This window comes from Roseomonas haemaphysalidis (assembly GCF_017355405.1).
Classification (GTDB): domain Bacteria; phylum Pseudomonadota; class Alphaproteobacteria; order Acetobacterales; family Acetobacteraceae; genus Pseudoroseomonas; species Pseudoroseomonas haemaphysalidis.
This window is the reverse complement of sequence record NZ_CP061179.1, coordinates 170595-225851: the sequence shown is the minus strand read 5'-3', so window position 1 is coordinate 225851 and position 55257 is coordinate 170595. Positions and strand designations below refer to the sequence as shown.

The window sequence follows — 55257 nt, the reverse complement described above, 5'->3', positions numbered from 1 at the left end:
CCGGCGCGTCGGGGGCGCTGCATGTCGGCGCCGCGTCGAACGACGGGCGCGGCATGGACTGGCTGGATCAGCTTGGCGCCGCGTTGCGCTGCATGGATTCCTACCAAGGGCAGCCGCATGTCTGCCGCGATGGCGACGGCACGCACCGGCTGGGCGCCGCGCTGCCGGCGCTGGGGGCCGTCATGGTCAACCAGCAGGGCCTGCGTTTCGCGGCGGAGGATATGGGGCCGTCGGAGCTGACCGCGCATGTGCTGGCGCAGCCTGGCGGAGCCGTGGAGATCTGGGACGCCGCCGCGCAGGACACCGCGCTGCGCCAGGGCCCGTTCCGCGCGGCGACGGAGGCTGGCCTGGTGTGGGGCGGCGGCGGGCTCGCCACATTGGCCGCGCGCTTCGGCCTGCCACCGGATGCCCTGGCGGACACGCTGCGCGACGCCGCCGCCTGCGCGCGCGGCGAACAGACAGACCAGCACGGCCGCACCCATTGGGGCACGCCGTTGCAGGCGCCGTTCTTCGCGGCGGCCATCACCGGCGGGCTGGCGCATACGCAGGGCGGCGCGGTGGTGGATGCAGGCGCGCGCGTGCTGCGGGCCGATGGCAGCGCCATTCCCGGGCTGCTGGCGGCGGGCGGCGCGGCCTGCGGCGTGTCCGGCACCGGCGCGGCGGGCTATGTGCCGGGCAATGGTCTGGCGCAGGCCTTCGCGCTGGGGCTCGCCGCCGGCGCCACGGCGGCGGGTTGAGCCGCCGGCTGGTCCTGTCACCTCGGGGGTTCGTCCGTGCTGTCGCGGTCTGATTTGCCAGACCGCCCGCGGTATAGGACATGAGACAGCAGCATTGCGTCAACGGGATTTCCCTGCCTATCCTCGGCGCCCGCACCGCCACGACCGAAGGATGCCCGCATGACGCAGCCCTGCTTCGCGATGCCCCGCCGCGCCCTCCTGGCTGCCGGCGCCGGCCTGCTGATGGCGCCGGCCGTGGCGCGCGCCCAGTCGCTGCGGCGCGTGAAGTACCTGACGCCCTTCGGCTTCATCCTCGGTTTCGCGGAGGTGCTGTACGGGCAGACCGGCGGCTTCTTCGCCAAGGAAGGGCTGGACGTGGAGGTCGAGGGCGGGCGCGGCTCCGCCATGTCGGTGCAGCAGGTGACGGCGGGCAACGTGTTGCTGTCGCGCACCGGCGGCACCGACCTGATCAAGGCCTATGCGCGCGAGCCTTCCATCGTCGCGATCGGCGAGATCTATCAGCGCGACGGCTTTTTCGTGATCAGCCACGCCGACAAGCCGATCCGCACGCCGGCTGACATGGCGGGCAAGACCATGGGCATCGTGTCCACCGGCGGCGCCACGGAAAACCTGTTGGACATGATGCTGGCTTCGCGCGATGTGCCCAAGGCCGATGTTAAGCGCGAGGCGGTCGGCAACGCGCCCACCGCCTTTGAATTCATCAAGCGTGGGCGCATCGACGGCTTCATCGCCACCTCGGACACTGTGTTCCAGTTGCAAACCGACAAGCAGCCGGTGCTGGCGTGGTCCACCGACACCGTGGCTCCCGTGCCGGGCCAGGTGTACCTGACCTCCAAGGCGACGCTGGATACGGAAACCGAGGCGCTGGCGAAGTTCCTGCGTGGCGTGCAGGCTTCGCTGGATGCCATGGAGGCGCAGAGGGCGAACCTCGCCCCCGTGCTGGCTTCCATGGCCACGAAATACGAGATTGCCGAGGCACGCAGGCCGGACAAGGGCGCATCGGTGCTGGCCTATGGGCTGGACACCACCTTTGCAGCACCGCGCCGGGACAAGTTGGCCAGTAACCCGCAGAGCTGGGACAGCGCCTGCACGCTGATGGTCAAGGCCGGCATCATCGCCGAGCCGCGCGACCGCGCCTTCTACGACGACAAGGCACGCAAGCTTGCCTTCGGCTGAGGTGCCCGCGCTGCTGCTGCTGATCGACCTGCAGCGCGCCTTCTGCGACGACGACGGTTCCATCGCGCAACAGGGGCGCGACATCGCGCTCCTGAAGGTCGCGGCGGGGAACTGTGCCCGGCTGGCCGCGCGGGCGCGCGCGGCGGGCGTGCCGGTGGTCTGGACCCGGATGATGTTCCGCCCCGACTATGCCGATGGCGGCACCATCCTTGCCATGCGGCCCAACCTGGCACGCATCGGCGCCCTGCGCGCCGGCACGGAGGACGTGGCGCTCTCCGTCTCCGCGAAGGCGGAAGCGGGCGACATCGTGATCGACAAGCCGCGCTATTCGGCGCTCTACGCGACGCCGCTGGAAGCGATGCTGCGCGCCTTCAATACGCGGCGCGTGCTGATAGGCGGCGTCACCACCTCCATGTGCGTGGAAACCACGGCGCGGGACCTGTCGCAACGGGACTACGACATCCGCGTGGTGGCCGAGGCCTGCGGCGACTTCGACCCCGCGCGGCACGCGGCCTCCCTGTCCGCGCTGGCCTTCGGCTTCGCCCCCGTGATCGGGATGGAGGAGGCCGGCGCGGCGCTGTGTCAGACCGCCAAGCCGTAGATGCGCGCCACGTTGTCGCGCAGCAGCTTGCGCAGCGGTCCGGGGCGGAAGTTCATGGCCTCGATCTCCCGCCGCGTGCGGGCGAAGTCGAGCACGGGGAAGTCGGTGCCGAAGATCACCTTGTCCTGCCCGTAGCTGTCGATGTAGCGGCGGAAGCTTTCCGGCCAGTAGGCGGGGCTGTGCGCGTCGCAGCCGATGAATACGTTGGGGTGCTTCCAGGCCATGGCGATCATCTCGTCATGCCAGGGAATACCGACATGAATGCCGATCAGCTTCAGCTCCGGGAAGTCGCAGGCCACGGCATCCAGCGTGATCGGCCGGCCGACGCTTTGCGTGCGGTGCTCGGCCGCGTAGATCATGGATTGCCCGACCTGAAGCTGGTAGGGCACGCCGAGCTCGACGCACTTGGCGTAGAAGGGGTAGTAGCGCGCGTGGTCCGGCGCCATCTCGAACCAATGCGGGTAACAATGCGCGCCGATGAAGCCATCGTCCCGCACCGCCGATTCCAGCGCGCGCACGCCCATCATGCCTTCCGTCGGGTCGATGCCGGCGAGGCCGTAGAAGCGGTCGGGGAACCGCTCCACCGCGCGGGCGACGATGCCGTAGGGCAGGTGGTAGCAGCCGGGCAGGCCGACGCGGCCCGACTTCGGCGCGACCAGGAAGGCGCGCTCGATGCCAGCGGCATCCATCCGCTCGATCATCTGTTCCAGCGACAGGCCTTCCATCAGCGCGGATTGCGCGCGCATCTTGCCGACAAAGAAGTCGCCGCCCCAGCCGGGGCGCGCCGCGAGCGCTTCCGGTGTCCAGATATTGACCACGGCGTCGATCGCCCGGATCGTCTCACTCATCGTCTTGCCTGTTCCCTGCTCGTTGCTTGTCCTTGGCCGCAGTTCGGCCGCCGCGTCAACCGCCGGATCGCCGCATGAACCTTGCTTCCTTGCTCCTGTCCCACGCCGCCGCGCGGCCATCCCACGCCGCGACCATCGAGGGGACGACCGAAACCGATTACGCCACATCGGCGGCGCGGATGCTGGCCTATGCGGGGCGGTTGCGCACGCTCGGCATCGGCGCCGGCGACCGCGTCGGGCTGTGCCTGGCCGATACCGCCGACCATCTGCTGCTGCACTACGCCGTGGCGGCGCTGGGCGCCGTGGTGGTGCCGGTGGACCACCGCTGGACGCCAACGGAAAAGCGCGCCGTGGCGGAGGCCTTCCGCTGCCGCCTGGTGCTGATGGAGCCCGGCGACACCGCCGCCGGCGCGCTGCCTGCCACGATCTTTCAGGCGTCGGACTGGCAACATACCACGCCTATCGCACCGGACCTGCCGGCCGATGAGGATGCGTCGCTGCTGATCTCGTTGTCGTCCGGCACCACGGGGCGGCCCACCGGCGCCGTGGTGTCGCACCGCCAGCTCTACGAGCGCTTTGTTTCCCAATGGGGCGGCATCGGGCTGAGCGGCGCCGACCGGTTCCTGCTCGCGACACCGCTCTATTTCGGTGGGGGGCGCTCCTTCGCCATGAGCACCCTCGCCTGTGGCGGCACGCTGATCTTCTGCCCGCCCCCCGCCCGTGCGCCGGAGGTGATCGAGGTGGCGCAGGCGCGGCGAGCCACCGCCGCCTTCGTGGTGCCCACGCAGGTGACGCGCATGCTGGAATGCTGGACCGGCGAGGGCCCGGCGATGCCGGAGATGCGCCGTCTGATCACCAGCGGTGCCGCCATGCACCCGGCGCAACGGCTGCGGGCGCTGGAGCGCCTGTCGCCCGGGCTGACCGACTACTACGCGACCAGTGAGGGCGGGGGCATCGCCGTGCTGCATGCCATGGAACAACGCGACTTCCCGGAAACCGTGGGACGCCCTGCCTTCCGGGTGGACATCGAGATCGTCGACGACGCCGGTGCGCCGTTGCCCCGTGGCACCGTGGGGCGGCTGCGCTACCGCGGCCCCGGCGTATCCAGCGCACTTGTGGATGAGCATGGCGGCATTGTGCCCGCCGACCCGCAGGGCTGGTTCATGCCGGGCGACCTGGCGAAGCTGCTGCCATCGGGCCACGTGCAACTGGCCGGGCGGGCCAAGGACGTGATCATCCGCGGCGGCGTCAACGTGTATCCGGCGGAGATCGAGGCCGTGCTGCTGGGCTGCTCCGGCGTGGCGGAAGCCGCGGCCTTTCCGCTGCCCGACCCCGTGCTGGGCGAGGTGGTGGTGGCAGCCGTCGTCGCCACCCCTGGCGCGGTGCTGGAGGAAGCCGCACTGCGCGTCGTTCTGCAACAGCGCCTTGCCCCCTACAAGCAGCCGCAGCGGCTGCTGGTTGTGCCGTCGCTGCCGCGCAACACGGGGGGCAAGGTGGTGCGGGCAGCTTTGCCGGCGCTGGCTGGCTGAGGGCCGCCTCAGGCCGCCAGGGCCTGCTGCAGGGCCCGGTAGCGTGGGCCCCAGTGGGCGCCGTCCACCCAACGTAGCAGGTCGGTAGTCTCCGGCGCGCGGCCATCCACCGCCGCGATGCTGCGCCAGGCCAGCGCCAGCATGCAGGACAGGACGGGGGCACCGCCGATGCGGGGACACGCCAGGATGGGCCGCAGCGTCGGCATGCCGGTGCCCAGCATCACCACCGCGTCCAGGCCCTCCGGCAGCCCGGCCAGCGCCTGTTCGGCCGTGTCGGCAGCCATGGCGTAGATTGGGTGGAAGGCGCCTTCCTGCAGCGTGGCGCCCGCCACGGCGGCGACCTCGAAGCCCCGCGCGGTCCAGTAGCCCCGTGCGGCTTCCGTCAGGTCGGCGGGGTAGGGGGAGACGAGGCCGATGCGCCGCGCGCCCAACACGTCCAGCGCGTCCCGCACCGCGCGGGCGGCGGTGACAACGGGGTGGCCCGTCGCGGCTTCCATGCGTGCCACGATCGCATCCTCCTCCGCCGGCCCGGCGAAGTAGGAAGCTCCGGTGCAGGCAAAGGCGATGGCGCCGAGCGGCGCGTTGGCGAATTGCGCGGCGGCGCCGTCCAGCCCCGCCAGGTAATCCAGCAGCCGCGCCACGATGGTAGGCTTGCCGCTGCACATGCGGGCATTGAGCAAGGCGTAGCCGGGCGGGCAGAGCAGGGCGAATTCCGGCTCCACCGTGGTGTTGGCCTGGGGCGTCAGCACGCCGACCAGGCCGCGCGGGGCGTATTCGGTGCTCACTTCGCGCCCGCCACGCTTTCGTGCCACGGGATGATGGCGCGGCGCAGCGCCACGGTGATGATGTAGAAGCCGAAGCCCACCGCCGTCAGCAGCGCGATCACGGCGAAGAGCATGTCCGTCTCGTAGGCATTCATCTTGGCGATCAGCAGGTAGCCAAGGCCCAGGTTGCCACCGAGATACTCGCCGATCACGGCGCCGATGATGGCCAGCACGATGCCGACCTCCGCGCCCACCAGGATGTATGGGAGGGAGGAGGGCAGGTCGAGCGCCAGTGCCCGTTGCAGCGGCGAGGCGTTGAAGGCGGTCATCACGTCCCGGTGCCCCAGGTCCACCGACTTCACGCCCCGCAGCGTGCCGGTGAAGATGGGGAAGAAGGCGATCACGGCGGCGATGATGACCTTGCTGGTCATGCCAAAGCCGAACCACACCACGAACAGCGGCACCAGCGCCACCTTGGGCACCACCTGCGAGGCGACGATGAAGGGATTCAGCGTCTGCTCCAGCCACGGCAGCTTGGCCAGCACCGCACCCATGGCGACGCCCAGCACCAGCGCGATCAGGAAGCCCGCCAGCGTCGCCTGCACAGTGGCCAGCGTGTGCGTCCAGGTGGAGGGCGTGGCCAGCAGCTCCAGCAGTGCGTTCCACACCGCGAGCGGCGAGGGCAGGATAAAGGCGGAGACGCCCGACTGGACCACGTACAGGTGCCAAAGCCCGATCAGCACCACCGCGAGCAGCGGCGAGGTGAGAAGTGCCAGCGGCGGCCGCGAACGGCGCGCGGGCATGGCGGCGGGGGGAACGGTGCTCAAGGTCGCGTCGCTCACGAAACGGCCTCCAGCCGGCGCCGCAGGTCACGCACATGCGCCTGGAAGGCGGGCAGGGTCTGGGTTTCCGGCGTGCGGGGGCGGGGCAGCTCGATCTCGTGGATGCTGTCGATACGCCCGGGGCGCGGCGAAAGCAGCACGACGCGATCCGCCAGGAACACAGCCTCGCTGATCGAATGCGTCACCAGGATCACGGTCTTGCCGGTTTCCATCCAGATGCGCTGGGTCTCGATGTTCATCGCTTCCCGCGTCATGGCGTCCAGCGCGCCGAAGGGCTCGTCCATCAACAGGATCTCCGGGTCCCCGGCCAGCGCGCGGGCGATGGCAGCGCGTTGCCGCATGCCGCCCGACAACTCGCGTGGCCAGCGCTTCTCGAAGCCCGCCAGGCCCACGGTGCGGCACAGCGCGCGGGCGCGGTCCAACCGCGCGGCGCGCGGCACGCGCCGCAGCTCCAGCGGCAACGCCACGTTGCGTTCGATGCTGCGCCAGGGAAACAGGTTGGCGTCCTGGAACACCATGCCCAGCTCGTTCAGCGCCGCCGGGTCACGCGCCGTGCCGCGCCACAGCGAACGGCCACCGATGTTGATCTGGCCGGCGCTGGGGGCCAGCAGACCGCCCACCATACGCAGCAGCGTGGTCTTGCCGCAGCCGGACGGCCCGAGCAGCACCAGGAACTCGCCCTTGCGCACGGAAAGGTCGGTGTGGGACAGCGCGTGCACGGCGCCGCCCCCGGGCACGGAATAGCGCTTCTCGACGCCGGCCAGCTCGATTTCGGTGACGGCGTTCACGCGAAGGCCTCCTCGATGAAGCGGTTGTCGTAGAGCACGGTGGGATCGGGGATCGTGACGATGCCGGCATCCGCCAGCTCCTTGGCGCCATCGGCGAACAGATCCGGCAGGTTGCGCAACAGGTTCTCCCGTCCGCGGCTGAGCCAGGCGCGGCGGGACGCCTCGAAGGTCTTGACCGTCAGAGGCATGTTGCGGATGCCCGCGACCTCGAAGCTGCGGCTGGCACGCTGGATCATGGGCGCCACGTCCGGGGCCATCAGCTCCTCCGCGCTGGCGCGCATGGCGCGCAAGAGGCGCACGAGCTGCGGCCCGTCGCGCTCCGCGCTATCCTTGCTGACGGCGTAGCACTGGCTTGGCATGGGCGCGTAGCGGTCGGTGGACCAGGCTTCGAAGGCGGCTCCCTGCTCCTTCAAATTCTCAACCACGTTGGTGCTGGCGATGAAGCCATCGATCCGTCCCTGCTGCACCAGGCCCAGCGCACCGGGGCTGTTGCCCACCACCTCGCGCCGGGTGCGCTTGGGGTCGAAGCCGCCCTTGCGCAGCATCAGGTCCAGGAAGTTCTCGGTGGAGCCGCCAACGGACACGATTCCGATTCGCTTGCCATCCACCGCCGCGATGTCCGCCAGCGGCTTCTCGCCTGACGAAACCATGTAGAAGGTGCTGCCCTGGTAGATGGTGGCGATGGACACCAGCGGCAGCCCGGCCTGCGCCGTCGCCTTCATCATGTCGATGCCCGCGATGCGCAGCATCTTCACCCGCCCGCTCACCACCTGCTGGATCGCCTGCGCGGAACCCGCGCCGCCCAGCAGCGTCGGCGCGAAGCCCTGCTTCTGCAGGTGCCCGCCCGCCACGGCGTTCATCATCTCCAGAAAGTCGATGATGAATCCAAAAGGCGTGATCATGGTGACCGGCTCGCCCGCCTGCGCGCGCGCCGGTGCACCACGCAGCACCATCGGCAAGGCCAGCAGTGGCGCGCCGCGCAGCAGGACGCGGCGGCCCGGTCCGGAAGGCATGGTGGTTCTCCAGTCAGCCGTCATGCGGTCCGTCCTTTTGCTTGCGGGGCACAGGCCGGATCGGAACGCTGCCGCAGCGCGGCCCACCGGGCAATCCCATTTGCATTTTGTTATAACACTGGGACAAGCTGCTCTTGCCAAGAGGATTCTCCCCTGGCGACGGATAAAGCCGGCCGCGCCGGCCTTCAGCGGGACGACACGGGATGAGCGGTGCGAGGCGGTGGGATGTCGCGGTGGTTGGCGCGGGACCGGTGGGGTTGACGCTGGCACTGCTGCTGGTGCGGGCCGGGCTGCGCGTGCAGGTGCTGGAAGCAGGTCCGGATATCGCGGAGGAGTTGCGCGCTTCCACCTTCCATCCGCCGACGCTGGATTTCCTGGACCGCCTCGGCCTCGCGGCGCCGCTGGTGGCGCAGGGGCTGGTCACGCCCACCTGGCAGATCCGCATGCATGAGACAGGGGAGCGCGCGGAGTTCGACCTGTCCGTCCTGCGAGACGACACTGCCCACCCCTACCGGTTGCAGGCCGAGCAGCACAAGCTGTCTCGCCTGCTGCTGGCGGCGCTGCCGGCCGGCACCGTGCGCTTCGGCACAGCGGTGGAGGAGGTAGTGCAGCAGGAGGATTGCGTCTCACTGCGGCTGGCCGATGGGTCGGCGACCGAAGCCGCCTGGGTGGTGGGCTGCGACGGTGCGCGCAGCGTGGTGCGCCGCGCCATGGGCCTTGGCTTCAGCGGGGAAACCTATCCGGAAACCACCATCCTGGCCACCACGACCTTTCCGTTCGAGGAAGCTCTGCCCGGCCTGAGCAACGTCAACTATATCTGGACCTCGCACCCGGCGTTTTCCGGCACCTTCTCGTTGCTGAAGGTGCCGGGCAAGTGGCGCGCCAGCCTGCACACCGCGCCCGACGAATCCGTTGAGGATGCGCTGCAGCCCGAGGCGATCCGCCGCAAGCTGCGCGCCATCCATGGTCGCGACGAGGACGCCGAGGTGCTGGACCTGCGCCCTTACCGCATCCACCAGCGCATCGTGGACGATTATCGCGCCGGGCGCCTGCTGCTGGCGGGCGATGCCGCGCATCTGAATTCGCCGTCCGGCGGCATGGGCATGAACGGCGGCATCCACGATGCCTTTGAGCTGGCGGACACGCTGGCGCAGGTGCACCGGGGCGCGGCGGAGCCGGCGCTGCTGGACCGCTATACCCGCCGCCGCCGCCCCGTGGCGGAGCGCGAGATTCTGGCACAGGCGGACCGCAACCGCGCCCGCATGCGCGAACGCGACAACGACCGGCGGCGGGAGCTGCTGGATGGCATGCGCCGCACGGCCGGGGACCCCGCGGCGGCGCGCGAGCACCTGTTGCGATCCTCCATGATCTCCGGCCTGCGCGCCGCGGCGCGCGTGGAATGAGCGGACGCCCCGCCGGGCGGCTGCCGGCGGAGGGCGCCGCCAGCTCCCCCGTGCCGCTGTACCACCGCGTCTACGTGGTGCTGCGGCAGCAGATCCGCGAAGGCCAGTGGCCGCCCGAGGTGGCGATGCCGGGCGAGCACGAGCTGGCCGCGGCCTTCGGCGTGTCCCGCATCACCATCCGCCGCGCGCTGGAACAGCTGGAGCGGGAGGGGCTGGTGCGCCGGGCGCGCGGCGCCGGCACCTTCGCGCGCCCCGCCGCCGCGCCGCCCATGCGCTCCAACCTCGGCGGGTTGATGGAAGACCTGTTGGCCATGGGGCTGCGCACCACCGCCCGGGTGCTGGACTTCGGCTACCTGCCCGCGCCGCCGGACGTGGCGGCGGCGCTGGGCGTGGCGCCGGGCGCCGTGGTGCAGAAGTCGGTGCGGGTGCGCAGCCAGGGCGGCGCCGCCTTTTCGCACCTCACCACCTGGGTGCCGGAAGCGGTGGGTCGCTCCTTTCAACGCGCGGACCTGTTGCGCCGGCCGCTGCTGGCGCTGCTGGAAGCCGCCGGTGCCTCGGCCGTTGAAGCCGACCAGTTGATCTCTGCCCGGCTGGCGGAGCCCGCCACGGCGGCGGCGCTGGGGGTGCATGTGGGCGCGGCCCTGCTCAGCGTGCGGCGGGTGGTACGTGGCGGCGACGGGCGCGCGGTGGAATACCTGCAGGCGCTGTACCGGCCGGAGATGTACGAATACGAGATGACCATGCGCCGCTCTTCCCGCAACGGCCATGCGACATGGTCCACGGAGGCGGCGCTGGACTGAGCGTGCCGCTCAGCCCAGCCCGGCCTCCACCTCGGCCACCGTCAGCACGTCGCCGAAATACAGGTAGAAGTTGGACAGGGCGGCCATGTGGGCGGCATCCGTCATGGCGGCATTGGCGTCGGACACCATGACGGTGCGGAAGTTCAGCATCATCGCGTCCCGCGCCGAGGATTCGCAGCACACGTTGGTGGCCGTGCCGGCGATCAGCACGGTGTCGAAGCCACCCGCGCGCAGCCGCTCCGGCAGGTCGGAGCTGCCCTGGATAAACGCGCTGAAGCGGTATTTCGGCACCACCGCGTCCCCGGCGGCGATGTCCAGCTCGGGCCACAAGGCGTGGCCTTCCCGGCCTGGGGACATGGAGCGCGTGCGCGCGGCGGTGCGCTCGGGGCTCGCCATGCCGTCCAGCACCGACCATTCGCGGCGTGACCGTTCGTCAGACGTGTTCTGCACCCAGAAAACGCCGCCCCCCTTCTGGCGCAGGGTCGCGCCCAGGCGGTTGATGGCGGGCACGATGCCGGGGGCGTAGGGCACGGCGGCGTGGCCCACATCCTCCCGCATGAAGCCGTTCTGCATGTCGATCACCACCAGCGCGGTGCGCGCGGCATCCAGCGCCGCGAAGGGATGCGCGGTGCCGGCGCGCGCGATCACGCGCCGCACCGCATCCGGCGGCAGGGTGTTGTCGTGCTGCATGCGGGCGGCTCACTCGGCCTGGATGTTGGCGTCGCGCGCGATCGCCGCCCAGCGCGATACCTCGGAGGCGGTGAGCGCCGCGTAGTCCCGCCGGCTCATGCTGTTGGGACCGGCACCGAAATCCAGCAGCCGCTCGGTCATACCGGGGTCGGCCAGCCCCTTGGCCAGGGCGTCGTGCAGCGTGTCCGCCACTGTGTCCGGCAGCCCGGCGGGGCCGGACAGGCCGAACCAGTTGGTGGCCACCAGCGGCTCCAGCCCGAATTCACGCACGCTGGGCACGTCGGGCCAGCGCAGCGCGCGTTCCGGCGTGGTCACGGCCAGCATGCGCAGCCGGTCGTTGCGCCCCACATCCGGCACGGCGGCGATCAGCCCGTCCACCTGCCCGCCCAGCACGTCCACCACCGCGGGCGCCGAGCCGCGATACGGTACGTGCAGGATCTGCACGCCCGCCGCGCGGTTCAGCAGCTCCAGCTTCACGTGGCTGGAGGTGCCGATGCCGGTGGAGCCAAAGCGCATGGCGCCGCCCTTGGCGCGCGCCAGCAGGTCCGGCAGCGAACGGATGGGGCCATCCGCCGCCACCACGATGGCGCTGGGCACGGCAGCGATCAGCCCGATGGGCGTGAAGTCCCGCACGGGATCGTAGGGCACGTGTTTGGACACCGCCGGGCCGATGGCCTGGGACGCGATGTTGGACAGCACGATCACCGACCCGTCCGGCGCCGACTTGGCCACCGCGTCGCTGCCGATCACGCCGCCGGCGCCGCCGCGGTTCTCCACCACCACGGAAATGCCCATCGCCGTCTCGATGCCGCGTGCCGCCAGGCGGCCCAGCAGGTCCGTGGTGCCCCCCGGGGTGAAGGGCACCACCAGCCGCACCGGCCGGGCCGGGCGCCAGGCGGTCTGCGCCAAGGCGGGGAGGGACAAGCCGGCGAGGCCGGCGGCGGCCAGAACGGCGCGGCGGGACATGGGCATGGTGCGGCTCCTGTTGCGGGGTGTCAGTTCACGGCGATGCCGGCGTCGCGCACCACGCCGCGCCAGCGCGCCAGGTCGCCTGCCACCAGCGTTTCGAGCTCGGCGCGGCTGCCGCCTTCCACCACGAAGCGGATGCGCTCGAACCGCTCCACCACCTCCGGCTGGCGCAGCGTGGTGGCCAGGGCGGCGTGCAGGGCGTCGGCCACCGGGTCGGGCGTCGCGGCCGGCACGAACACGCCGGTCCAGGACAGGGACAGCAGGTCCGGCAGGCCCTGTTCCGCCATGGTCGCCACCTCCGGCGCCCAGCTCAGCCGGCGCGCGCCGGCCACGGCGACCATGCGCAGCTGGCCGGAGGCGATCTGCGGCGCGGCGGTGCCCGAGTTCACCATGGACAGCGGCACGGTGTTCTGCATCACGGCGGTGATGGCGGCCGCGCCGCCGGCATAGGGCACGTGCACCGCCTTCAGCCCTGTGCGCAGCAGGAACAGTTCCATCCCGAGTTGTTCCGAGGAGCCGATGCCGGAGGAGGAAAAGGACAGCCTGTCCCCCTGCGCCGCCATCCAGGCCTTCAGCTCCGCCACATCGCGCGCCGGCACGGAAGGGTGGACCACGATCACGTTGGGGGCGCTCATCGCCAGCACGACGGGCTTGAAGTCCCGCACCGGGTCGAAGCCCGGCTGCTGCATGACCACGGGCTGGATGGTCATGGTGCCGCTGGCGTTGACCAGCATCACATGCCCGTCCCCCGGCATGGCGGCCACGGCGCGGGTGCCCAGCACCCCCGTGGCGCCGGGGCGGTTCTCCACGATCACATTCTGCCCCAGCGCCGCCTGCAGGCCCGGCTGCAGGGCGCGGGCGCAAAGGTCCGTCGCGCCCCCGGGCGGAAAGGGCACCAGCAGCGTCACCGGCTTGCTGGGCCGCCAAGCCCCCTGGGCCCGGGCGCCGGCGGCTGCCGGCAGCAGGGCGGCGGACAGGAGGGCGAGGGCGGTGCGGCGCTGCATGGCGATCCTCCGGGCGGCGGGGCGCCCTGCTGGGGTGAATGGAGCGGGGCGGTTGACCGTCATGGCCGGGCACGACAGCCTTTCGCGCGGCGGCCGGCGTGCCGCGAGGGAGCATGGCGCGGATGAGCGACGACGGAGCGGCGGCTGAGGTCGAACGGGTACAGAACGCGATGCGCGCGCTGCGCGACGCGCGGGGCTTCGTGCTGCCGCATCGCGGCCTGCTGGCGGCGGCACTGCCGGAGCTGCACGCGGCCTATGCCACCATGTACCGCGAGTTGACGCTGGAGCAGGGCCGCATGGACCCGTTGCAGCGCGAATGCGTGTGGCTGGCCATCCTGGCCGCCTGCGACGAACCGGTGGGCACGCACCACGTCGCGCTGTTCCGTGAGCACGGCGGCACCGACGCGCTGGCCGGCGCCGTGTTCCGGCAAACCGGCTGGGCCATGGGGGCCGAGGCGCACGGCTTTCTGCCGCGTGGCTGGGCGCCGTTGTTTCCCGGGCTGGACCCGGTGCGGGCCTATCTGGACGGCGCGGCGGCGCTGAACGACCCGGCGGTGCTGCCGGACAGCACCGCGCGGCTGCTGCGCCTGGCCGTGCAGGCGGCGCGCGACAAGCGCTGGGCACTGCGCGCCGAGTTGCTGGGTGCCTACGAGGGCGGGCTGGACGAGCATCTCATGGCCGAGGCCATCAGCCTGATCATCTGGCCGCGCGGCGTGAACCCCTTTGTGCGCGCTGCCGACACGTGGCTGGAGGTGCTGCGCGGCGGCGGGGTTTCGCCCTCGCCGGTCTTCGCTGCCTGGGCCGAGGCCTCGGGGCAGGGGCCGCTGGAACTGGTCCCAGGCGCTGCGGCCCCGCATCGCGGCTAGCCCCCGGCCCCGCCGCGCGCCAGGGCGCCCTCGAAAAAGCTGAGGCGGTCGCGCGCGCCGCGCATCATCAGCGACAGGTCGTTTTCCGTGAGGATCATGCGCATGCCGGCGCTGAGAAAGCCGCGCCACGGCGCCTCGTCGCGCGGGCCGCCCATGCCGGCGAAGAGACCGTGGCGGCGGGCGGCGGCGCAGGTGCGCTGCACGGCGTCCAGCAGCGCCGGGGCGCCGTATTGCCCGGGCAGGCCGAGGTCCCACAACAGGTCGGACCCGCCGATGAACAGCCCGTCCACCCCCGGCACGGCGGCGATGGCCTCGACGTTCTCCACCGCCGTGCGGCTTTCGATCATCACTGTCACGACAACCTCGTCGTTGAACAGCGCGCAGGCCTCCGCCAGCCCCTTGTCGTAGCCGAAATGCGCCAGGGTGCCGGGCACGGACAGCCCGCCGCGCGGCGCGAAGCGGGCGGCGCGCGCCACGGCGGCGGCCTGTTCCGGCGTATCCACATGCGGCACCACCAACCCCAGCGCACCGTTGGTCAGCAGCCCCGCGATCTCGCGCGGGTCGTGGCTGGAAGGGCGCGCCATCGGCAGCACCCCGGCACGGATGGCGGACAGCGCGATGTCATGTGCCAGATGCGGCGAGGCCGGGCTGTGCTCGAAATCCAGCATCGCCCAGTGAAAGCCGCAGGCCGCCAGGATCGGCCCCGCCTCCGCGCTGCGCGACAGCCGCAGGTTGCTGCCGAGGGCGAGCTGACCCGCCGCCATGCGCGCGCGAAACGCGCTGCCGGGATAAGCGCTCATACCGCCGCCTCCGCCACGGCGAAGGGCAACAGCACCTCGGGGAAGTGCCAGGGCGCGCGGCGACGGGCGGCCAGGATTTGCAACGCGTCCCGCATGCGTGCGAAGGCCTCGCGCACCGCCTCCTCGCCCTCGATGACCAGCCCGAAGCCGGGGCACAGGCGGTCGATCGGCCGCGCGGCCAGGATGGTGTCGAGGTCCCGCAGCACCGGCGCCGGGTCGATGCCGATCAGCCAGTCCATCTTGGCCGACAGATACTGCGCGATGTCCCCGGCACGGATCGGCGCCTCGTTCGCGCCGCGCAGGCGGGACTGGCCGGGCGCCCAGGCAGCGGCCGGGCGCGCCAGGAACGCGAAGGCGTCCGAGGTGAACAGCGTGCGCGTGGCGGATTCGTAGAACCAGTTGGTGGCCAGCAGCCGCAACTCGACCCGCAGCACCTCCAGCCGCAGCCGGCCGATCTCCGTGACCACGCCGGGGGCGATGCGGACGGCGCGCAGGCCGGGCGTCGCCTCGATGCGCGCGGCGGCATCCGTTTCCTCGACGCCCTCGAAAAAGTCCAGCGGGTTCAGCACGCCGGCGTAAAGCACCTCGCTCACGCCGAAGTCGCGCAGGATGGCGGGCAGGTTGATCATGCAGTCCTGCTCGCGCCGCGTGGTGATCAGGCGCCGCCGCGCGGTGCCACCGAGCGTGGCACGGATGCCGCCCGCCACCAGCGGCCAATGCACCGCGAGGCCGGTATCGACCATCAGCCATTCGCCGCCGTCGCGCAGGACATAGCCCTGCACCGGCAGCAGGCCGGACGCCCCCGCGGGCAGCCAGCTGATCGGGCGCGCCGCCACGTCCAGCCAGCCGCCCGTCGCATACAAGGTGCCGGGAATGATCTCGGCCAGGCCTTCCGATTCCGTCATCACCGTCGCGCTCACGCGGCCACGGGCCCCATGGCGATGCCCTGCTTGAACAGCGGCAGGGTCTGCGCCGGCGTGTCCACCACGCAGCCATGCGCGCCGGCCAGCAGGCGCGGGCGCAGGCGGGCAACGAGCTCGTCCATCTCCGGAAAGCTGGGCGTGCTGTCGGTGAACTTCGGCCAGTGCAGCGCCTTGTCGTTGAAGTCCTGCATCATGGCGATGTCGGGCGGCGCGATCTCGCTGCTCAGGTGGTCGCACTGACCGGGCACATGGGCGTGGAAGTAGGCGCAGGCATCCGACAGGAACAGGATGCGGTCCTTGGTGTCGAAGGCCCACAGCGTGTCCGGCAGGTCGCGCCACACGGGCGGCAGGAACAGAAAGTGGCGGTCGCCAAGGTCCAGCGTATCGCCGGGCGAAACTTGGCGAAACCGATGCTCCAGTGTGGGGTGGTAGAGCGCATAGTCGCGCATGTCGCCCACCGCCACGGCCTCCGGGAATTCGCGCATCCAGCGTTCCAGCAGCCCGGAATGCGGCAACTCGCTATGGGTTGGAAAGATGTAGTCCAGTGGCCGCCCGTCGAGAAACGCGTCGACATCGCGCTTCACGGCCTCCCAGTGGATGGGGTGGCCGGTATCGACCAGCACCGTCTTCGCGCTGCCTTTCAGCAGGTACAGCGAATAATGCGCATGCATGTCCGGCACGCTGCTGGCGAGGCACCGCCCGGTCCACAGGCAATCCGGCGTGATGGCGCGGGGCAGCGTGCCGCTGCGGCCGAATGCCTCCGCATCCGCGGGATGTCCGCCGCATTGGGCGTGGTGATTGTTCATGGTGCCGACGCTCCCCTCAAGCAGATGCGGACCGCGCGCGTGTGGTCTGTGGCGCAGCCGTGCCGTTGCCAATATCTGGCACCGCGCCAGCAAGGTTCGCCGAATCAGGTCCCAGGTCCGTGGAACTGTTCATCGAACAAACGCGTGCTCCGCATGACGGTGGTCAGCGTAAGCATCGTCCGCCGCCATGCGCAACGGGTTTGTTCTACAAACAGGACAGATCGCTGTCCGGTATCCCAGACCGCGTGCCGGGCTGGTTAGCCAGACAGCGTTCGCAGCCACCGCGCCTTGCCGGACAGCACATGCGCTTCCCCGGCCCGCCGCGCCGCTTCGGCATCGCCGCTGCGGATCGCTTCCACCATCTGGCGGTGCTCCAGGTGGCTGGCATCGCGGTTTTCCGGCGTTTCCAGCATGGTGCGGCGCAGCGGGTGGCTTTCCTTCAGCAACGCGCGGTACATGGCGGCGCCACGCTGATGCGCCGCGGCCTGCAGCATCGCCTCGTGGAACTCGAGGTTGAGGCGGTAGTAGGCCGCGGTATCCCCGCCGCGTAGCGCATCTTCCAGCGCCGTCAGCCGCGCTTCCAGGTCGCGCTGCTGCGCCGGCGTCGCGCGCCGTGCCGCCAGCGCGCAGGTGAAGCCCTGCAGCAACGCGCGGGCGTCGTAGAGTTCCGCGAGTTCCGTGGCGTCCAGCCGGCGCACGCTCATGCCGCGCTGGCCGGCGTCGCCCGCCACGAGCCCTTCCTGCTGCAGGCCGCGCATCGCCTCCCGCAGCGGGCCGCGCGACACGCCAAGGCGCGCGGCCAGCGCCAGTTCGTTGAGCCTTTCGCCTGGGGCCAATTCGCCGGACATGATCATTCGCTCCAGCGCATCGCGCACGAAGTCGGAACGGGACTCGCTGCGTGGGGCGGCCGCGCGAAGGTCGGGATCGTGGTCGGGCAAGGCGTCAGGCATAGGGCCAGCGGGCCATAGGCACCCCGCCCTGTCAACGGATGACAGATTGTAGACAATCTGTTGACAGAACGACCCGCGCCCTTGAAGCTGCGTGGGGAAACAATGGCGCGGCCGGGCCCCGAGCCCTGGAACCAGCGCCGGGAGGAACTGTCACATGATCCATCGGCGCGCGCTGCTGGGCGGCGGAATGGGCCTCGCCCTCGCCGCCCCGGCCCTGGCGCAGGGCTCCGCGGCCTATCCGGACCGCCCCATCAAGATCACGGTCGGCTTCGCCCCCGGCGGTTCCACCGACACGGTGACGCGCATGATGGCACCGAAGCTCGGCGCCCTGCTGGGCCAGCCGGTGGTGGTGGACAACCGCCCGGGCGGCAGCGGCAACGTGGCCACCAGCACCACGGTGCGGGCGGCGGCCGATGGCTACAACCTCTTGATGGGCACCATCTCGGCGCTGGCCATCAACCCCAGCATGTTCACCGACCTGGGCTTCGACCCCGCCACGGATCTGGCGCCGATCGGCATGGCCGTGGACATCCAGAGCGTGCTGGTGGTGCCGGCGGACCGGCCCTGGCGCAGCGTGGCCGAGCTGGTGGCCGCCGCCAAGGCCAAGCCGGATACGCTGAGCTACAGCTCTTCGGGCATTGGCGGGGCGGGGCACCTGTCCGGCGCGCTGCTGGACCACCTGGCCGGCATCCGCACCGTGCACGTGGCTTACCGCGGCGGCGGGCCGGCGATGACGGACCTGATCAGCGGCAAGATCGACTATTCCTTCGCGACCGCGCCCAATGCCCTGCCGATGATCGAGGCCGGGCGCCTGCGCGCCCTGGCCGTGCCGACGGAGCAGCGCCTGCCGGAGCTGCCGGACGTGCCGACCGTCGCGGAAACGCTGCCGGGCTTCGCCGTCGCCAACTGGTATGCGCTGGTCGGGCCCAAGGGGCTGCCCGCGCCCATCGTTCAGAAGCTGAACGCCGCCCTCCGCGAAACGCTGCGGGACCCGGAGGTCAAGGCCCTGCTGGTGGCGCATGGCGCCACACCCACGCCCTCCACGCCGGAGGAGCTGGGACGCTTCATCCGCAGCGAAACCGCCAAGTGGCGGCCCATCGTGCAGGCCACCGGCGCGAAGCCGGAATAGCCGGAAAGGACGCCCGCATGCCGACGCTCTTCGACAAGATCTGGGACAGCCACGTGGTGGGGGTGCGGGAAGACGGGCGCGTGCTGGTGTATGTGGACCGCAACGTGATCCACGACCTGCACGCCCCGCACGCCTTCGGCAAGCTGCGCGCCGCCGGCCGGGCGGCGCGGCGGCCTGAACTGACCGTGGCGGTCACCGACCACACGGTGGACACGCGGCCGAACCGCACGGCCGCGAGCAACCCCCAGGCCACCGCCTCGCTGGCCGCGACGCGCGCGGGGGCCGAGGATTTCGGCCTGCACCTGATCGGGCTGGACAGCCCGGTGCAGGGCATCGTGCATGTGGTGTCGCCCGAACTCGGCATCGCCTTGCCGGGCAGCACGGTGGCTTGCCCGGACAGCCACGCCTGCACGGTGGGCGGCATCGGCGCGCTGGGGCTGGCCACCGGCACCACGGAGCTGGTGCATGTGCTCGCCACCCAGACCCTGGCACTGCACAAGCCAAAGCAGATGCGCATCACGCTGGAAGGGGCGCTGGCCCCGGGCGTGACGGCCAAGGACCTGATCCTCTTTCTGATCGGTCACTACGGCAGCACGCTGGCGCGCGGCCATGCGGTGGAATTCGCCGGCCCCGTCGCCCGCGCCCTGCCGGTCGAGGCACGGCTGACCCTGTGCAACATGATCACCGAGCTGGGCGGCCGCACCGGCCTGGTGGCACCGGACGAGACGGTCTTCGCCTGGCTGGAAGGCCGGCCCTGCGCGCCCACCGGCCCGGAGCTCGCCGCCGCCCGCACCGCTTGGCGCGACCTGGCGACCGATGCCGAGGCGGTGTTCGACCACGACCTTTCGGTGGATTGCAGCGCGTTGGAGCCACAGATCACCTGGGGCATCGACCCCACCCACGTGATCGGCATCTCCGGCCATGTGCCGGACCCCGCGCTGGCGGCACCGGAAGACCGCGAGGCCCTGGGGCGGGCGCTCGCCTACATGCAGCTGGCGCCGGGACAGCCGATCGCCGGGTTGCCGGTGGACCGGGTCTTCATCGGCTCCTGCACCAATGCCCGGCTGAGCGACCTGCAGGCCGCCGCCGCCCTGCTGGACGGCCGGCGGGTGGCGCCGGGGGTGGAGGCCGCCGTGGTGCCCGGCTCCTCCGCCGTGAAGCAGGAGGCCGAGCGGCTGGGCTTGCATCGCATGTTCCTCGACGCCGGCTTCGAATGGCGCGAGTCCGGCTGCTCCATGTGCGCCGGCGTCAATGGCGACGAGGGGCGCTCGGGGCAACGCATCGTTTCCACCACCAACCGCAACTTCGCGGGGCGCCAGGGGGCGGGCGTGATGACGCACCTGGCCAGCCCGGCCATGGCGGTCGCCGCCGCGCTGTCGGGCCATATCGCCGACCCGCGCGCCCGGGCGCCCCGCTGATGCGCCGCTTCGAGCCGGTCAGCGGCACCGCCGCCCTGCTGCCGCAGGATGACATCGACACGGACCAGATCCTGCCCGCCTCGCACATGCGCGGCAGCAACGTCGATTACGGCGCCGGGCTCTTTGCCAATTGGCGGCGGGACCCGGACTTCGTGCTGAACCAGCCGCGCTTCGCGGCAACGCGCATGCTGGTCGCCGGCCGCAACTTCGGCTGCGGCAGCACGCGCGAGCACGCGGCCTGGGCACTGGATGGCTTTGGCATCCGCGTGCTGTTCGCCCGCAGCTTCGGCGAGGTGTTCCGTGAGAACTGCCTGCGCAATGCCATCCTGCCGGTGACGCTGGCGGAGGCGGCGCATGCCGCGCTGTCCGCCGCAGTCGCCGCCGCCGACGGCGCGCCCGGCTTTCGCGTCGATCTCGCCGCGCAGCGCGCGACGGGACCCGGCGGCTTCGCGCTCGGCTTCGAGGTGGCGCCGGTGGAACGCATCGCGCTGCTGGAAGGGCTGGATGACATTGGCCTGACGCTGCGCTCGGGCGAAGCCATCGCCACTTTCGAGGCGGCGCAGCGCGCCTCGCGTCCCTGGCTGCAACAGATGGCCCGGCCCGGTTGGAACAGCCGCGTCGCCGGCGGGGGAGACGGCGCGTGACACATCCCGGACACCGCCTGCGCGCGCTGCTCGACGCACCCGAGATCCTGGTGCTGCCCGGCGTGCAGGACGCGCTGTCCGCCCGGCTGGCGGCGCAGCACGGCTTCGGCGCCGTGGTGGCCGGCGGCAATGCCGCGACCGGAACGCTGCTGGGCGCCGCCGACCTCGGCCAGCTCGGCCTGCGCGACTTCGCCGACCATTACGGGCGCATCGCGGCGGCGACCGACCTGCCCGTGCTGGTGGATGCCGACACCGGCTTCGGCGGGCCGCACAACGTGGCGCGCATGGTGCGCGCCTTCGAGCAGGCGGGCATCGCCGGCTTCTTCATGGAAGATCAGGTGACACCGAAGCGCTGCGGCTACCTCAGCGGCAAGGCGGTGGTGCCAGTGCGCGAGCAGCTCGGCAAGCTGGCCGCGGCGCTGGACGCGCGGCGCGACCCGGCGCTGGTGATCTGCGCCCGCACCGACGCGCTGGGCGTCGAGGGTCTGGACGCCGCGCTGGAGCGTGCCGCGCTGTTCCGCGAAGCCGGGGCCGACATGGTGTTCGTGCAGGGCGCGGACGACTCCGCGACATTGCGCGCCGCCTGCGCGGCGGTGCCCGGCCCACATCTGGCCAATGTGTCGCAGGCCAGCGGGCGCCCCGGCCTGTCCGCCGCCGAATGCCAGGCGGCCGGCGCGGCGGCGGTGATGTTCCCGATGGCAGCGCTGCTGGCCGCGCTCCAGGCCATGGACCGCCTGTTCGCGACCTTGCGGCAGACCGGACGGGTGCAGGCGGGCGGCGATGCCCTGTTGCCCTTTGCCCGCTACAACGCCCTGACCGGGCTGGACGCGCTGGTGGCGGCCGAGGACGCCTATGCCGCCCGGGCAGAGGCCGTGCAGGCCCGCCGCGCCGGCGGCGAACCCTAGCAAGGCCCCGCCCAGCGGGGCTTGGGACGGGCACGCCGGAAGACCGGCGGCACGCCGCGTGGCCGCTCCGAACGGCGTCCAGTTGTGATCGGATCGCAAAGGCCGCTTCCCTGGCGCGCCGGTCCTCGCGATACTCCTGTCCAGAAGGGGAGGGGAAGGGTGGCAACGCCCCCTTCGCCAAGCCCCGCCCCGGCACAAGCCGGAGATCACGGGAGGAACACACCACCATGCTGCGCCGCCACCTGGGGGCCCTGGCCCTCGCCGGCAGCCTGCCGGCGCTTCCACTGTCGCGACGGGCCTCCGCCCAGAGCTATCCGTCGCGGCCCATCCGCATGATCTCGCCCTTCCCGCCCGGCGGTGGTACCGACCTGCTGGCACGCGCCATGTGCGTGCGGCTGGCCGAGGCCAGGGGCTGGACGGTGGTGGTGGAGAACCGCGCCGGCGCCAACGGCGTGATCGGGCTGGCCGAGGCCGCCCGCGCGCCGGCGGAAGGCTACGACATCGTGCTGGGCCAGCAGGACAACCTGGTGCTGGCGCCGCTGCTGACCAAGGTAGCCTTCGATCCGGTCAAGGACTTCACGCCCATCGCCTTCGCGGTGCAGTCGCCCCCCGTGATCACCGTGGCCGCGCAATCGCCCTACCACACCTTCGAGGACCTGGCCCGCGCCGCCAGGGCGGCGCCCGGCACCCTGGCCTTCGGCAGCTCCGGCAGCGGCAGCTCCTCGCACATCATCAGCGAGGCCCTGCGGCTGCGCGGCGGCATCGCCATGCAGCACGTGCCCTACCGCGGCTCCAACCCCGCCATGGCGGACCTGCTGGGCGGGCATGTGGCGGCGGTGGGGTCTTCCATCGCCTCGGCCGCCAGCGCGCTGCAGTCGGGCGGCGCGCGGCCCCTGGCGGTATCGGGTGCCACGCGCAGCGCCTCGCTGCCCGACACGCCGACCTTGCGGGAGCTGGGCTACGACGTGGAGCTGACCACCTGGTGGGGCGTGCTGGGCCCCGCCCGCATGCCGGACGCGGTGACGGCGCTGCTGAACCAGGAATTCAACCGGGTGCTGCAGCAGCCTGAGCTGGTGCGCATGCTGGCGCAGCAGGGCATGGAGCCGGCGCCCACCACCCCCGCCGCCTTTGCCGAGCTGGTCCGCAAGGACGTGGAAGCCAGCCGGGCCATGATCAACCAAATCGGCATGAAGCTCGATTAAAACGGGAGAACACCGAAGCAATGCCTGACACCGGATTTCCGCCCCCCCACGGCTTTGTCGAGATCTGCGAGGCCGGCACGCGGGATGGGCTGCAGATCGAGGCGACCATCATCCCCACGGCCGAGAAGATCGCGCTGGTCGACGCCATGCTCGACAGCGGCATCCGCCATGTGGAAGTGACCTCCTTCGTGTCGCCCCGCGCCGTGCCGCAGATGGCCGACGCGGAAGAGGTGCTGCGCGGCATCCGCAAGCGGCCCGACACCAACCTGATGGCGCTGGTGCCCAACCTGCGCGGCGCCGAACGTGCCGTGACCACGCCGGTCGATGGCGGCGTGCTGCTGATCTCGGCGTCCGAAACGCACAACCGCAAGAACCTGAACCGGAGCATCGATGAATCGCTGGCTGCCTTTCCGGCCGTGGCGGCGCGGCTGCGCGATGGCGGCAAGGAGGTGCTGGGGGCCGTGGCCGTCGCCTTCGGCTGCCCCTTCGAGGGCGAGGTGAGCCTGGACGGCATCATCCGCATCGGCCGGGCCTATGCGGCGCTTGGCGTCACGCAGATGACGTTGGGCGACACCACCGGCATGGCGGCGCCCAACAACGTGCGCCGCACGTTGCGCGGGCTGCGCGCCGCGCTGCCTGGCATGCAGTTCACCATGCACCTGCACAACACGCGCGGCGTCGGGCTGGCGAATGTGCTGGTGTCGCTGGACGAGGGTGTGCGGCGCTTCGACGCGGCGGCGGGCGGGCTGGGTGGCTGCCCCTTCGCGGCCGGCGCCACGGGCAACATCTGCACGGAGGACTTGGTCTACCTTTTGGATGAAAGCGGCTGGACCACCGGCGTGGATCTGGACCAAAGCATCGCGGTGGCCAAGCGCATGGAGGCGCTGCTCGGCCGCACCCTGCCCGGGCAGGTGATGCGTGCGGGCCCGCGGCTGCGGCTGCACGCCGCGAACGCCGTGCCGACGGCGGCCGGCTGAGATGACGCAGCCGCTTTCCGGGGTGCGGGTGGTGGACCTGACCCGCATCCTGTCCGGCCCCTTCTGCACCGCGCTGCTGGGCGACATGGGCGCCGACGTGGTGAAGATCGAACCGCCCGGCGATGGCGACCCGGTGCGCACCAACGGCGCCATCATCGAGGGCATGAGCTGGTACTTCGCTGCCTTCAACCGCAACAAGCGCTCCGTATCGCTCGATCTTCGCAGCGAGGCAGGCCGCGAAACGCTCGCCCGCCTGCTGAAAAAGGCCGACGTGCTGGTGGAAAACTTCCGCCCCGGCGTGCTGGCGAAGATGGGCTTCGACGAGGAGCGGCTGCGGCAGATCAACCCCCGCCTGATCACCGCCAGCATCAATGGCTACGGCTCCACAGGCCCCTATGTGGAACGGCCGGCCTTCGACTTCGTGATCCAGGCCATGAGCGGGTTCATGAGCACCAATGGCACGGCGGATGGCGAGCCGCTGCGCAGCGGCCCGCCGGTCACCGACCTCGTCGCCGGCCTTTACTGCGCCTTTGGCATTGTCAGCGCGCTGCAGGCCCGCAACAACACCGGGCGCGGGCAGCGGGTGGAGGCCTCCATGATGGACGGCATCATCAGCCTTTTTGCCTATCTGGCGTCCGACCACCTGGCGACGGGCGTGGTGCCCAGGCGCGCCGGCAACCACCACCCCATCGCGGCACCCTACGGGCTGTTCACGGCTTCCGACGGCGAGCTGGCCGTGGCACCCAGCACGGAGGTGATCCTGCGCCGCTTTCTGCGGGTACTGGGGATGGAAGGGGTGCTGGAAGACCCGCGCTTCAGCAGCAACGCGCTGCGCATGCAGAACCACGCGGCGCTGGACGCGCTGATCAACGCCCGCATGGAAGGCGAGTCGCGCCAGGCCTGGATGGACCGGCTCAACGCGGCGGGCGTGCCCTGTGGCCTGGTGCAGGACGTGGGCGAGGCGCTGTCCGACCCCCAGGTGCTGCACCGGGAGATGGTGGTGGACGTGGAGCACCCCGGCCATGGCACCGTGCGCATGCTGGGCTTTCCCGTGAAGCTGTCAGAAACGCCCTGCCGCATGCGGCACCCGGCGCCGGACCACGGCGCGCATACCGAGGAGGTCCTGGCCGAATGGTGCGGCGAGGATCGGCCTCGTGCCGGTGGTCCTTGAGGCCGCCCGGCGATCAGGGTGCTTGACGGACGTTGGGCCATTGCACAGGCTCGGAACTTCTGCGCCGCCGCCACGACGGGGCCTGGGCGCCAAGCCGGCCACGGCCCGCCGCGCCATCCTCGTGGTTTCGGAACAACAACAACGAAAACGTCCGGAGTTTCCGCCATGTTGCATCGCCGCACGCTGCTGCAGGGCACCGCCCTCGCCGCCGCCACCCCACTCGCCGCCGGCGACGCGCGGGCCCAGGATGCCACGCCGATCTGGAGCGCCGATTACCGGGTCAGCAAGGCGCCGGGGGTGGAGCTCGCGGTGTACCGCAAGCGGGTCGGGCCACCGGACGGCAAGCCGCTGCCCGTGCTGTTTTTCGTGCACGGCTCCTCGGCGTCCGGGCGGCCGACCTACGACCTGACCATCCCCGGGCGTGACGACGTGTCCATGATGAACGTCGCGGCGCGCTGGGGCTACGACGTCTGGACCATGGACCATGAGGGCTATGGCAACTCGTCCCGCACCGCGGGCAATTCGGACATCGCCAGCGGCGTCGCGGACCTCAAGGCGGCCGCCGACCTCGTGCTCAAGGAAACCGGCCAGCAGCGCATGCACATGATGGGCGAAAGCTCCGGCGCGCTGCGGGTCGGCGCCTATGCGATGGAGCGGCCGGACCGCGTCGGGCGGCTGGTGCTGCAGGCCTTCACCTATACCGGCGCGGGCTCGGGCACGCTCGGCAAGCGGGCGGAACAGGCGGAATACTACCGCACCCATGCGCGGCGCCCGCGTGACGCCGGCATGCTCAACAGCATCTTCACCCGAGACAAGCCCAACACCACCGACCAGGACGTGATCGACGCCTTTGTCGCGGCCGAGCTGCCCTTCGGCGACAGCGTGCCCGCCGGCACCTACCTGGACATGACGGTGAACCTGCCGGTGGTGCAGCCGGACCGCGTGACCGCGCCGGTGCTGATGATCAGCGGCGAGTTCGATGGCATCGCCTCGATGGACGATATCTGCGACTTCTTCAAGAAGCTCCCTAATGGCGACAAGCAGCTCACCATCGTGCCGGGTGCCGCGCATACGCTGGTGTCCAGCAAGCAGCGCTTCACCTTCTGGCGCGTGATGAAGTCCTGGCTGGAAGGCTGAGGCGCCCCGGCGGCACGCCCCGTTCAGGGCGCCTCGTTCAGCACGCTCGGGTGGAACAGCTCCTCGGGCGTGATGTCGCGGGTGGCGAGGCCGTCCGTCCGGGCGTAGCGGATCATCGCCGCCACCTCGTCGCGGTTGCGGCGGAAGCCGTAGGGCCAGGGATCGCCGCCCATGATGCGGGTCTGCGCCTCGGCCTCCGCCGCGATCCAGGGCAGCGACGCACGCAACACGTTGACCAGCGACAGGTCGGCCACCGCCAGGGCGCGGGCGCGGGCGAAGGCGCGGAAGATCTCCAATGGCAGCCATGGGTGTTCCGCCGCCAGCTCGCGCTTCAGCGCCACGCAATGCATGATGGGAAAGAACCCCGTGGCGCGGAAATAGGCCTCCTCCTCCGCGCGGTAATCGGGATACAGCCGGTCCACCGGCGCGCTGCGGGCGGCGAAGCAAGAGGGCGGGCGCGGGCCGATCACCGCATCCAGCTCGCCCGCCGCCAGCAACCCGTTCAGCGTCTCGCCCGCGCCGATCGGGCGCACGTCCAGCTCCGGCGGCAGGCTCAGCGCCACGCGCTCGCCCACCCCCGCCTCCTCCATGCCGCCGGTGCGCCAGGCGATCGCGCGCGTATCCACCCCGTAGTGCTCGCGCAGGATGCCGCGCACCCAGAGCGCGGCGGTCTGCTGGTATTCCGGCAGGCCGATGCGCTTGCCGGCAAGGTCCGCCGCCGTCCGGATGCCGCGGTCGGTACGCACGAAGATGGCGTTGTGCCGGAAGGCGCGGGACGGAAACACCGGGACGCCGATGTAGGGCGCATCGCCCCGCGCGGTGGTGACGATGTGACTGCCCATGGACAGCTCGGTGATGTCGAAGGCGCGGTCGCGCAGTGCGCGGCGGAAGATGTCTTCCGGTTCCCCCGGCAGCACCGTCAGGCTGACACCGGGGAGGGTGACACGCCCGTCCAGGATGGGCCGGGTGCGGTCGGAGGTGGTGCAGGCGAGCGACAGGCGGAGCGTTTCGGGCAAGGCTTCTATTCCAGGCTGGCGGACAGGTTGTCGGGCGTGAAGGGCATGCGGCGCGGGCGCAGGCCGAGAGCGGCGTGGATGCCCCCCGCGATGGCGGCGACGGTGGGGCCGAGCGAGCATTCGCCCGCCCCCAGCGGCGGCTCCGCCGGGTTGGGCAACAGGGACAGTTCCACCGCCGGCACCTCGGAAAAGCGCAGGATGGGGTAGTCGTCCCAACTCTGGCTGGTGACGGTCCGGCGGTCGAAGCGCACCGCCTCCTTCAACGCGATGGAGGTGGCCTGCACCGCGCCGCCTTCCAGCTGGTTGGCAGCGCCGTCCGGGTTGATCACCTCGCCGATATCGGCGGCGATCCACAGGCGGCGGCAGCGCACTACCTCGGCCGCCTCCACTTCGGCGGCCACGGCGCACCACGCGCCCGTATTCTTGTAGCGCGCAACGGCGATGCCGGTGCCCACGCCTTCGGCCGCCGGCGGGCGCGGCCAGCCGCACAGGCGCGCGGCTTCCCGCAGCACGGCGCAGGCGCGCGGGTCGTGCTCCAGGTGGCGCAGGCGGAACTGCACGGCATCCTGGCCACTGGCTTCCGCCAGCTCGTCCATCACGGACTCGATGGCCCAGACGTTGAGCAGCCCGCCCAGCGCGCGCAGCGCGGAGGAGCGGATCGGCATCTCGCGCAGCCGGTGCAGGCGCACGTCCAGCGCCGGCACGGCATAGCCCGGCACGGCGTTGCGCTGCCCGCCGCCGCCGGCGGCCAGCGGCGCGTCGATCGCCACGGGCAAAGGAAAGGGCGGGTCGAGATGCGCCGCCGCCAGCAGGGTGGGGTCCTCCGCGCGGCCGGGGCGCGAGGAATGGCCGTTGCCCCGCAGGACCGTGCGCCAGGAACACAGGCGGCCTTCCGCATCCACCGCCGCCTCGATCTCCGCCATCCCGGCGGGCGACAGCGGGCCCCAGGCCAGTTCCTCCGCCCGGCTCCACAACACGCGCACCGGGCGGCCGGGATGCGCCCGGGCGCAGAGCGCGGCATCCAGCGCCACGTCGTCCGCGCCGTTGTGGCCGTAGCAGCCGGCGGCCTCCACATGGTGCAGGATGATGCGCTCCGGCGGCAGCCGCAGCACGGTCGCGAGGTCGGCGCGCAGGTTGTAGATGCCCTGGCTGTGCGTCCAGACCTCCAGCCCATCCTCCTGCCACAGCGCCACGGCGCAACAGGTGCCGATCGAGGCATGCGCCAGGAAGGGCCGGGTGAAGCGGGCGGTGATGCGGTGCGCGGCGGGCGGCGCGGGCTCGGCACGCCCGGCCACCACGCTTTCCTCGGCGGGTGCAGCGGCAAGCCAGGTGGCGAGGTCGTTTTCCTCCGGCAGGCTGTCCTCGGCATGCCACTCGGCGCGGGCGGCGAGCCGCGCGGCGGCGGCCTCGGCATCCCATTCCGTTTCGGCCACGGCGGCCAGAAAGCTGCCGTCGCGCAGGACCGCGGCACCATCAGGCAACGAGCCTTCGCGCAGCGCCAGCAGCCGCGCCTGGCGCGCCGGCGGCCGCACCATGCGGGCATGCAACATGCCCGGCCAGCGCCGGTCCTGCAGAAAGCGCGGCTGGCCGAAGACCTTGTCGGGCAGATCCAGGCGCGGTGCCGGGGTGCCAGCCACGCGGCGCACGTCCGGCGCGCGGGGTGGCACGTCGCCCCGTGCCTCCACATCCAGCAGCTCCTCGCCCGCCTGGCTCCAGTAGGAGCCGGCGCCCGTGCCGTCCGGCAAGAGAAAGTCGCCATCCGCCACCCGCAACGCCGCCGGCTCCACCCCCGCCCGCGCGGCGGCGAGGCCGAGGTGGATGGCCCGTGCCTCGGCACAGGCATGGCGGATGGCGATGCCGCTTTCCTGCACGGACAGACTGCCGGAGGTCACGCCCTCGTTGGGGCTGCCGGGGGTGGAGGCTGCGTGAACGCGCACGCGGCACAACGCCACCTCCAGCTCCTCGGCCGCGATCTGCGCCAGCGCGGTCAGGATGCCCTGGCCGATCTCCACCTTGCCGGGCCTGACCGTCACGAAGCCATCGGCGGAAAAGCCGAGCCAGCGGGACAGGCGCGGCTCCGCCCGCAAGGAGCCCGGCAGGCCCGGCGCATTGCCGCCCTTGCCCATCGCGAAGCCGAAGGCGAGGTTCATGCGCGCATCTCCCTGGCGGCTCGCAGCACGGCGCGGATCATGCGGTTCTGCGCGCCGCAGCGGCACAAATTCGGCTCCAGCGCCGCGCGCACCGCCGCCTCGTCCGGGTCAGGCTCGCGCGCCAGCAGGGCGGCGGCATTGACCAGGATGCCGGACAGGCACCAGCCGCATTGCCCCGCCTGCTCCGCCAGAAAGGCCGTCTGCAAGGGGTGCGGTGCCTTTGGCGTGCCAAGCCCTTCCACCGTGCCCACGGCGCGGCCCTGGGCAGCCTCCACCGGCAGGGCGCAGGAGGGCTGCGCCGTGCCGTCCAGCGTGACGTAGCAGGCGCCGCAACTCTCGGCGCCGCAGCCAAAGCGCGGACCGCTGAGGCCGAGCGGCCCGCGCAGCGCCTGCAGCAGCGTCATGCCCTCCGCCGCCTCCACCGCGGCGGCGGCGCCATTCAGGGTGAAGGCGACCCGCATCCTATTCCACCGTGATCCGCGCCAGGCGCACGTAGTCGCGCTGCGTGTCCACGTCCTTGCGCAGAAAGGCGTCGAACTCGGCCACCGACATCGGCATGGGCTGTGCCCCCTGCGCCGCCATGGCGGTGCGCGTGGCGTCCCGCGCCAGCCAGGCATTGGTGGCGGCGTTGAGCTTCTCCACCACCGCGCGTGGCGTGTGCGCCGGCACCATCAGGCCCAGCCAGATGGAGGCCTCGAAGCCCGGCAGGCCGGATTCCGCGACGGTGGGCAGCTCCGGCATCAACGGGTCGCGCTGGGGGCCGGTGGTGGCCAGGGCGCGGGCACGGCCGCCGGCCACGTGCGGCTGCATGGTGGGAATGGCGTCGAACATCATCGGTACCGTGCCCGAGATCAACGCCGTGCGCGCCTCGCCCGAGGATCGGAAGGGGATGTGCTGGATCTCGATGCCCGCCATGGCGCGAAATACCTCGCCGGCGATGTGATACGGCGTGCCAGGGCCGGACGACGCGTAGTCGATGGTCCCCGGCGCCGCCTTGGCCTTGGCGATCAATTCGGCCGTGCTGCCCACGCCGAGCGAGGGATGCACGACCAGCACGTGGTGGGCGATGTTGACCGCCGCCGCCGCCGCCAGGTCACGCATCAGCACGTAGGGGCGGTTGGGCAACAGCGTTTCGTTGGCCGTGTGGGTGTTGGACATCATCAGCAGCGTGTAGCCATCGGGTGCCGAGCGCGCGGCGGCCTCGGTGCCGATGGTGGCGCCCGCGCCGGGGCGGTTCTCCACCACGAAGGCCTGGCCGAGCTCGCGCGTCAGCGCCTCGCCCACGTTGCGGGCGGCGATGTCGGCCGAGCCGCCGGCGCCGAAGGGCACCACGATGCGCACGGGGCGGGTGGGCCAGGCGGCGTCCTGCGCCAGGGCGGGGGTGATCGCGGGCGTGGCCAGCGCGCCGGCGGCGAGCAGGCCGAGGCCGCGACGCGTGATGCTGGGGGGCATGCTGTTGTCCTTTAATCGACTTTGCCGATGCGCCGCACGGCCTGGATCAGGCGGGCGCTGTCGGCCTGGAAGAACGCCTCGAAGGCCTCGCCTTCCTGGAAGGCGACGGGGCTGCCGGCGGCATCCAGCGCACGCCGCAGCCCCTCGTCCCGCGCACAGAGATCGCGCAGCGCGGTGCGCAGGCGCTCCCGCACGGGCGCCGGCGTGCCGGCGGGCAGGAACACGGCGGTCCAGATGTAGAATTCGACGTCCGGATAGCCGAGCTTGATAAAGGTCGGCACTTCCGGCAGGGCGGGCAGCCGCTCCTGGCCCCAGGACGCCAGCGCCCGCAGGCGCCCTTCGCGCAGGTGCGGCAGGGCCGGGCCGGGGCCGGAGGCCAGCGCGTGGATGGTGCCCGACAGCATGGCCGTCAGCGCCGGGCCGCCGCCCTGGAAGGGCACGTGCAGCAGGTCAATCCCGGCCGCGCCGGTGAACATCGCCATGGCCACGTGCAAGGTGGAATAATTGCCGGCCGAGCCGAAGGTGATGGCGCCGGGCCGCCGCCTGGCGTCCGCCACAAGGTCGGCCACGCTGCGCCAGGGCGCGTCCGCCGGCACCAGCAGCACCGTGGGGTCGGCGGTGATGCGTGCCACGGGGGCGAACTGCTCGGTGGTATAGGCCGGCACGCGGTCCTGGATGCGCTCGCTTTCCGGCAGCACGGCGTGGGACGACAGCGCCATCAGCGCCGTGTAGCCATCCGGCGCCGCGCGGGACACGCTGCTGGTGCCCAGGATACCGCCCGCGCCGGGGCGGTTCACCACCGGCACCGCCTGAGCGAAAACCCGCTCCAGCGCCGCGGCCACCGGGCGGGCCGTGACATCCGCCTGACCGCCGGGTGGAAAGGGCACGATCATCTGCACGGGCCGGCTGGGCCAGGCGGGCTGCGCCCAGGCAGCCGGCGCTAAACCCGTGGCGGCCAGCGCCAGCATCACGTCGCGACGAGACAACACGACCATTCTCCCGCGGGGGGCATCCGCCCCCGCCCTTCCTGGATGACGCCTACGGGGGCGGGCCGGTCTCGCGCCGGCCCTTGTCTCCCCGCTTCTCCCTCGCGGCGGCCGGTCAGGCGGCGCCGCGCAGCTCTGCCATGCTTGCCTGGCGCAGGGTGTTGCGGATGGTGCCGATGCCCCCGATCGCGCATTCCACCACGTCGCCGTGACGCAGGAAGCGCGGTGGCTTGAAGCCGATGCCCACCCCTTCCGGCGTGCCGGTCGCGATCACATCGCCCGGCAGCAGCGCCATGCTGAGCGAGATGGTCTCGATCAGCGTCGGGATGTCGAAGATCAGGTCGGCGGTCACCGCGTCCTGCCGCTTCTCACCGTTGACGCTGCAGGTGACGCGCATGGCACTGGCCGACAGCTCATCGGCCGTGACGATCCAGGGCCCCATGGGGCAGAAGCCGTCGATGCCCTTGCCCAGCAGCCACTGCTTGTGCTTGCCCTGCAGGTCCCGCGCCGTGACATCGTTGACCACGGTGTAGCCGAAGACATGCTCCATGGCCTGGGCTTTCGGGATGCAGCGCCCGCCGCGGCCGATCACCACCGCCAGCTCCGCCTCGTAATCCACCTCGGCATCCAGGCCTGCTACCAGGGGGATGTCGTCCCAGGGGCCGGAAATGGAGGTGGACGGCTTGGTGAAGATGATCGGCGCCTTCGGGATGGCGTCGGCGGCGCTGGTGGAGGAGGAGTCGTAGCCGCTGCCGGCGAATTCCTTTGCGTGCGCGAAGTAGTTCTTGCCGACACAAAAGATGTTGCGCGGCGGGTTCGGCAGGGGTGCCAGCAGGTCCGCCGGCTCCAGTGGCGTGCCCTCGCCCGCCGGCTCGGCCAGCGTGGCACCGGCGCTCAGTGCGGCGATCAGCCCGGCCATATCCGGCGGCAAGCCGGAACCAAGCTCGGCGACTGGCCAGAAACGCGTTCCCGACTGGTCGACACGCGCAAGGCAGGGTGAGCCGGACCGCCGCACCATCGCAAGCTTCATCACATTATCCCTATACCAATTTGGCTTTATTTTGAGCCAATGCTGTCGTATGGTTCGCTTATTGGTTTATCGCGTCAAGGACATTCGGTGTCACAGCAGATCACGGAACGCAGGGGGGCGCTGGCGCTGCGTGACCTCCTGACCGAGGAATTGCGCAACGACCGCTGGCCGGTCGGCAGCCGGCTGCCAACGGAGCGTGAGCTCGGCGCCCGCTACGGCGTTGCCCGCAACACCGTGCGGCGGGCGCTGGACGCGCTTGAGGCGGAAGGCATGATCATTCGCCATGTCGGGCGCGGCACCTTCCGCAGCGCCCCGGCCGGCGGCGCGCCGGCGGTGGAGGAGGCGCTCAGCCCCGCCGACGTGGTGGAGTGCCGGCTGATGCTGGAGCCGGAGATGATCGCTCTCGCCGTGGCCCGTGCCACCCAGGCCGACATCGCGCGCATGGTGGACTGCCTGCGCGGCACCGACGTTGCCGGCAACCTTGCGGAATTCGAGCAATGGGATGCCGCGTTGCACGACGCCTTCGCGCTCGCCACCCACAACGGTGCCGTGATCGCCATGTCACGCTCGCTGGCCCGGGTCCGGGAGCGGACCGATTGGGGGCAGCTCAAGGCCCGCGGCAACACGGCGGAGCGCCGGGCCGCCTTGCAGGAGCACCACCACGCCATGGTGGATGCGGTCCGGCAGCGCGACAAGGCCGAAGCGCGGCGCGCGATGCGCACGCATATCTTGTTCGTCCAGGGCTACATGTTCGGCGACGACGCGTAAGCACACGCGCCCCGGCACCGCTGCTGGCGGCCGGGCGGCGTGACGGCGAAGTGCCGCGTATGCCGCCGTTGCAAAACGGGGCACAGCGGCACCGCCGTCCGGGCTACCCCTGCCATGATCGCTGGCACCCCACGCCGCCATGGCGCAAACAGCGCCCATGCCCCGCAGAACCGACGACATCCATCCGCAGGCCGCCATCGCACCGGGCTACCTCGCCAACCACGCGGCCCGTGTGTTCAACCGCCGCGTGGACGCGGCCCTGCGGCCCTCCGGCCTGACGCTCGCGCTGATCGGGCCGGTCCTGCTGCTGTCCTGGAAGGGGCCGATGCTGCAGCGCGACCTCGTGCGGGCATCGGCGGTGAAGCAGCCCGCCATGGTGGCCCTGCTGGACAAGCTGGAGGCCATGGCGCTGATCACGCGCACGCCCTCGGCCACGGACCGGCGGGCGGCGCTGGTGCGGCTGACCGAGCAGGGGCAGGACGCCGCCCGGATCGGTGGCCAGGCACTGATCGCGGCCAACGAGCACGGCCTGCGCGGCTTTTCCGTCGAGGATGCCGCCCGGCTGGTCGCCCTGCTGCAACGGCTGATCGACAATTTCCAGCAGGACGATGTAACATTACATCATGCATGATGTTTCCTGCGGGAAGGAGGGCCGCCATGTCCCGTCGTGTTCTGATCTCCGGTGCCAGCGTCGCCGGCAACACCGCCGCCTGGTGGCTGGGCCGACTGGGGTGGGACGTGACGGTGGTGGAACGCGCACCCGCCTTCCGTGACGGCGGCCAGAATGTCGACGTGCGGGGCGTCGGGCGCGAGGTGCTGCGCCGCATGGGCCTGGAACAGGCGGCGCTGGACCAGGGCACCGGTGAACAGGGGACGGCCTGGGTGGAGGCCGACGGCAAGGTGGTGGCGGAATTTATCACGGCGGAGATGGGCGGCGATGGCCCAACCGCGGAGATGGAGATCCTGCGCGGCGACCTGGCGCGCCTGCTGTATGACGGCGCGCGCCCGCATGCGCGGTTCCGCTTCGGGGACACCATCGCGCGGATCGACGATGGCGCCGGCGGTGCCGTCGTCGCCTTCAGCGGCGGCGCGACGGAACGCTTCGATCTGGTGATCGTCGCGGAAGGCGTGGGGTCGCGCACGCGGGAGATGGTGTTTCCCGGTGGCAATGACCCGCGCTGGATGGACCTGACGATCGCCTACTTCACGATCCCACGCACCGCGGATGATGACCGGATGTGGCGCTGGTACAATGCGACCCAGGGCCGCAGTGTCTCGCTGCGGCCTGACGCGCACGGCACAACGCGCGCGAACCTGTCCATCCAGCAGCGGCCGAACGGCGCCCATGAGTGGGACACGGACCGCCAGAAGGCGTATCTCCACCAGCGCTTCGCCGATGCCGGCTGGCAGGCGGAGCGCGTCCTGGCCGGCATGGACGGCACCGCCGATTTTTATTTCGACGTGCTGCGGCAGGTCCGGATGAAGCGCTGGTCCAAGGGCCGTGTGGTGCTGACCGGCGATGCCGCCTGGTGCGCCACGCCGCTCGCCGGCATCGGCACCACGCTGGCGGTCACCGGTGCTTACGTGCTGGCTGCTGAATTGCAGCGGGCCGACGATCTGACCCTCGCCCTGGACGCTTATGAGGCCGCCATGCGGCCCATGGTGGAAAAGGGCCAGGGCATTCCCAAGATCGCGCCGCGCATGATGAACCCGCATAGCTGCTTCGGCATCCGCCTGCTGCACCGGGCGTTGCGCTTCGCGAGCCGGCCATCGGTCCGCCAGACCGCCGGCAAGCTCTTCGCGGGCGGGCCGAAGGGGCCGGACCTGTCCAACTATCCCGACCGGCCGGTCCCGGCGGGCTGAGCGGTGCCGCCGGAGCAGGCCAGGGGTACCAACTCTGCGGAGCGCCATACGCCCCGCAAAGTCACAGCGGTCGCGTTGTGCAAAGGCGCTCTGCGTTATGCGGAGCCAACGGCGATGTCTTGAAGGCAATCGCCAAGGGCAGCCGTATCATCAGGCAGCCACGGGAGCTTCAGCGCCAGGTGATCAGAAAGCACCAGATCAGCAACCCGGCCGTCACCGACCCGACGAACACGAAGATAGCGATCAGCACGAGCACCCAGTCCTCGCCAGCCGTGCGGTCGTCCCGCGGCGGGGATCCAGCTACCATTCCCTCCTCATGCGATGCGCCCAGTATGGCCGGCCTGACGTCCAAGCCAAGATCAGCGGAAGTGCGGGGAGCACCGCGGCGAAGGTCTGCTGGACTCGAATTATCAACCTCAGGTTGGGCAACATCGCCTCGGACCGACGTCGCTGCCCAAGCCTCATGGCCTGTCATGCGCATGGCCCACTATCCCACCCCACCCGCGAAGCCGATGCGCGGACCAGCATGTTCAAGTGGCATGCCTGTGGGGCAGCACGACGTTGACCACCAAATTGTTGCGGGATGCGGGGCATTGCTGATGCAGCGCCTGAGCGTTGCCGGGGTTGCACCGCAATGCCGACTTACTACCGCTATGATGCTCCCGATCCTCTTCCCATTCATTCTTCGTTGCTGACAGCTACGGCGAATCCGAAGGCATCCACCAACCATCATCGGAATGCCTGCTTCTGCCCGGCCATCCTGCGTGGCCCCGCCTCCGAAAGAAAGCCCGCTTCAAGCTGCTTCAGCGTCGTGGCGCCATCGGCGCAGGTGGTCCACGAGCGCGCGCAGCTTGGGGGCCAGGTGCCTGCGGCTGGGGAAGTACAGGTAAAATCCTGGAAAGCTCGGGCTGTACTCCTGCAGCACGGGCACCAGTTCGCCGCGGTCGATGAAGGGGCGGAAGGTCGCCTCCATTCCGAAGGTCAGCCCCGCGCCCGCGCAAGCCAGGCGGATCATCAGCCACATGTCATTGGTGGTGGCTTCCGGCTCCACGGCAACGGCGAATTCATGCCCTTCGGTGCCAAATTCCCATCGGTATGGCGGCAGGCCGGGATCAGCCCTCCAGCCGATGCAGCGGTGCCCGGACAATTCGTGCGGATGCCCTGGCACGCCGTGACGCGCGAGGTAGGACGGCGATGCCACCACCAGCTGCCGCTGGCTTTCCGACACCGGCACCACGACCATGTCCTGCGCGATCACCTCGCCCAGCCGCACGCCCGCGTCATACCCTTCGGCGACAATATCGAATTCCACGTCCGTGACCACGACATCAAGCCGGATGTCAGGATGAGCTTCCAGAAAGGACGCCAGCAGCGGGCCCGACAGAAAATCCTCCGCGATGGAAGAAACGGCGAGCCGCAACAGGCCGCTTGGCCGCGCGCGCCGGTCTCCGGCCACCCGCACCGCTGCGTCCACCTCCCCCAAAGCGGGGGAAACGGCGTCGTAGAGCCGCTTTCCGGCTTCGGTGAGGCTGACGCTTCGCGTCGTGCGCAACAACAACGCCACGCCGATCCTGTTTTCCAGCTTGCGAACCGCTTGGCTGACCGCTGAGCGGGTGACCCCGAGCCGGTCGGCCGCGACGCGGAAGCTGCGGGCTTCAGCCACGGCGACGAAGACAGTCACGGTCTGCAGGTCATGAAGCATTGGTTACTATGGCTTACCAGTGTGAGTAACGGAAGGAAGATTATCGCGACAATGCTGGACGTCTAGGTCCTGGACCACGGCGCGGCGCTTTTGCCGCCCATCGGAACGGAAACGGACATGGACAAGGTCGTGCTGATCACGGGTGCCTCCAGTGGCATCGGCGCGGGCATTGCCCGCGAAATGGCGAAGACGGGGGCCAAGCTAGTCCTTGGCGCGCGGCGCCTGGACCGGCTGGACGCCCTGGCGCGGGAACTCACGGCAGCGGGCGGAACCGTGCTGACCCGGCGGCTCGACGTCACGGACCGGGCCAGCATGCAGGCCTTCGCCGATGCGGCGCGGGCCGCCTGGGGGCGCGTGGACGTCATCGTGAACAATGCCGGCATCATGCCGCTGTCACTGATGGCTTCCATGAAGGTGGAGGAATGGGACCGGATGGTGGACGTCAACATCAAGGGCGTCCTGTACGGCATCGCCGCCGTGCTGCCCGAGATGACGGCGCGTGGCTCGGGGCATGTGATCAACATCGCCTCGATCGGCGCCCTGGCGGTTTCGCCGACCGCGGCCGTGTACTGCGCGACGAAGCATGCCGTGCGGGCGGTGTCGGACGGGCTGCGGCAGGAAAACACGGCGCTGCGCGTGACCTGCATCCATCCGGGCGTGGTGGAAAGCGAGCTGGCGTCGACGATCACCGATCCCGTGGCGGCCGAGGCGATGGCGACCTACCGCGCCATCGCCCTGAAGCCGGACGCCATCGGCCGCGCGGTGCGCTTCGCGGTGGAGCAGCCGGAGGACGTGGACGTGAACGAGATCGTCGTCCGCCCCACCGCCTCGCGCCATTGAGCGGAGGGCACCGGGCATGGCGGCCGAGGCGGCCAGTGCCTCGGGGGATGCCCCGGGGAGAAGGCTGCCTTCAGCGCCTAGTGGCGGGGGGCCGCTCCACCTCCGGCGCCGGCACCGCGCTGCCCGGCGGCAGGAGCTGGCGGGACAGGTCATTGAGGTCCTTCAGCTCGCGGTCCTGCTCCTGCCCCGGAACGCCGACGCCCTGCTGACGGAGGCGGTCGGCCGTTGCGTCGCGGGATGGCTGCTGCTGGCGGCCGTTGCGGATCGGGCCGTTGTCGGCCGCCGGCGGGGTCTGCTGCGCCAGGGCCGGCGAGGCCAGGACGAGGCTGAGCGGAAGGGCCCGGAGGAAGCTGGTGAATGTCGGCAAGGGTGCTCTCCTGCGGTCAGGGCGGGGCCGGCGACAATGCCGGCCTTTGCCGGACAACGCGCCAGCACCGCCCGGGGTGGCGGCAGGCGCCTGCCCTTAGCGCACGGAATGCGCGCTGGTGGCTACCGTGCGCTGGTCCTGCCGGGCCCCGTAGGCCACGCCGCGCCGCGTCGCCCAGAAGTTGACGAGCTGGTAGAGCTGGATCGCCGCCACGTCGTCGGCCACGGCCTTCTGGCCCTGGACCAGCAGCGCCTCCCGCGCCGCGTCATCCATGGTCGATTGCGCCCGCGCGATCAGCGCGTCCAGCGCCGGGTTGGAATAGCCACCCCAATTGGCGGGCCCCGCGCCGGTCTGGCTGTCCATGGTGGTGAAGATGTTGTTCAGCACATAGCCGGCTTCGCCCGTGCTGATGCCCCAGCTGAAGAACGGCATCAGGTATTCGTGCTTGGCGCCGCGCCCGAGGTACACCGCCGCCGGCACGGCATTGACCTCCGTCCGCACGCCCATGCGGGTCCACATCTGCGCGATGGCCTGCGCGACGGTGCGGAAGTCCGGGCGGTCGGCAAAGGCGCTCAGCGTCAGGCGGAAGCCGGCGGGGAACCCCGCCTCGGCCAGCAGCGCCTTGGCGCGGGCCTGGTCGAAGGGCGGGGTCTGGATGTCCGGCGTGAAGGAATAGGCGCCCGGCCACATGAACTGCCCGGCGGCCTGCGCGGTGCCTTCCAGCACCCGCTCGGCCAGTCCCTTGCGGTCGATACCGAGCGACAGGGCCTGCCGCACCCGCAGGTCCCGCAACGGGTTTTGCGCCAGCGGCTTGCCGTCGTTGTCGGTGGCCTCCGGGGAACCGCCCTCGGCGATGACGTTGGGCAGCAGCATGATGGAGCGGTTGCCGGGCGTGGACACCACGCGGAACCGCTCGTCCTGGCGCAGGCGCGGCAGGTCGTTGCGGCTGGGCGCGTCGATCAGGTCCACGTCGCCGGCCAGCAGCGCGGCGCTGCGCGCGCCCTCGTTGGCGATGAAGCGCATCTCCACCCGGTCCCATTCGGGCTTCTCGCCCCAGAAGGCTGGATTGCGCTCCAGCACCGCACGGTCGTTGCGGGCAAAGGACACGAGGCGGAACGGGCCGGTGCCGGTGGAGACGGCCGCGTTGTCGAACTCGCCGCTATCCTTGCCCTCGGCCGCGTGCTTCGCGACGATGGACAGCGCGCTCATGTTGACCGGCAGGATCGGGGAGGGCTGCTTGGTGACGATGCGCACCGTGCGCGGCCCCGCCACCTCGACGCTGGCGATGTCACGGGTAAACGGCGCGTAGCCCAGCGGGCTGTTCGGGATGTTGGCCGAACGCGTCAACGAGAATACCACGTCCTCCGGCGTCAGCGGCTTGCCGTCCGACCAGGTGACGCCCTCGCGCAGCGTGAACTCCCACACCGTGTCGTTCACGAGCTTCCATTCGGCGGCGAGGCCGGGCGCGAGCGACATGTCGCCCTTCTGCTCCACCAGGCGGCTGAACAGGTGCAGGGACAGGTTGCGGTCGCCGATGCCGTTGTAGAAGTGCGGATCGACGGACAGCGGAAAGGCGCTGACGCCCATCCGCAGGTCGGCGGCCCGCGCGGCCGTCGCCGCCGTGCCCAACAGCACCGCCGCGGCGGCGATGCGCCAGTTCCGTCCCATCATCCTGCTTCTCCCCTTGCGGCGGCGATCGCGCGCGATGCCATGCTCCGGCGCGGACCGTCGTGGTCCGGCTGGCACGGCCGCCACCTTGCACCGGGGCCGGTGCCTATCGCAAATCGGCGGCAGGGGCCTTGCACCGTGGCTGGACCTGGGCGTTACAGCGGCGGCTGCATGGGCGCCGAGCGGCCGCCATGGTCGGCCGACCAGCCGGCCGGGTCGCGGAGAAACCGCTCGATGACCTGCCTGTCGGCCGGCGGCAGCAGGGGGTCGTCCGCCGGCAGCCGCAGCACGTCGTCCCAGCTCGCCAGCGCGTGCAGCGACAGGTCCAGCCGGAGCAGGCGCTCGTGCCAGCCCGGAAAGGCGCGGTTGTGAAACAGCACCAGCGCGTCGGACAGGCGCATGCCGGCAGTCCGCAACCCCTTGGCGAAGGCGACCTTGCTGGCGGCGTCCGTCGCCAGATCGTCGACCAGCAGCACCCGCGCGCCGTCCGGCGCCCCGCCTTCCACCTGTGCGCTGCGGCCGAAGCCGAGCGGGCGCTTGCGCACGTAGAGCAGCGGCAGGCCGAGCCGGTCGGCGATCCAGGATGCCCAGGGGATGCCGGCAGTCTCGCCACCCGCCACGGCATCAAAGGGCGGGGCATCGCCGAAGCGCCGACGGATGAAGTCCAGCGCCAGTTCCGTCGCGCGGGCGCGGGGCCCGGGCATGCCGATCAGCCGCCGGCAATCGACGTAGACCGGGCTGGCCCAGCCGGATGCGAGCACGAAGGAGCGGTCCGCGCTGACCTGGACCGCCCCGGCTTCCAGCAGCAGGCGGGCCATGGCCGCGCCGGCCTCGGTTGCTGGGTCACGCATGGCCGGCACTCCTTCTCCACAGGCGGGGAGGTACCGCCTCCGCCCCGGAACGCAAGGGCATGGTGTGCAGGAGCATGCTCACGCGGCGGCCTCGGCCAGGACGCGCCACAACACCTCGGCACCGGCCATGAAGTCGGCCATCTCCATCGCCTCGCGCGGGTTGTGGGAGCCGTGCTCGTTGCGGACGAACAGCATGGCGCTGGGCACGCCGGCATTGCTGAACACCGCCGAATCATGCCCCGCGCCGCTGGCCATCGGCTCGTCCGGCAGGCCGAGGTCGCGGATCACGCGGCGCAGCCGCTCCACCAGCCCCGGGTCCATCACGGCGGGCGCCGTGTCCAGCCGCCGCTCCATGGAGAAACGCACGCCGCGCTCGGCCTCGATGGCGCGGCATTCCTCCAGGAACAGGTCATAAAAGGCGTCCAGCGTGGCCTGGGATTGGCTGCGCACCTCGAAGGAAAAGCGCAGCAGGCCGGGGATGCGGGCGATGGCGTGCTCCGCCGGGTCGGTGCCCAGCACCCCCGTGGTCACCACCAGGTCGTGGCCCTGGCCCAGCAGCGCCTGCCAGTGGCCATCCAGCCGGTGCAACAGCTCCACCGCGCCAAAGGCGGCGTCCTTGCGCAGCCATCGTGGCACGGCGCCGGAATGGCCGGCCTCGCCATGGCAGGTGACGGCGCGGTGCCGCACGTTGCCGCGAATGCCGGTGACCACCGACACCGGCAGGCCGCGCGCCACCATGACCGGCCCCTGCTCGATATGCAGCTCCAGCCAGCCGGCGAGGGAGGCGGGGTCCAGCAGCGGCTCCCCGCGCGAAATGCGCGCCATGTCGGCGCCGACGCCGGCCATACAGTCGTGCAGGCTTCGCCCGGTTTTGGCGTGCGGCAGGGCGAGGTCGGCCGCCGACAACTGCCCGAACAGGGCGGAGGAGCCCATGTAGGCCCGCCCGAAGGCGGCGCTTTCCTCACCCCGCAAGGCATAAAGGTGGAGGCCCCGCCGGGGTGGGCGGCCGGACGCGGCGATGCGGACCAGCGCCATCAGCCCCGCGATCACCCCGGCGGCGCCATCGAAATTGCCGCCCTGCGGCACGGAATCGAGGTGCGAGCCGCAGGCCAGCACGGGCAGGGACGGGTCAGTGCCGGCCAGCGTCACCACCAGGTTGGCGCCGGCGTCGCGCGCGGCGGGCAACCCGTGGCGTTCCGCCGCCGCCTGAATGATGTCCAGCGCCTGGCTTTCGCCGACGCCGAAGCTGTCACGGGTGATGCCGACGCCGTCGTCGCCCGCCTGGCGCAGCGCGGCGAACAGCTCTTCCGCCAGGGCGCGGCCGGGCGCGTCGGCCTCGGCGAACAGGGCGGCGCTCATGGCGCGGGGGACACCCATGACAGGTCGTCCTCGTCGGCTTCCTCATGGCGCAGGGCGCCGGTCAGGTCGGAAACGCGGGCGATGCCCCGTGCCTCGCAGAAACGGTCCAGGCCTTCGATCACCTCGATCATGGCGCGGCTGTTGACGAAGGTGGCGGTGCCCACCTGCACGGCGGCCGCGCCGGCCAGCATGTATTCGGCCGCGTCCGCCGCCGTGCTGATGCCACCGCAGCCGATCACGGGGGTCCGCACGGCCCGGGCGCATTGATACACCTGGCGCAGGATCATTGGCTTGATGGCGGGGCCGGACAGGCCGCCCATGACGTTGCCCAGGCGCGGCCGGAAGGTTTGCAGGTCGATCGCCATGGCCAGCACGGTGTTGGCGACCACCAGGGCGTCGGCGCCCGACCCTTCGGCCGCGCGGGCCACCTCGGCGATGTCGCCGGTGTTGGGGGTGAGCTTGACCCAGAGCGGCAGCGCGGTCGCCGCCCGCAACTGGCGCACCACCGCTTCCGTGGAGGCGGTGCGCATGGCGAAGGCCTTGCCGTCCTCCTCGATGTTGGGACAGGAGATGTTGGCCTCGATGGCCGCGACCCCGGGCACGCTGATCTCGGCGGCCAGCGAGGCGAAGCCCTCGGCGGTGGGCGCGGAGATGGAGACCACCAGCGGCGGGCTCCATTGCCGCAGCAGCGGCAGGGTCTGCTCCAGCAGGTAGGGAATGCCCTTGGACGGGATGCCGATGGCATTCAGCATGCCGCCCGCCACCTCGGCCACGCGGGGCAGCGGGTTGCCGTCCCGCAGCTCGCGCGTGATGGTCTTGGTGACCAAGGCGCCGATGCGGTCCAGGTCCACCGCCGCGCCCAGACCCTCGGCGAAGGTGCCGGACGCCGGCATCACGGGGTTGGCCAGCCGCAGCCCGCCGACCTCTACGGACATGTCGGTCACGGCAGCGCCTCCAGCATGTCGAACACCGGGCCGTCCCAGCAGACGCGGCGGTGCAGGATCTCGCCGCCCACGTTGAAGTCGCGCACGCAGCAGAAGCACATGCCGAGGCCACAGGCCATCTGCTGCTCCATGGCCACCTGGCCGGGCAGGCCGAACTCGCGCGCCAGCCCCTGCTGCACGCGCAGCAGGCGCGAGGAGCCGCAGGTGAACAGCGCGTCGCACCGCCCTTCGGCGATCAGCCCGCGCAGGATGCGTTCGACATGCGCGGGCCCACTGTTGCCCTCGGCATCCGTGACCGTGACCACGGCGGCGCCATGGGCGCGGAACAGCGCGTCCGACACCACCAGATCCGGACGACGTGCGGACAGCACGGCGGTGACGCCGATCCCGGCCGCTTCCGCCGCGCGGGCTACCGGCCCCAGCGTGGCGAGGCCGGCGCCGCGCCCCACCGCGACGATGTGGCGCCACGCCGGGTCCAGCGTGAAGCCCTGGCCCAGCGGGCCGAGCATGGGCAGCCTATCGCCAGGGGCCAGCGTGGCCAGCCCCCGGGTGCCGGCCCCCGTGACCTTGTACAGGAACTCCACCCGCCCGGCCGCCGGGTCGGCGCCGTACAGGCTCATCGGGCGGCGCAGGAACGGCGCCTCGCCCGGCGGCGCCGGGCACTGGAGCTGAAAGAACTGGCCGGGGGCGGCACCCGCCGCCAGCGCGCCGCAGGCCACCACCAGGTGGCGGTATTCGCCGTTGACCGGGGCGTTGGAGATCACCTCCGCCCGTTCCTCCGCGGCGCGGGGGCGGAAGCCGCCGCAGCCGCCTTCGGCAGGGCCCGCGGCGCCGGTCACGACAGCGCTTCCCCCTTGCGCTCGGGGATCAGCAGCCACATCGCCACCATGTCCAGCAGATACAGCAGGGCCAGCAGGGCGATGGCGGTGTCGAAGCCCCAGGCCACGGCCACCGCGCCCACCACCACCGGACCGAAGCCGCCGACGGCGCGGCCGATGTTGAACAGCACGTTCTGCGCCGTGGCCCGCGCGGCGGTGGGGTAGAGCTCGCTGATCAGCGCGCCGTAGCCGCCCAGCATGCCGTTGACGAAGAAGCCCATCACCGCGCCGGCGACCAGCAGCGCGAAGGGGTCCGTCAGCCGGGAATACAGCACCACCATGACGGCGGCGCCCAGCATCCAGCCGAAGAAGGCCGGCTTGCGCCCGACGCGGTCGGCCACGTGGCCGAAGGCGTAGATGCCCACCGCCATGCCGAGGATGGTGACGGCGGTCCAGGTGGCGGACTGGGTGAGATCGAAGCCGAACCGCGTGGCTAGGTAGTTCGGCAGCCAGATCATCACGCCGTAGTAGCCGAAGTTCTGCACCGAGCAGAGGATCACGAGGCCGATGCTGCAGCGCGTAGTCGCCCTGTCGGCCACCAGGAGGCCGAGCGAGGAGCGGGCCGGGCGCGGCGCGGTGGCCTTGGCCACGAAGACCTCCGGCTCATGCAGCCCCTTGCGGATGAAATAGGCGGCGACGGCCGGGAACAGCCCCACGGCGAACATGCCGCGCCAGCCGATCACCGGCAGCAGCAGCGGCGTCAGCAGGGCAGCGGCCAGCACGCCGAGCTGCCAGCCCAGCCCCACATAGGAGGAGGCGCGGGCACGCTTGGAGGCAGGCCAGGCCTCGGCCACCAGCGCCATGCCGATGCCGAACTCGCCGCCCAGGCCGATGCCGGCGATGGTGCGGTACAGCAGGAGGTCCCAGTAACTCTGCGCCACGGCGCACAGGCCGGTGAACACGGCGAACAGTATGATGGTCCAGGTCAGCACCCGCACCCGGCCCAGCCGGTCCGACAGCATGCCGAAGCCGACGCCGCCGATCACGGCGCCGACCAGCGTGGCGGTGACCAGCGAGGCGCCTTCCGCCTGGCTGAGGCCGAGGTCGGCCGTGATGACGCGCAGCATGAAGCCCAGGATCAGCAGGTCGAAGCCGTCCATGGCATAGCCGAGGGCGGAGCCCCACAGGGCCTTCCACCCCTCGGGCGAGACGGCATCTCCGTCCGCCAGGGCGCCGCCGGGGGGCGGGGCCGTCGAACCATCCGTGGGCCTGGTCATCGTCAGTCTTTCCTTTCCGGGCAGGGGCGAGGCCACCGACAGGGGGCCTTCGCGCTCCTATGGGTGATCCGCCGCGCCGTGGCGAATGCCGCATCCCCGGGAAACCAGGCCATGGCGTGCAGCTTCGCCAGGAAGCCGGCGCTCGAACAAGCGCAAGATTCAGTGCATGCTGATGCCGTTCCGGCATCATTGGGAGACGGCCTTTGAAGCGGCCCCGCCTGCGCATCCATGCGGCCTCGCTGATCTATTTCGATGCCGTGCGCCGTGCCGGCGGCATCCGGGAAGCCGCCCGCCGGCTCAACGTCGCGTCCTCGGCGGTCAACCGGCAGGTGCTGGCGCTGGAAGCCGAGCTGCAGGCGCCGCTGTTCGAGCGGCTGGCCGGCGGGCTGAAGCTGACCCCGGCGGGCGAGGTGGTGGCGCAGCACGTGGTGCATGTGCTGCGCGACGCGGAAGGCGTGCAGTCGCGACTGGATGCCCTGAAGGGGCTGGAAGCCGGCCATGCCGAGCTGGCGACGCTGGAGGGCCTGTGCCACGACATGGTACCCGCCGCCATGGCCGCCATGAGCCGCCGCTTTCCGCGGGTCAGCATCGGGGTGGGTATTCTGGATACCGACGCCATCCCGGCGGCGATCAGCAACGGCGATGCCGATCTCGGCCTGGCCTTCGAGGTCAAACCGCGCGCGGACCTGCGGCGGATCGCCGCCGCGCCGTTCCGGCTCGGCGCCGTGCTGCCGCCGGGGTCGCCGCTCGCCGCGCTGTCGCATGCCGCGCTGGACGAGCTGCGCGGCCAGCCGCTGATCCTGCCCCGCAAGAACTTCGCCAACCGCGAGCAGCTGCACCCCCTGCTGGCCCAGGCAGGGCTGCTGGAGCAGGGGCGCTGCGAGGCCGGGTCGATCGACCTGATGAAGCAGCTGGTCCTGCGCGGGGTCGGCATCGGCCTGATGACGCCCATCGGCCTGGAAAAGGAACTGGCATCCGGGGCCCTGGTGCATGTGCCGCTGCGGCATGGCGGGGGCGACATCCAAAGCCAGCTCGGGCTGTACAGCCGCGCCGAATCGCCCTTGTCGGTTGCCGCCGGCATGTTCGCGGAACACCTCGCCGCCGCGCTGGCCCGGGCGGCCGGGCAGGCGGCCTGACAGGGCGGCGGGGCCATCCCTGCCTGCTCCCGATCCGCACCATTGGCCGACGGCCCGTGGCAGAGGACGGCGCAGCAGGCCGGATCGGGTGCCAATCTGCTCCGTCAGCCCTCCCCAGGGGCGCAGGCCGATCGGCACCGGCAAACGGTTGACGGAGGCCGGGTGGTCCACCCAGGCAGTGAGGCTACGCCGGCGCGATCGGCCCATTGGGCAGCGACCGGCGAGGCCAGCGGCGCACGCATGGCCTACGAGCACTCTTCCCACATGGAGATCTCGCGACAGGATTGCGGAGTGATCGCCCCGGAGGACAACATCGGCGGCCATAAGCGCCGCCCGCTACAGGCGGAAGCGTGCCAGCAGGTCGGGCGGCCCCATCTGGCCGCCTTTCAGCATGATCTCCACGCCATGCAGCGCCGGGTCGTCGCTATGCCCGTGGCACAGCGCGACACCGGGCGCGAGGGTGCCAGCATGGGACAGCCCCCACAGGTCCAGCGCCTGGACCCCGATGCTGGATGTATCGCCCCCCGCGATGCCGAGCCGGCGAACCGGCCGCAGGCGGGTGACGGCGGCCAGCAGCCGCGCGGTCGCCGCCGCCGCCTCGCCTGGCGCCAAGGCGGCGGCGCCGGGCGTTTCGGTCAGCAGCAGGATGTCCTGTCCCGCGTCCAGCCGCCGGCAGGCATCCTGCACCACGGCGTCGCTGGCGCCGGCATCCCCCACGAGGCGTGCCGGGTCGAACGTCAGGCGGTGGTAGCCCGATGCCGCCTCCACCTGCACCCGCGTGACCGGCGACAGGCTGCCCGCCAGCACCAGGACCGGCCCCGGGCTCGGCCCCAGGGCCGCCATGCCCGGCTTGCTGGCACGCCCGGCGCACCAGGCCTGGGCGACGCTGCTGGGCCCGATGGCCAGCAGCGGGCCACGCTCCGCCTGCCGGTGCAGCAAGGCGCCGATCGCGGCCAGGTCCTCTTCCCGGCTGACATCCATCAGGATGGCCGGCGGCGCGGACCGCAGCAGGTGATCCAGCACCTGCGCCAGCGCCGCCCGGTCCTGTTGCAAGGCCGGGTAGGCAAGATGCGCCGCGGCGACCCCCTGTGCCGCGAGATGCAGCCGCAGGTCCGCTTCCCGCATCGGCGTGACGGGGTGGCGGCTCATGGTGGGATGGCGGTCGATGCGATGCACCGCGCCCCCCGTTCCGGCGGCGGCGAACAGGTTGGCGAACAGCAGAAACCGACCCAGGTTCGGCTGGCCGCCGAGGATCGGGCGGAAGTCATGCGGAAAGCAGGGGGACAGTGCGGCCAGGGCGGCGCCCAGGTTGCCGACATCCGGCGCGCTGTCGAAGGTCGAGCAGCACTTGTAGTGCATCAACCGCACGCCGAGCGCCTGGAAGAACGCCCCCACCGGCCGCAATGCCGCCGCCATGGCATCCGGGGCCATGGTGCGGGTGGCACCGGCGATGCCCACCGCGTCCAGCGGCCCGGCGCGTTTCAGCCGAGCCGCATCCGGCAGGCCGAGGAACAGCAGCGCGCGCAGGCCGCGGGCGGCGAGCTCCGCCAGCGTGTCCGTGGCGCCGGTGAAGTCGTCCCCGAACCAGCCGTATTCCGGCGCGCTCATCGGCCACCGAAAAAGCCGAGCGCCTCGCGCAGCGCCGGGTGGCTGGCGGCGGCCTGCTCCAGCGGTTCGCCGCGCGCCGTGGCGTCCCAGGCCTCGCGGATGCTGGCCACACCGGCGGCGGGGCCGGAGGGATGCGCCATGATGCCGCCGCCGGCCATGAACAGCAGGTCCTCGTGCCCGATGGCGGCAAAGGTGGCGGGCGCCGTGCCGGCCCACTGGCCGGACGAAAAGGCGGGCATCACGCGGTCGTCCACCTCACCCGCCAGCGGCGCAACGCAGTCATGGGCCGATTCAACGACCTCGCTGTCCTCCTGCGCGAACTTCCCTTGCAGGCCGTGCACGTGCATGTGGTCCACGCCGGCCAGTCGCCAAAGCACCTGGTAGGCCTGGAAGCCGATGCCGAGCAGCGCATGGCGCGACATCGCGCCATAGCCGTTGCGGTGGCCATGCAGCGCCAAATCGGTGGAGCGGCGCAGCGTCTCGATGGCAGAGAAGCCGCACCAGTTCAGGCTGGCCATGATGCAGGAGCCGCCTTCTCGCGCCACCAGCTCGGCGTGTCGCCGCATGGCGTCCGTCTCGTCGGTGATGTTGAAGGCGACCATCACGTGCTTGCCGGTGCGGTCCTGGTGCCGCCGCACCGCCGCCATCACGGCGGGGATGCGCTGGCGCAGCGGCGCGTGGTCCGGGTCGGCGCTGATCTCGTCATCCTTGATGAAGTCGAGGCCGGCGTCGCACAGCCGGCTCACCAGTTCCGCCGTTTCGGCGGCACTCAGCCCGACATTCGGCTTGATGATGGAGCCGACCAGCACGCCGCGTGGCACGCCCGCCAGCCGCCGCGTGCCGGCCAGCCCCTGCGCCGGCATCGCGAAGCGGCGGCGATAGGCGGGCGGCAGGTCGATGCGCTCCAGCCGCATCCCCGTCACCTCGCCGAGGTCGAACAGGTTGCCGGCGACGATGGAAGCCAGCGTCGGCAGGTTGGCGCCCACATTGGCCACCGGGAAATCCAGAACGATGCGCGCGCGCTGCCACGGGCCCGCCGTGCCGCGCCGTTCCAGCCAGGCATTGGACAGGGACGGCGCGGCCACCGCGTCCAGCCGCTCGACCGACACCACCGTGGCCCGCGCCCGCTCGCGCAGCGCGTCCGTCTCGCCCTCCACGCGGGTGAAGGTGCCGCAGGACTGCTCGCCCGCCATCACCTCCGCCACCTTGGCGGGGTCGAGCGGCGTCTCGATCAGGTAGGTCGCCTGGAAGCGGTCGTCGCGCATCGGATCAGAGTTTCGACAGGTCGGGGAAGGGGCGCACCGGGTCGCTGCCGTCCCAGCCTTCGGAAGCCTCGCGGATCAAGCGGAACATCTCACCCTTGGGCCCCGCTACCTCGGACAGTTCGATCACGGTGCCCGGGTGGTACTCGGTATCGAAATACACGAAGCGTCCGCGCGTGCCGACCTCGCCGCTCATCACCGGCTCGAAGCCCTCGGCGGTCAGACGGGCAAGGTCGGCGTCGTAGTCGCTGGTCCAGTAGGCGACGTGCTGCAGCCCGCTGCGCCCGGCATCGGTGAAGTCCTTGTACATGGACGGCACCGCGTTGCGGCACTGGATCAGCTCCACCTGAAGCGCACCGGAATTGGCCAGGGCGACCGAGTTGTGCGGCACGTGGCTTTCACCCCGGTAGCGATAGTTCTCGATAGGCACGCGCGGATTGTAGAAGAAGGGACCGACGCCCAGCTCGCGGGTCCAGTAGTCCATGGCGGCCTCGATGTCGGGCACCACGTAGCCAAGCTGGCGGATCTCGCCGAAGAAGCGGCTCATCGTTCGTGTCTCGCTTGCGGAAGGGGGAGCGGCTTAGAGGAAGCCGATGGAAAACCAGGGAACGGCGGCGACCAGCACCAGCCCGACCAGCAGCGCGGCCATGTAGCCCCAGATGTAGCGGAGCCCCTCGTCCGGGTTGACCTTGCTGGTGGCGCAGGCGCCGTAGTAGCCAACCCCGAAGGGCGGCGCGAAAAGCCCGATGCCCATCGCGAAGATCACCACCATCGCATAGTGCACCTCGTGCACCCCCGCCGCCTTGGCCAGCGGAAAGACCAAAGGGCCGAACAGCACGATGGCGGGGATGCCTTCCAGCACCGACCCCAGGACGATGAAGGCGACGATGGACACCGCCAGGAAGCCGTAGGTGCCGCCGGGAATGGCGCCCATCAGGCGTGCCAAGCTTTGGCTGAAGCCGGACTGCGTCAGGCCCCAGGCCATGGCGGTCGCGCAGCCGATGATGAAGATGATGGCGCCCGTCAGCGCCGCGGTATCCGCCAGCATGGGGCCGAGGCGCCGCCAGTCAAACTGCCGGTACACGAACAGCCCCATCAGCGTGGCATAGCCGATGCCGATGGTGGAAACCTCGGTCGCCGTCGCGATGCCTTCCACCACCGCCGCGCGGATGATGAAGGGCAGCGCGATGGCGGGCAGCGCCACGATGGCCAGCCGCCCCACCTGCGGCCAGGAGGGGCGCGCGACGTGGCTGAGGTCCTCGTGCCGGTAGCGGCGCCACACCACGAAGCAAAGGCAGGCACCCAGCACCAGCGCCGGCACCATCCCGCCGGTGAACAGCGCCGCGATGGAGATGCCGGTGACCGAGCCGATGGTGATCAGCACGATGGATGGCGGGATGGTCTCGGTCTGCGCGCCGGTGGCCGAAAGCAGTGCCACCAGGTCACCCGGCTTGGCGCCGCGCGCCTTCATCTCGGGGAACAGCACGGGGGCGATCGCCGCCATGTCGGCGATCTTGGAGCCGGAAATACCGGATACCAGGTACATCGCGCCGATCAGCACGTAGGACAGCCCGCCGCGCACATGGCCGAGCAGGCCAGCCAGCACGCCGATCATGGCGCGCGCCATGCCCGTCATTTCGATCAGCGCGCCGAGGAACACGAACAGCGGCACCGCCAGGAGGATGAGGTGCGACATCCCTTCGTCCAGCCGCCCCACCACCACCAGCAGCGGTGTCGAGGTGGTGCAGGCGAGATAGGCAAAGGTAGCGAGCGCGAAGGAAAAGGCGATGGGCACGCCGGCGAAGACGTTCACCGCCACCAGCCCCACGAAGAAAATCAGCAGGTTGATCTGGCCGAGCGGCCGCAACGTCGGCCCCAGCAGCCAGAAGGCCAGCACCGTGCCCGCCGTCAGCGCCAGCGCCAGCAGCACGGCCAGCGGCTGGCCCAGGCGCAGCAGCCGCACCAGCCCCACCGGGATCATCAGCGCGAGGCCCACCGGCAGTGCCGCGGCGCGCCAGGCGTTGCTGATTTCCAGCGCCGGCGTGACGATGAAGGACTCCTCGCTTGCGTATTCCATCGCGTGGTGCAGCACCAGCAGCACGAAGGCGAGCGAGGCGGTCAGCGCCAGCGCTTCCAGCACCGCGCGGGTGCGTGGCCCGACGCGGCTGACCAGCCCGGTCATCCGCATGTGCTCGCCCCGCCGCAGCGCCACCACGGCGCCCAGCATGGACAGCCACAGGAACAGGATGGACGCCAGCTCGTCGGTCCAGATGATCGGCGCGTGGAACACGTAGCGCGCGGTGACGCCGGTGCCGAGGATCAGGATCTCGGCCAGCACCAGCGCCGCGGCGGTGGCTTCCAGCACGCCGCCAAGCACGCGGTCAAAGCCGAAGGCGGCGCGCGCGAGCATGCCGCCGGGCAGCGCCACGGGATCGAGGGCGGTGAGCTGGCCGGCCATGCGCGCGGTCCTCAGGCCAGCTTGCCGACGGCGGTTTCGAGCAGGCCCCAGGCCTCGTCGCCGAAGCGCGTCTTCCATTCGCCATAGAAGCCAGCGGCGCGCAGCTTGGCGCGGAAGCTGTCCGGGTCCGTGCGGTTGAAGGCGAGCCCCTTGGACTGAAGGTCCGCCTGCACGGTCGCGTTCAGGCCCGCGATGTCGCCGCGCTGGGCAAGACCTGCCTCGTTGATGGCATTGGAGACGATCGACTGCAGGTCCGCCGGCACGCCGCGCCACACGCGGCCGCTGGCGATGAACCAATAGCCATCCCAGATGTGATTGGTCAGCGCGCAGCTCTTCTGCACCTCGTAGAGCTTGGCGACCTGGATGATCGGCAGCGGGTTTTCCTGCGCGTCGACGATCTTGGTCTGGAGCGCGGAATAGACCTCGCTGAACTGCAGGCTGGCCGGCGAGGCGCCCAGGCCGCGGAACATCGAGATGGACAGCGGCGAGACCGGCACGCGGATCTTCAGCCCGTCCATGGCGGCGGCACCGTCGATGGCGCGGCCGCTGGTGGTCATCTGGCGGAAGCCATTGTCCCACATCTTCTCGAAGGCATGCAGGTTGACCTTGCTGATCGCCTGGCGCACCGCGGCACCGACGCCGCCATCCATCGCCTTCCAGACCTGGTCATAATCCGCGAAGGCGAAGCCCACCGCGTTGATGGCGGCGACCGGCACCAGCGTGGCGATGACCAGCGCCGAGGGCGTGAAGAAGGTGATGCCGCCGCTGCGCACCTGCGACAGCATGTCGGTATCGCCGCCGAGCTGGTTGTTGGGAAAGATCTTGATGTCCACGCGGCCGTTGGATTCGCGCGCGATGCGCTCCACCGCCTCCTGCGCGCGGATGTGCAGAGGGTGGGTGACGGGCAGGTTGTGCCCGTACTTCCAGTCGAACTCCGCAGCACGTGCGATGCGCGGCGCGGCGAGCAGGGCGGCCGGAAGGCCGGCGGCAAGGCCGAATGCGGCACGGCGCGTCATGGTGGTCATGGCTTCGATCCCCTCCCTCGATTTTTTGATGGATTCTGATGTGTTTTGAGGTTCGGCTACGCTATATGCATCAAACATCGAGCGTCAAACCCGATTTCTGATGGATTCTGATGGACAAGCCTCTAGCGCGTTCGCGCGTGCCCGATGTGGCCCGCGCGGCTGGCGTATCGACCGCGACGGTGGACCGCGTGCTGCACGGCCGCGCCGGGGTGCGCGCGGTGACGGTGGAGCGCGTGGTGCGCGCTGCAGCGGCGCTCGGCTACATTCTGGACAGCGGCCCCTACATCGCGAAGACGCGGCGCCCGCAGCGCCTGGTGTTCCTGTTGCCGGAAGGCTCCAACCGCTTTCTGGCGATGCTCGGACAGCTGGTCGCGGAAACGCGGGCGCGGTTCGAGGCCTTCGGCTTCACGGCGCGGGTGGAGTTCATCCGGTCCTTCAACCCGGCGCTGCTGGCACGCGCCCTGCGCGATGCGGGGCGCGAGGCCGAGGGCGTAGCCTTCATGGCGTTGGAACACCCTGCCGTGCGCGAGGCCGTGGACGCTCTGGCAGAAGCCGGCATCCCGACGGTGACGCTGATCTCCGACATCGCGAACACCCGGCGGGCGGCCTATGTGGGGCTCGACAATCGTTCCACCGGGCGTACCGCGGGCTACATGATGGCGCGGTTCATCGGGCCGCGCCCCGCCAAGGTGGCGATGATTGCCGGCAGCCTGAGCTACCGGGCGCATGAGGAGCGGGAGATGGGGTTCCTGCACCTGTTCGCCGAATTGTTCCCGGCCGTGGAGGTGCTCGGTGTGCGGGAAGGGCATGACGACGAAGCGGAGAATTACCGGCAGGCCAAGGCGCTGCTGGCCCGTCACCCTGACCTGGCGGGCCTTTATAATATCGGTGGTGCATCGGCCGGCATCGCGCGCGCGCTGCGAGAGGCCCGGAAGGAGCAGGAGATCGTGTTCATCGGCCACGGCCTGACGTCGGACACCAGGGCGCTGCTGATCGACGGGACGATGGACGTCGTGATCACGCAGAACCCGCGGGCGCTCTTGATGGACTGCGCGGCGATCTTCGACAACCTCCGCGCCGGATTGCCGACGGAGCAGAACGTCGGCCGGCCGGTCGGCGAGATCCTGCTGCGGGAGAACCTGCCTTAGCGCCGGGCCCCGCAGCTTCGGTTGCGTTGGTCAAGAAGGTTGGACATCGCGGCCACGCCGCCGAGAAACCCGGCAGGGTTGATCGAAGCCGGCGATTTCGTTCGTCGTACCATTACCCTTAGCCAGGATGGCCCTGGACGTCCCTTATGCCTGGCATTTCCCTGGTCTGGCTCAGGCCAGAGCCACAATGATGGCCTGTGCGCCGGGCCCTTCACACTCGGCCGAAGCGGGGTCAGGCCGATTGTGCTACAGTTCTATGGCAAAAGGGACCTCGATATGATGGCGGCACGATCTGTCCGAACGGCTTTGTGTGGTATGCTGCTCCTCGCCGGCTGCGCGGCACCCTCATCGGACGCCCCCCTGCAAAGCCGCGCCGCTCCGCTCGAACAGGCGCCCGCACCTGCTACGCCCTTGGACGGATGGTACGAAGGGCGGCAGCTGCCGGTCGGGCAGACCGCACTGTGCCGGGGTCAGGAGAAAAAAGTCTGGTTCAGGGTGCACGGGCAAGAGATCGAGATGTACGCCTCGCGGCACCGCCGGTCGGCGGTACGGCACATCCTGCTGGACGGGTCCGTGGCCGCCGACGGCAGGGTGGTGCTGCGGCCGCAGGCCCTTGACAGGTCAGCCTCGGGGTTGATCCGCGGCGACCAGCTGATGGCCGCCGATATTCCGCCGGAGATGGATGTGGTGCGCCGCCATTCCTGCACCTACCGGTATGAGGCGACGCGCCAGCAGGCAGAATGAGACCGCCGCCACCCAAGCCGTTCGCGCTGAAATCATTGATCCGATGCTGATCCCCCCGCAAAACACCACGCAGCCCGCATCCCGTGGGGGCGCCGCCAAACAGACCGTCTTCCGCCGCATGCTCCGCAACGCTGGCACGCTGATGGGCGGCAAGGTCGCCATGGGGTTGCTGAACCTTGCCGCCACAGGCATCGCTCTCCGCTCGCTCGGCGCCGAGGTCTTTGGCACGCTGATCCTGATCCATACCTTCGCGCAGGCTACGGCGGCCTTCACCAAGTTCCAGTCCTGGCAGGCGGTGCTGCGCTTCGGCGCGGCCAGCCTCGAACAGCAGCGGAGGCCGGAGTTCCGCGCGCTGGTGCGCTTCACCGTTTGGCTGGATGCCGGCGCTGGTCTTTTTGGAATCGTGCTGTGCGGCGCTCTGGCCTTTCTGTTCGGGCGTTTCTTTGACATCCCACCGGGCCTGGCGCTGGTAGCCACGGCCTACGCCACCTCGACCGCCTTCATGGTGATGGCGACACCGACCGGGCTGCTGCGGTTGTTCGACAGGTTTGACGTACTGGCCACCCGGGACACGCTTGGTGCCCTGTTCCGGCTGGCGGGCGCGTCGCTCGGCGCGTTGCTGGGCTGGGGCGTCAACGGCTTCCTGGCCGTCTGGTACCTGGCCACGGTGCTGGGTGGCCTGTCGCTGGCTTA

General features: G+C 71.0%; 55 protein-coding genes (2 of these 55 running past the window's edge). 23 read left to right on the top strand and 32 right to left on the bottom strand.

All coding sequences use genetic code 11. From position 1 onward, the window contains the following. The 3 genes from IAI59_RS20700 to IAI59_RS20690 form a co-directional block, all read left to right on the top strand. On the top strand, positions 1-737 hold the 3' portion of the coding sequence (locus IAI59_RS20700) for an FAD-binding protein (protein ID WP_207415376.1). 682 nt of this gene lie to the left of the window's left edge; the window shows 737 of its 1419 coding nt (coding positions 683-1419); the start codon falls outside the window, past its left edge; it ends in the stop codon at positions 735-737. A gap of 159 nt (positions 738-896) precedes the next feature. Further along, positions 897-1913 (top strand): ABC transporter substrate-binding protein, encoded by a 1017-nt coding sequence (locus IAI59_RS20695; RefSeq protein ID WP_207415377.1) that lies wholly within the window; start codon positions 897-899, stop codon positions 1911-1913. Then, a complete protein-coding gene (locus IAI59_RS20690) occupies positions 1900-2514 on the top strand; it encodes a cysteine hydrolase family protein (protein WP_207415378.1) in 615 nt (204 codons plus the stop codon). Before IAI59_RS20695 ends, IAI59_RS20690 begins: the two co-directional genes overlap by 14 nt. On the opposite strand, the gene IAI59_RS20685 is transcribed toward IAI59_RS20690, so the two are convergent. Further along, complete coding sequence (locus tag IAI59_RS20685; protein ID WP_207415379.1) at positions 2496-3362, bottom strand: amidohydrolase family protein; 867 nt, start codon at positions 3360-3362, stop codon at positions 2496-2498. The genes IAI59_RS20690 and IAI59_RS20685 overlap by 19 nt on opposite strands. A 74-nt stretch (positions 3363-3436) precedes the next feature. Here IAI59_RS20685 and IAI59_RS20680 point away from each other — a divergent pair, with 74 nt between their 5' ends. After that, positions 3437-4891: a class I adenylate-forming enzyme family protein gene (locus tag IAI59_RS20680; protein ID WP_207415380.1), complete on the top strand. Its 1455-nt coding sequence runs from the start codon at positions 3437-3439 to the stop codon at positions 4889-4891. A gap of 8 nt (positions 4892-4899) precedes the next feature. Here the strand turns inward: IAI59_RS20680 and IAI59_RS20675 are convergent, their stop codons facing one another. From IAI59_RS20675 to IAI59_RS20660, 4 genes are read right to left on the bottom strand one after another with little or no spacing between them, the layout of a single operon-like run. Continuing rightward, entirely contained in the window at positions 4900-5676 is a 777-nt protein-coding gene (locus IAI59_RS20675; RefSeq protein ID WP_207415381.1) for a maleate cis-trans isomerase family protein, read from the bottom strand. After that, entirely contained in the window at positions 5673-6497 is an 825-nt protein-coding gene (locus IAI59_RS20670; protein WP_207415382.1) for an ABC transporter permease, read from the bottom strand. The genes IAI59_RS20675 and IAI59_RS20670 overlap by 4 nt, the downstream gene beginning before the upstream one ends. Then, positions 6494-7285 carry an ATP-binding cassette domain-containing protein gene (locus IAI59_RS20665; protein ID WP_207415383.1) on the bottom strand — a complete coding sequence of 264 codons (792 nt, stop codon included), beginning with the start codon at positions 7283-7285 and terminating at the stop codon, positions 6494-6496. Before IAI59_RS20665 ends, IAI59_RS20670 begins: the two co-directional genes overlap by 4 nt. Continuing rightward, complete coding sequence (locus IAI59_RS20660; protein ID WP_207415384.1) at positions 7282-8298, bottom strand: ABC transporter substrate-binding protein; 1017 nt, start codon at positions 8296-8298, stop codon at positions 7282-7284. Before IAI59_RS20660 ends, IAI59_RS20665 begins: the two co-directional genes overlap by 4 nt. Positions 8299-8501: 203 nt before the next feature. Here IAI59_RS20660 and IAI59_RS20655 point away from each other — a divergent pair, with 203 nt between their 5' ends. Together IAI59_RS20655 and IAI59_RS20650 are read left to right on the top strand one after the other, a co-directional pair. Next, positions 8502-9701, top strand: coding sequence for an FAD-dependent oxidoreductase (locus IAI59_RS20655; protein WP_207415385.1), 1200 nt, complete (start codon positions 8502-8504; stop codon positions 9699-9701). After that, positions 9698-10501 carry a GntR family transcriptional regulator gene (locus IAI59_RS20650; protein WP_207415386.1) on the top strand — a complete coding sequence of 268 codons (804 nt, stop codon included), beginning with the start codon at positions 9698-9700 and terminating at the stop codon, positions 10499-10501. Before IAI59_RS20655 ends, IAI59_RS20650 begins: the two co-directional genes overlap by 4 nt. A gap of 9 nt (positions 10502-10510) precedes the next feature. Here IAI59_RS20650 and IAI59_RS20645 read toward each other — a convergent pair whose 3' ends face one another. From IAI59_RS20645 to IAI59_RS20635, 3 genes are read right to left on the bottom strand one after another with little or no spacing between them, the layout of a single operon-like run. Beyond that, on the bottom strand, positions 10511-11191 hold the full coding sequence (locus IAI59_RS20645) for an isochorismatase family protein (protein ID WP_207415387.1): 681 nt from the start codon (positions 11189-11191) through the stop codon (positions 10511-10513). 9 nt (positions 11192-11200) lie between these two features. After that, positions 11201-12163 carry a Bug family tripartite tricarboxylate transporter substrate binding protein gene (locus tag IAI59_RS20640; protein ID WP_207415388.1) on the bottom strand — a complete coding sequence of 321 codons (963 nt, stop codon included), beginning with the start codon at positions 12161-12163 and terminating at the stop codon, positions 11201-11203. A gap of 23 nt (positions 12164-12186) precedes the next feature. Then, entirely contained in the window at positions 12187-13164 is a 978-nt protein-coding gene (locus IAI59_RS20635; RefSeq protein WP_207415389.1) for a Bug family tripartite tricarboxylate transporter substrate binding protein, read from the bottom strand. A 122-nt stretch (positions 13165-13286) separates the two neighbouring features. On the opposite strand from IAI59_RS20635, the gene IAI59_RS20630 reads away from it, so the two are divergent. Then, a complete protein-coding gene (locus tag IAI59_RS20630; protein ID WP_207415390.1) occupies positions 13287-14030 on the top strand; it encodes a hypothetical protein in 744 nt (247 codons plus the stop codon). On the opposite strand, the gene IAI59_RS20625 is transcribed toward IAI59_RS20630, so the two are convergent. The 4 genes from IAI59_RS20625 to IAI59_RS20610 all read right to left on the bottom strand — a co-directional run bounded on the left by IAI59_RS20625 (position 14027) and on the right by IAI59_RS20610 (position 17509). Beyond that, entirely contained in the window at positions 14027-14830 is an 804-nt protein-coding gene (locus IAI59_RS20625; RefSeq protein ID WP_207415391.1) for an HpcH/HpaI aldolase family protein, read from the bottom strand. The genes IAI59_RS20630 and IAI59_RS20625 overlap by 4 nt on opposite strands. Next, complete coding sequence (locus tag IAI59_RS20620; RefSeq protein WP_207415392.1) at positions 14827-15750, bottom strand: hypothetical protein; 924 nt, start codon at positions 15748-15750, stop codon at positions 14827-14829. Before IAI59_RS20620 ends, IAI59_RS20625 begins: the two co-directional genes overlap by 4 nt. Next, complete coding sequence (locus IAI59_RS20615; protein ID WP_207415393.1) at positions 15747-16559, bottom strand: MBL fold metallo-hydrolase; 813 nt, start codon at positions 16557-16559, stop codon at positions 15747-15749. Before IAI59_RS20615 ends, IAI59_RS20620 begins: the two co-directional genes overlap by 4 nt. 257 nt (positions 16560-16816) lie before the next feature. Further along, positions 16817-17509 carry a GntR family transcriptional regulator gene (locus tag IAI59_RS20610; protein WP_207415394.1) on the bottom strand — a complete coding sequence of 231 codons (693 nt, stop codon included), beginning with the start codon at positions 17507-17509 and terminating at the stop codon, positions 16817-16819. Positions 17510-17663: 154 nt separating this feature from the next. On the opposite strand from IAI59_RS20610, the gene IAI59_RS20605 reads away from it, so the two are divergent. The 8 genes from IAI59_RS20605 to IAI59_RS20570 all read left to right on the top strand — a co-directional run bounded on the left by IAI59_RS20605 (position 17664) and on the right by IAI59_RS20570 (position 26092). Continuing rightward, positions 17664-18638 carry a Bug family tripartite tricarboxylate transporter substrate binding protein gene (locus IAI59_RS20605; RefSeq protein ID WP_207415395.1) on the top strand — a complete coding sequence of 325 codons (975 nt, stop codon included), beginning with the start codon at positions 17664-17666 and terminating at the stop codon, positions 18636-18638. 17 nt (positions 18639-18655) lie between these two features. Beyond that, entirely contained in the window at positions 18656-20056 is a 1401-nt protein-coding gene (locus IAI59_RS20600; protein ID WP_207415396.1) for a 3-isopropylmalate dehydratase large subunit, read from the top strand. Then, the gene (gene leuD / locus IAI59_RS20595) at positions 20056-20700 is read left to right on the top strand and encodes a 3-isopropylmalate dehydratase small subunit (RefSeq protein WP_207415397.1); all 645 of its coding nucleotides are present in this window, start codon (positions 20056-20058) and stop codon (positions 20698-20700) included. Before IAI59_RS20600 ends, leuD begins: the two co-directional genes overlap by 1 nt. After that, on the top strand, positions 20697-21605 hold the full coding sequence (locus IAI59_RS20590; RefSeq protein WP_237181245.1) for an isocitrate lyase/PEP mutase family protein: 909 nt from the start codon (positions 20697-20699) through the stop codon (positions 21603-21605). Before leuD ends, IAI59_RS20590 begins: the two co-directional genes overlap by 4 nt. 227 nt (positions 21606-21832) lie before the next feature. After that, the gene (locus IAI59_RS20585) at positions 21833-22807 is read left to right on the top strand and encodes a Bug family tripartite tricarboxylate transporter substrate binding protein (protein WP_207415398.1); all 975 of its coding nucleotides are present in this window, start codon (positions 21833-21835) and stop codon (positions 22805-22807) included. A gap of 20 nt (positions 22808-22827) precedes the next feature. Then, complete coding sequence (locus IAI59_RS20580; RefSeq protein ID WP_207415399.1) at positions 22828-23784, top strand: hydroxymethylglutaryl-CoA lyase; 957 nt, start codon at positions 22828-22830, stop codon at positions 23782-23784. 1 nt (position 23785) lies between these two features. Then, positions 23786-24955 carry a CaiB/BaiF CoA transferase family protein gene (locus tag IAI59_RS20575; RefSeq protein ID WP_207415400.1) on the top strand — a complete coding sequence of 390 codons (1170 nt, stop codon included), beginning with the start codon at positions 23786-23788 and terminating at the stop codon, positions 24953-24955. Between the two features lie 165 nt (positions 24956-25120). Then, positions 25121-26092, top strand: coding sequence for an alpha/beta hydrolase (locus IAI59_RS20570; RefSeq protein WP_207415401.1), 972 nt, complete (start codon positions 25121-25123; stop codon positions 26090-26092). A gap of 23 nt (positions 26093-26115) precedes the next feature. Here IAI59_RS20570 and IAI59_RS20565 read toward each other — a convergent pair whose 3' ends face one another. From IAI59_RS20565 to IAI59_RS20540, 6 genes are all read right to left on the bottom strand, one after another. Further along, complete coding sequence (locus IAI59_RS20565; protein WP_207415402.1) at positions 26116-27108, bottom strand: substrate-binding domain-containing protein; 993 nt, start codon at positions 27106-27108, stop codon at positions 26116-26118. Positions 27109-27113: 5 nt separating this feature from the next. Beyond that, positions 27114-29258, bottom strand: a complete 2145-nt coding sequence (locus tag IAI59_RS20560) for a molybdopterin cofactor-binding domain-containing protein (RefSeq protein ID WP_207415403.1) — start codon at positions 29256-29258, stop codon at positions 27114-27116. Further along, complete coding sequence (locus tag IAI59_RS20555) at positions 29255-29719, bottom strand: (2Fe-2S)-binding protein (protein WP_207415404.1); 465 nt, start codon at positions 29717-29719, stop codon at positions 29255-29257. Before IAI59_RS20555 ends, IAI59_RS20560 begins: the two co-directional genes overlap by 4 nt. Position 29720: 1 nt before the next feature. After that, a complete protein-coding gene (locus IAI59_RS20550) occupies positions 29721-30710 on the bottom strand; it encodes a tripartite tricarboxylate transporter substrate binding protein (protein ID WP_207415405.1) in 990 nt (329 codons plus the stop codon). 11 nt (positions 30711-30721) lie between these two features. Next, on the bottom strand, positions 30722-31696 hold the full coding sequence (locus tag IAI59_RS20545; protein ID WP_207443997.1) for a tripartite tricarboxylate transporter substrate binding protein: 975 nt from the start codon (positions 31694-31696) through the stop codon (positions 30722-30724). 115 nt (positions 31697-31811) lie between these two features. Beyond that, positions 31812-32726, bottom strand: coding sequence for a fumarylacetoacetate hydrolase family protein (locus tag IAI59_RS20540; protein ID WP_207415407.1), 915 nt, complete (start codon positions 32724-32726; stop codon positions 31812-31814). 87 nt (positions 32727-32813) lie between these two features. On the opposite strand from IAI59_RS20540, the gene IAI59_RS20535 reads away from it, so the two are divergent. From IAI59_RS20535 to IAI59_RS20525, 3 genes are all read left to right on the top strand, one after another. Further along, the gene (locus IAI59_RS20535; protein ID WP_237181244.1) at positions 32814-33494 is read left to right on the top strand and encodes a FadR/GntR family transcriptional regulator; all 681 of its coding nucleotides are present in this window, start codon (positions 32814-32816) and stop codon (positions 33492-33494) included. A gap of 157 nt (positions 33495-33651) precedes the next feature. Continuing rightward, a complete protein-coding gene (locus IAI59_RS20530; protein WP_207415409.1) occupies positions 33652-34125 on the top strand; it encodes a MarR family winged helix-turn-helix transcriptional regulator in 474 nt (157 codons plus the stop codon). A 26-nt stretch (positions 34126-34151) separates the two neighbouring features. Next, the gene (locus IAI59_RS20525; protein WP_207415410.1) at positions 34152-35357 is read left to right on the top strand and encodes an FAD-dependent monooxygenase; all 1206 of its coding nucleotides are present in this window, start codon (positions 34152-34154) and stop codon (positions 35355-35357) included. Between the two features lie 169 nt (positions 35358-35526). Here IAI59_RS20525 and IAI59_RS20520 read toward each other — a convergent pair whose 3' ends face one another. Together IAI59_RS20520 and IAI59_RS20515 are read right to left on the bottom strand one after the other, a co-directional pair. Further along, entirely contained in the window at positions 35527-35664 is a 138-nt protein-coding gene (locus tag IAI59_RS20520; RefSeq protein WP_207415411.1) for a hypothetical protein, read from the bottom strand. A 486-nt stretch (positions 35665-36150) separates the two neighbouring features. After that, complete coding sequence (locus tag IAI59_RS20515) at positions 36151-37059, bottom strand: LysR family transcriptional regulator (RefSeq protein ID WP_207415412.1); 909 nt, start codon at positions 37057-37059, stop codon at positions 36151-36153. Positions 37060-37176: 117 nt separating this feature from the next. Here IAI59_RS20515 and IAI59_RS20510 point away from each other — a divergent pair, with 117 nt between their 5' ends. Next, positions 37177-37899, top strand: coding sequence for an SDR family oxidoreductase (locus IAI59_RS20510; RefSeq protein WP_207415413.1), 723 nt, complete (start codon positions 37177-37179; stop codon positions 37897-37899). Between the two features lie 70 nt (positions 37900-37969). Here IAI59_RS20510 and IAI59_RS20505 read toward each other — a convergent pair whose 3' ends face one another. The 7 genes from IAI59_RS20505 to IAI59_RS20475 all read right to left on the bottom strand — a co-directional run bounded on the left by IAI59_RS20505 (position 37970) and on the right by IAI59_RS20475 (position 45183). Further along, complete coding sequence (locus tag IAI59_RS20505) at positions 37970-38266, bottom strand: hypothetical protein (protein ID WP_207415414.1); 297 nt, start codon at positions 38264-38266, stop codon at positions 37970-37972. 96 nt (positions 38267-38362) lie between these two features. Next, positions 38363-39937 (bottom strand): ABC transporter substrate-binding protein, encoded by a 1575-nt coding sequence (locus IAI59_RS20500; protein ID WP_237180380.1) that lies wholly within the window; start codon positions 39935-39937, stop codon positions 38363-38365. A 152-nt stretch (positions 39938-40089) separates the two neighbouring features. Beyond that, a complete protein-coding gene (locus IAI59_RS20495) occupies positions 40090-40785 on the bottom strand; it encodes an orotate phosphoribosyltransferase (protein WP_207415415.1) in 696 nt (231 codons plus the stop codon). A 78-nt stretch (positions 40786-40863) separates the two neighbouring features. Beyond that, positions 40864-42162: a Zn-dependent hydrolase gene (locus IAI59_RS20490; RefSeq protein ID WP_237180381.1), complete on the bottom strand. Its 1299-nt coding sequence runs from the start codon at positions 42160-42162 to the stop codon at positions 40864-40866. Then, complete coding sequence (locus tag IAI59_RS20485; RefSeq protein WP_207415416.1) at positions 42141-43088, bottom strand: dihydroorotate dehydrogenase; 948 nt, start codon at positions 43086-43088, stop codon at positions 42141-42143. The genes IAI59_RS20490 and IAI59_RS20485 overlap by 22 nt, the downstream gene beginning before the upstream one ends. Beyond that, positions 43085-43927: a dihydroorotate dehydrogenase electron transfer subunit gene (locus IAI59_RS20480; RefSeq protein WP_207415417.1), complete on the bottom strand. Its 843-nt coding sequence runs from the start codon at positions 43925-43927 to the stop codon at positions 43085-43087. The genes IAI59_RS20485 and IAI59_RS20480 overlap by 4 nt, the downstream gene beginning before the upstream one ends. After that, complete coding sequence (locus tag IAI59_RS20475) at positions 43924-45183, bottom strand: MFS transporter (protein WP_237180382.1); 1260 nt, start codon at positions 45181-45183, stop codon at positions 43924-43926. Before IAI59_RS20475 ends, IAI59_RS20480 begins: the two co-directional genes overlap by 4 nt. A 203-nt stretch (positions 45184-45386) precedes the next feature. On the opposite strand from IAI59_RS20475, the gene IAI59_RS20470 reads away from it, so the two are divergent. Further along, positions 45387-46319 carry a LysR family transcriptional regulator gene (locus tag IAI59_RS20470; RefSeq protein ID WP_207415418.1) on the top strand — a complete coding sequence of 311 codons (933 nt, stop codon included), beginning with the start codon at positions 45387-45389 and terminating at the stop codon, positions 46317-46319. A 336-nt stretch (positions 46320-46655) separates the two neighbouring features. Here the strand turns inward: IAI59_RS20470 and IAI59_RS20465 are convergent, their stop codons facing one another. Genes IAI59_RS20465 through IAI59_RS20445 form a run of 5 tightly spaced genes read right to left on the bottom strand, consistent with a single transcriptional unit; the run spans position 46656 to position 52672 of the window. Continuing rightward, positions 46656-47927, bottom strand: a complete 1272-nt coding sequence (locus tag IAI59_RS20465; protein WP_207415419.1) for a four-carbon acid sugar kinase family protein — start codon at positions 47925-47927, stop codon at positions 46656-46658. Next, complete coding sequence (locus IAI59_RS20460) at positions 47924-49192, bottom strand: ribulose-bisphosphate carboxylase large subunit family protein (RefSeq protein ID WP_207415420.1); 1269 nt, start codon at positions 49190-49192, stop codon at positions 47924-47926. Before IAI59_RS20460 ends, IAI59_RS20465 begins: the two co-directional genes overlap by 4 nt. A 4-nt stretch (positions 49193-49196) precedes the next feature. Then, a complete protein-coding gene (locus IAI59_RS20455; protein WP_207415421.1) occupies positions 49197-49736 on the bottom strand; it encodes a VOC family protein in 540 nt (179 codons plus the stop codon). A 33-nt stretch (positions 49737-49769) separates the two neighbouring features. After that, positions 49770-51647, bottom strand: coding sequence for a TRAP transporter large permease (locus tag IAI59_RS20450; protein WP_207415422.1), 1878 nt, complete (start codon positions 51645-51647; stop codon positions 49770-49772). Positions 51648-51658: 11 nt separating this feature from the next. Continuing rightward, positions 51659-52672 (bottom strand): TRAP transporter substrate-binding protein, encoded by a 1014-nt coding sequence (locus IAI59_RS20445; protein WP_207415423.1) that lies wholly within the window; start codon positions 52670-52672, stop codon positions 51659-51661. Positions 52673-52782: 110 nt separating this feature from the next. Between IAI59_RS20445 and IAI59_RS20440 the strand changes: the two genes are divergently transcribed. The 3 genes from IAI59_RS20440 to IAI59_RS20430 all read left to right on the top strand — a co-directional run. After that, positions 52783-53820: a LacI family DNA-binding transcriptional regulator gene (locus IAI59_RS20440; RefSeq protein ID WP_207415424.1), complete on the top strand. Its 1038-nt coding sequence runs from the start codon at positions 52783-52785 to the stop codon at positions 53818-53820. 315 nt (positions 53821-54135) lie between these two features. Continuing rightward, positions 54136-54564 (top strand): hypothetical protein, encoded by a 429-nt coding sequence (locus IAI59_RS20435; RefSeq protein ID WP_207415425.1) that lies wholly within the window; start codon positions 54136-54138, stop codon positions 54562-54564. After that, positions 54536-55257: the 5' portion of a lipopolysaccharide biosynthesis protein gene (locus tag IAI59_RS20430; RefSeq protein WP_207443937.1), read on the top strand. The gene runs 694 nt beyond the window's last position; only the first 722 of its 1416 coding nucleotides appear in the window; its start codon is at positions 54536-54538; its stop codon lies beyond the right edge, outside the window. Before IAI59_RS20435 ends, IAI59_RS20430 begins: the two co-directional genes overlap by 29 nt.

What these genes read in the sequence shown, in the direction of transcription:
- IAI59_RS20695 (WP_207415377.1), top strand. Translation starts at nt 897, where the DNA reads ATGACGCAGCCCTGCTTCGCGATGCCCCGCCGCGCCCTCCTGGCTGCC.
- IAI59_RS20685 (WP_207415379.1), bottom strand. Translation starts at nt 3,362, where the DNA reads ATGAGTGAGACGATCCGGGCGATCGACGCCGTGGTCAATATCTGGACA.
- IAI59_RS20680 (WP_207415380.1), top strand. Translation starts at nt 3,437, where the DNA reads ATGAACCTTGCTTCCTTGCTCCTGTCCCACGCCGCCGCGCGGCCATCC.
- IAI59_RS20660 (WP_207415384.1), bottom strand. Translation starts at nt 8,298, where the DNA reads ATGCCTTCCGGACCGGGCCGCCGCGTCCTGCTGCGCGGCGCGCCACTG.
- IAI59_RS20655 (WP_207415385.1), top strand. Translation starts at nt 8,502, where the DNA reads ATGAGCGGTGCGAGGCGGTGGGATGTCGCGGTGGTTGGCGCGGGACCG.
- IAI59_RS20650 (WP_207415386.1), top strand. Translation starts at nt 9,698, where the DNA reads ATGAGCGGACGCCCCGCCGGGCGGCTGCCGGCGGAGGGCGCCGCCAGC.
- IAI59_RS20645 (WP_207415387.1), bottom strand. Translation starts at nt 11,191, where the DNA reads ATGCAGCACGACAACACCCTGCCGCCGGATGCGGTGCGGCGCGTGATC.
- IAI59_RS20640 (WP_207415388.1), bottom strand. Translation starts at nt 12,163, where the DNA reads ATGCCCATGTCCCGCCGCGCCGTTCTGGCCGCCGCCGGCCTCGCCGGC.
- IAI59_RS20635 (WP_207415389.1), bottom strand. Translation starts at nt 13,164, where the DNA reads ATGCAGCGCCGCACCGCCCTCGCCCTCCTGTCCGCCGCCCTGCTGCCG.
- IAI59_RS20630 (WP_207415390.1), top strand. Translation starts at nt 13,287, where the DNA reads ATGAGCGACGACGGAGCGGCGGCTGAGGTCGAACGGGTACAGAACGCG.
- IAI59_RS20625 (WP_207415391.1), bottom strand. Translation starts at nt 14,830, where the DNA reads ATGAGCGCTTATCCCGGCAGCGCGTTTCGCGCGCGCATGGCGGCGGGT.
- IAI59_RS20615 (WP_207415393.1), bottom strand. Translation starts at nt 16,559, where the DNA reads ATGAACAATCACCACGCCCAATGCGGCGGACATCCCGCGGATGCGGAG.
- IAI59_RS20610 (WP_207415394.1), bottom strand. Translation starts at nt 17,509, where the DNA reads ATGCCTGACGCCTTGCCCGACCACGATCCCGACCTTCGCGCGGCCGCC.
- IAI59_RS20605 (WP_207415395.1), top strand. Translation starts at nt 17,664, where the DNA reads ATGATCCATCGGCGCGCGCTGCTGGGCGGCGGAATGGGCCTCGCCCTC.
- IAI59_RS20600 (WP_207415396.1), top strand. Translation starts at nt 18,656, where the DNA reads ATGCCGACGCTCTTCGACAAGATCTGGGACAGCCACGTGGTGGGGGTG.
- leuD (WP_207415397.1), top strand. Translation starts at nt 20,056, where the DNA reads ATGCGCCGCTTCGAGCCGGTCAGCGGCACCGCCGCCCTGCTGCCGCAG.
- IAI59_RS20585 (WP_207415398.1), top strand. Translation starts at nt 21,833, where the DNA reads ATGCTGCGCCGCCACCTGGGGGCCCTGGCCCTCGCCGGCAGCCTGCCG.
- IAI59_RS20580 (WP_207415399.1), top strand. Translation starts at nt 22,828, where the DNA reads ATGCCTGACACCGGATTTCCGCCCCCCCACGGCTTTGTCGAGATCTGC.
- IAI59_RS20575 (WP_207415400.1), top strand. Translation starts at nt 23,786, where the DNA reads ATGACGCAGCCGCTTTCCGGGGTGCGGGTGGTGGACCTGACCCGCATC.
- IAI59_RS20570 (WP_207415401.1), top strand. Translation starts at nt 25,121, where the DNA reads ATGTTGCATCGCCGCACGCTGCTGCAGGGCACCGCCCTCGCCGCCGCC.
- IAI59_RS20560 (WP_207415403.1), bottom strand. Translation starts at nt 29,258, where the DNA reads ATGAACCTCGCCTTCGGCTTCGCGATGGGCAAGGGCGGCAATGCGCCG.
- IAI59_RS20555 (WP_207415404.1), bottom strand. Translation starts at nt 29,719, where the DNA reads ATGCGGGTCGCCTTCACCCTGAATGGCGCCGCCGCCGCGGTGGAGGCG.
- IAI59_RS20550 (WP_207415405.1), bottom strand. Translation starts at nt 30,710, where the DNA reads ATGCCCCCCAGCATCACGCGTCGCGGCCTCGGCCTGCTCGCCGCCGGC.
- IAI59_RS20540 (WP_207415407.1), bottom strand. Translation starts at nt 32,726, where the DNA reads ATGAAGCTTGCGATGGTGCGGCGGTCCGGCTCACCCTGCCTTGCGCGT.
- IAI59_RS20530 (WP_207415409.1), top strand. Translation starts at nt 33,652, where the DNA reads ATGCCCCGCAGAACCGACGACATCCATCCGCAGGCCGCCATCGCACCG.
- IAI59_RS20525 (WP_207415410.1), top strand. Translation starts at nt 34,152, where the DNA reads ATGTCCCGTCGTGTTCTGATCTCCGGTGCCAGCGTCGCCGGCAACACC.
- IAI59_RS20520 (WP_207415411.1), bottom strand. Translation starts at nt 35,664, where the DNA reads ATGGTAGCTGGATCCCCGCCGCGGGACGACCGCACGGCTGGCGAGGAC.
- IAI59_RS20515 (WP_207415412.1), bottom strand. Translation starts at nt 37,059, where the DNA reads ATGCTTCATGACCTGCAGACCGTGACTGTCTTCGTCGCCGTGGCTGAA.
- IAI59_RS20510 (WP_207415413.1), top strand. Translation starts at nt 37,177, where the DNA reads ATGGACAAGGTCGTGCTGATCACGGGTGCCTCCAGTGGCATCGGCGCG.
- IAI59_RS20500 (WP_237180380.1), bottom strand. Translation starts at nt 39,937, where the DNA reads ATGATGGGACGGAACTGGCGCATCGCCGCCGCGGCGGTGCTGTTGGGC.
- IAI59_RS20495 (WP_207415415.1), bottom strand. Translation starts at nt 40,785, where the DNA reads ATGCGTGACCCAGCAACCGAGGCCGGCGCGGCCATGGCCCGCCTGCTG.
- IAI59_RS20490 (WP_237180381.1), bottom strand. Translation starts at nt 42,162, where the DNA reads ATGGGTGTCCCCCGCGCCATGAGCGCCGCCCTGTTCGCCGAGGCCGAC.
- IAI59_RS20475 (WP_237180382.1), bottom strand. Translation starts at nt 45,183, where the DNA reads ATGACCAGGCCCACGGATGGTTCGACGGCCCCGCCCCCCGGCGGCGCC.
- IAI59_RS20465 (WP_207415419.1), bottom strand. Translation starts at nt 47,927, where the DNA reads ATGAGCGCGCCGGAATACGGCTGGTTCGGGGACGACTTCACCGGCGCC.
- IAI59_RS20460 (WP_207415420.1), bottom strand. Translation starts at nt 49,192, where the DNA reads ATGCGCGACGACCGCTTCCAGGCGACCTACCTGATCGAGACGCCGCTC.
- IAI59_RS20455 (WP_207415421.1), bottom strand. Translation starts at nt 49,736, where the DNA reads ATGAGCCGCTTCTTCGGCGAGATCCGCCAGCTTGGCTACGTGGTGCCC.
- IAI59_RS20450 (WP_207415422.1), bottom strand. Translation starts at nt 51,647, where the DNA reads ATGGCCGGCCAGCTCACCGCCCTCGATCCCGTGGCGCTGCCCGGCGGC.
- IAI59_RS20445 (WP_207415423.1), bottom strand. Translation starts at nt 52,672, where the DNA reads ATGACCACCATGACGCGCCGTGCCGCATTCGGCCTTGCCGCCGGCCTT.
- IAI59_RS20440 (WP_207415424.1), top strand. Translation starts at nt 52,783, where the DNA reads ATGGACAAGCCTCTAGCGCGTTCGCGCGTGCCCGATGTGGCCCGCGCG.
- IAI59_RS20435 (WP_207415425.1), top strand. Translation starts at nt 54,136, where the DNA reads ATGCTGCTCCTCGCCGGCTGCGCGGCACCCTCATCGGACGCCCCCCTG.